Source organism: Albidovulum sediminicola (assembly GCF_025751575.1).
Taxonomy (GTDB): domain Bacteria; phylum Pseudomonadota; class Alphaproteobacteria; order Rhodobacterales; family Rhodobacteraceae; genus Albidovulum; species Albidovulum sediminicola.
This window is the reverse complement of record NZ_JAOWLA010000018.1, coordinates 1-55,871: the sequence shown is the minus strand read 5'-3', so window position 1 is coordinate 55,871 and position 55,871 is coordinate 1. Positions and strand designations below refer to the sequence as shown.

Genomic DNA, 55,871 nt, shown 5'->3' with positions numbered 1-55,871 from the left:
CTTTTTGCGCCGGGCAGAGATCGATGGCCATGGCGCCCAGGCCGAAAGCTTCGACCACGGCGCTGTCGCCGATCGCACCAAGTGCGCGGGTCGGCGGCAGATCGACATCGAAGTTGCCCTTCGGCGGTTTGGCAGGAACGGTGAACCAGCGCCCCGGCAGGCCCGATATCTGAATCCCCATCTCGTGGCCGTTACCACCGGCGGCGGTGACAAAACTCGACCCGTCTATGCCTTCGGCCAGCTTCATCATGCACTTCGTGGCGGCCATCCACAGGTTCAGGAACAAGGAAGGAGAGCTCGCCATGAAATCGAGCGCATCTTCATCGGTGATGCCGCCCCTTGTGCGATCCTTCAGTTCCCCAATCAGTGCCTTGGTCGCGACCGAAGTGCGCCCATGACAGTCGTCGCCGCCAACAAGACCAATCACCGCAAGCGGTACCAACGCTAACCCTTCGGCAACGCCATTTTGCAGGACCTCCAGAAAGCGCGTGTTGAGCCAGCGGATATGGGTGAGTACCGCCTCGGAGCGCAATCCCAGCCGAATGGCAGGTCGCGAACCGGCATTGATCGGCGCATATACACGCTGCTGGCCACGCCACGCATCATAGATCGTGTGGAGCGGCATTGAAGCACTTACCACGGCTGCCAGCGGCGTTACGACATCGTGATCTTGAGCGGGACGGAGCTCGATTTCCCCGGCCATGATCATTGCCTCGGCTTGATCAAAATTCCTTGCCAAACCCTCATAGACAGCGGCCACGCAGGCGGAATTGAGGATCGGTGCCGTAATCAGATCCGGCGCGGCAAAGGCCGGTCCGGCGTGAAGCAGCACATTTTCGGGCAAGGACAGGGCCTCGGCGGCCGTGTTGAACCGGTTCCAGACAGGCTGGGTCACCATGGCGCGGTCAAAAGCCAGGCGGTCGGCGGGATGAAGTGTCATGCGACCTCCGGCGGAAGGACCCATGTTTCCGAGAAGTAAAGAAACGCCGTTGTGGTCTTGAACCCAGCCTGGATCCTTTCGCCCACCGCCCCTGGCAAGAGATGCCCGTTAACGATGATCTTTGCATCGTTGGCGGGGACCAAAAGCGTGAACATGGTATGTTGCCCCGTTCCAACTTGGTTTGGCATCAGCTCTAGCGCTCTCGGCGGCCCCAGATCTTCCCAGACCAGTTCGACCGTCAATCCCTCGCCCGAGACGGTTTCAGTGTAGCGATGCCCCATCGGGTCGCCGGTACTGCGTACCGTCTGCGCCAACTTCACCGGGAGCGCGTCAAAAGCGGGTACTGAGCGAAAGGCGGGCAGTTTGCCGATGAAGTTTTCCTTCAGGAATGCAGCTAGCGGCATGTTGTCGGCCAACATTACATTCGGCGCCCCCACCGTGCCTTCGGCCGCGCCCGGCGTGCCGTAGAGCAACAGCACCTGGCCTTGGCCGACGGGTGACCAGGCAACGCGGAAAAAGAGCGCCATCGCGGAAAAATTGCCGTCCGTGTCTTTCAACAGGATGCCGGGGTTTTCGCCGGTCCAGTCAACGACACCCGGGGTGATGGGGTCCGTAAGTGGCATCATGCGTCTCCTGGCCGCGTCGCCGGCATGGGCGTGACCCAGGTTTCGGAAAAGGCCAGAAACGCTGTCGACATGGTGCGGCCAAAGAACTGCCGTTCCGCGACCGCGCCCGCAAGTGCTGTCCCGTTCACAATGACCTGCGCTTCTCGTGCTTCTAGAAACACCGAGTACATCTCGTGCTCCTTGGTGGCCGAATTTTCTTTTGTCACCTCCACCGGCAATGGTGGCCCCATGTCGCGCCAGATCATCTGCACCGTCACGCCCGAACCGCGCAGGGTTTCGCTGTAGCGAGATCTCAGGTCACCCGGGCGCTTCTCGACAGAGTCGCAATCAAGCCAGGTCATCGCCCCGAGCCCAGCCTTGCCGAGGAAGGTCGGCATCTTCCTCACCCAGCCGTCGACGATCCAGCGCATCATCAGCTGGTTGTCGGTCAGGATCAGGTTCGGCACGTCAGGCCAGCCCTTCGCCACGTCGGGCGCACCGATGACCAGCGCGGCATGTCCGCGTCCATGAGGCGAGAGAACCACCCGGAAGAAGAGTGCGAGCGTCGTGTAGGTGCCACGCGGATCGGTCTTGAGATAGATGCCCGGATTTTCGCCGGACCAGGCGACCTTGCCCGGGTTGATCGAAACTCGCCTCATGCCCAGCCCGCCTCGTAGTCCTGAAGCGCCTTGACGATGAAGGCCCGGCGCTCAGCCCCTGCCAAGTGGTCGCCGCTGCGGTAGATTCGTGCCACATCGTGCGAGATTTCCTTTAGAAGTGCGCCGTCGTCGCGGCCCTCTTGCGGTCCGATCCGCAGCACCGTGTCGCCGGCATAGGTGGGGATTACGCCCGTGTAGTGGTCACTGGGCTGAGCCGGAGCTACGCCGTTCTGGAGTGCGCGGATGGCGTTCCTGAGCATGCGCCGCACCTTGGCCACGCCACGGTCGGTGAACGAGAGATTCTCGCGTGCGTGGACGTTGATGGGACCCTGGCTGACCCAGGCGTCGTAGTCTCCCGGATCACGTTGTCGCTGCTCGTATGTCCGATCCGGGCCCTGCCCGTAAAAATCGGTCTTGCCGAAACCCACCTGACTTTTGTCGGTCAGCCCGCGCGGGTCGTCGTTGAATTCGGGATCGCGGAAATGTCGCCACGCGATGACCATCGTGTGTGTGTCGTCGACGGGCGTGATCCAACGCGTCAACCCACCGCGGCCAAAGTAGCGCGATCGGTCCGGAACCGGGAAGTGCCCGCCGTTCTGAGTGAAGGAAGGCAGCATGTGATCATGCACCCGGATCCAGACGAAGTCGCCGACGCGCCGCACGTTGGTATAGAAGTCCCCCGCCGCGCTTTCGTGGAACTCGATCATCGGCATCTCGGCGAAAGCGTCGATAAACTGCGAGCGCACCGCGAGTGTGTGCAGATAGACGACGTGAAACGGGTCCCAGGCATTCTCCATGACCTGAAGCCAATTGCAGGGCGAGGTGATGAGATAGGGCACCAGTTCGTCGCCCTCTTCATCGAAAGTATCCATCACCGGAAAGGGCGGTCTCTGCGCAGCCGGACCCATATAGGTGAAGGCGAGCCCTTTGTATTCGATCACTGGATAGGCCCCGAGGCAGGCCTTCTTCTTCACCTGGCTCGCCGGCGGTTCGCAGGGCGTTTCCAAAATCGTCCCGTCAAGACCATACTTCCAGCCATGATAGGAGCAGCGGATGCCGCCGTCCTCGACGATGCCAAACTCCAGGCTCATGTTGCGATGGCAGCAGTGCAGATGCGTCAGCCCCAACTTGCCCTCCTTTTTCTCGCGGAACAGCACCAGGTCCTCGCCGAGGATGCGAATTCGGTAGGGCAGGTCGCCCACCTGGTCTGTCATCGCGACCGGCATCCAGAAGCGGCGAAGATATTCGCCGCAGGGAGTGCCGGGACCAACCTCGGTCAGTTCCGGGTCGTGCTTCAGCTTCCAGACTTCCTGCCTCTCATGGCCGGAGAAATTGCCGACAGGGATATCGAAAGGGCTGGTCATACTTCCTCCTCAGGGCGACGGGAACGGGTCCGGCATCGGCTGATGACCGGTCCAAACCGACTTGACTTGCAGGTAGTCCTTCACCGCGTCGGGCCCGAGTTCGCGGCCATAGCCCGAAAGTTTGACCCCGCCGATGGGGCTGCCCGGATCGGTACTGCGGTAATGATTGATGTAAACGGTGCCAGCGTTGATTGCACTTGCAACGCGCTTGCCTTTGCCCGGATCTGCTGTCCAGACGCCGCCAGCCAGCCCGTAGTCGCTGTCATTGGCCAGCGCGACCGCCTGACACTCTTCGGTGAAGCTTGTTACGGCAAGTACCGGGCCAAAAACTTCCTCTTGCCACAGCCGGGTCTTCGGGGCGACATCGGTGAAGATCGTGGGCCCTACATAAAAGCCACTATGACCGGCCGCCGCTTTGGTCCCATCCAGCAGACAAGTGGCGCCATCTGCCTTCGCCTGTTCGATCATGTCCGTCACCTTTCGCCAATGCGGCTCGTTGGCCAGCGGACCCACCTGGGTGGTTGGATCCATCGGGTCACCGAGCCGCAGGATCCGGGCTCTCTCGAGCAGACGCTCCACGAAAATTTCGGCAATCGAAGCCTCGACAATAAGTCGCGAACCGGCAACGCAGCTCTGCCCATTGGACAAGAAGATGCCGGATAGGATCCCGTTCATCGCGTTGCTGAGATCGGCATCGGCAAATACGATCTGCGGCGACTTCCCGCCCAGTTCGAGAGTGGTTGGCACGACGCCTTCCGCCGCTGCGGCGGCCACCTTGCGGCCACCAGTATCCGAGCCAGTAAAGGTCACCTTGCGGGTCAGTGGATGACGCACCAGCGCTTCGCCGGCTTCATGGCCATATCCGGTGACCACGTTCAATACGCCTGCCGGCAGACCCGCTTCATGTGCCAAGCGGGCAAATTCGAGGGTCGAAGCCGAGGCCAACTCCGACGGCTTCACCACCACCGTGTTGCCGGCTGCCAAGGCCGGGCCCAACTTCCACGCCAGGATCATCAGCGGGGAGTTCCACGGCGTGATCGCCACGACCACGCCATAAGGCAGGAACTGCGTCTCGCTTTCCACGCCTAGGACGCGATTTGCTTGTGGCTCAGGCCCGATCTTGCGCGCCTGGGCCGCAAAATGCCTGTACCACATGTGGAGGTTGGAAAACTGTCCGCGCACCTCGCTGATGCGCTTGCCGTTGTCGCGCACTTCGGCTTCAACAAGCTCTTGCCAATGGAGTTCCAGGTGGTCAGCAAGCCGCTCCAGAAAATCTGCCCTTGCGATGCCGTCGGCCTCCGCCCAGGGCCCTTCGCGGAAGGCATGGTCGGCGGCGCGCATCGCCCGATCTGCATCTGCGACGCTCCCGCGTGAGATCCGTGACCACGCGCGACCGGTGGCAGGATCCACGCTGTGGATCTTCTCGCCGGTTTCGCCCGTGAAGGCGCCGCGGATAAAATGCGTGTATTCCTTCATTCAATGACCTTCGGGGACATCGCGGGCAACCAGGGCCAGCAACTCGCCGCGGCGCACCATGCCACGGCAGATGTGAGCAAGCACAAGCCCGTCGGTGGGAAAGGACAGCAATCGCGACGCTCGCTCGGGCTCGGCCGGATGATGGACCCAACCGACGGTCTGGCCGGCGCTGACGTCCTGTCCGGCGCTAACGGCGCGATCAAACAGGCAGTCGGCCGGCGCATAGACCGAATCCAGTGGCGAAGCGATCTGCACGCGTCGGGGCGGTGTGTTTGAAACAGGCGGGCTGTCAACCAGGCCAAGGTATCCCAGACATTGCAACAGCCCGAATTCCGCCAGCCCGGTGATGGCGGGGTCCGACCCGCCTCCGCCTCCCAGTTCGGCCGCGATCATCGGCACGCCTGCACGTTCGGCGGCGGCATTGACTGACCTGTTGTCATTGTTTTCGCCCAGAACCCAGATCAACGGCAGGCCAAAAGCCTTTGCAAGAGCCAGGTTGCGCGCATAGAGGCCAGAGTCTGCAGTGCGGGTCGCCAGAGCGCAGGGCTGGAAGAACGCGGCCTTGCCACCGGAGTGCAGATCGATAACTGCGTCAACGCGCGGCATCAGCACCGTTTCGACGAAATGTGCCAGCATCGCGCTGGGACCGCCGTCGGCATCGCCAGGAAAGGCGCGGTTCAGGTTGGCCCCGTCCAGAGGGTTCACTCGGGAAGAGGCCGCGAGCGCTGGGGCATTCAATGCCGGTATTAGGATAACCTGGCCCGCGAGCGTATCGGGCGAAAGGCGGCGAGCCAGCCGCATGATCGCGGCAGGGCCCTCGAACTCGTCACCGTGAGTGCCGCCGAGAATCAACACAACCGGCCCGTCACGGCCTTTGATGCTAATCACCGGGATCGGGTGATAGCCCAATGGATTGGTGTTGTCTGACCAGCGCAGCATCAGATCGCCGACGCTGCGGCCGGGCCTGTCGAGGTCGATGGTTAGCCGAAGGCGGCTATCGGAAGCATGGTTAGGCATCTGCAGTCCTTCGGTGTGAGGAATTTCGCGCCTGCCGACCAGTTTTCTAACATAATAAAATAGAAAGTGAATTGAAAAAATAAGTGCTATGTGTGATACGATAATTTTTGTGTACTCGGAGGTAGAGATGGCCGTCCCGCGCGCGAAATCGGCAATTGACAAGATTCGGCCTCACATGATCGGCGCGGCTGACACGACGATCTCGCCTGCTGCGATCCATCTGAATTCAAACGAAAGCGTTTATGGGCCGAGCCCCCATGCGGCCGCTGCGGCGCGCGCAGCGGTTGCCGGGATCGAGCGCTACCTTGAAGATCCAGATGCGGCCCTTGCGCCCGCGATAGCTCGCCGTTTTGGCCTGCAGGCCGACCTAATCACCATCGGTCAGGGATCAGATGACCTGCTTGCGCGTCTGGCGCGCGCCTATCTCGGACCCGGCACCGAACTGATGCGCAGCGTCAACGGCTATCTCAAGGTGCCGAACTATGCCTACGCCAATGATGCTGCATTGATCTCGGTGCCTGATGACAATTTCAAACCGTCAGTCGACCGAATGATTGCCGCCATCAGCGAGCGAACGCGCATCATCTATATTGCCAGTCCTGAAAACCCCGCCGGCACCTACCTGTCTGGGGTTGAGCTGCGTCGATTGCATGCCGCCATGCCCAATGACGCACTGCTGGTCATTGACAGCGCTTACGAGGAATATGTGGACGCCCCCGACTATGAGCCTGCACACAAGTTGGTAGAAGAGTCCGGCAACGTCGTGATGTGTCGCACCTTCTCCAAGATATTTGGACTGGCAGGTGCGCGAGTGGGCTGGGCCTATGGCCCCGACGATGTGATTGACACGCTGCGCCGCATCGCGCTGACCTTCCCGGTTGCTTCGCCGTCGGCTGCGGCGGCGATCGCCGCGCTGGAAGATCATGCCCATACCTCATTCGTCCGAAGCGCCAATCTTGGCAGTCGCACCTGGCTGACTTCTGAACTTGAGGGTTTGGGGCTTCAGGTGGTCCCAAGCCAAGCGAACTTCGTTCTGGTGAAATTTCCTAATCCTGAAAAGACGGCAGAGGCTGCCGACGCCGCGTTGCGGGCGCGTGGTATTTCGGTGCGCAGGTTCGCTTCGCCCGCATTCCACGACTTTATCCGGATCACGATCGGCCGGCCGGAGGAACTGCGCGCCTGCGTTGCCGTGATTTCATCCTTTCTGATCGGAGATGGATAATGGTTGCCTCTCCATCCATCGCCCCTCTGGCGTCGACCGTCGCCCATCCTGCCGGTGCCAAGATTATCGCTGGTATCAAATCCGCTGGTGTGCGCGAAATCATTGCCCTGCCCGATATCGTGACCAGTGACGGGCTGCTCTGGCCCATCTCGCGTGACCCTGACTTCCGCCTGACCCGGATCTGTAAGGAGGATGAAGGCGTGTCGATCTGTGCGGCGATGTCTTATAATGGCACCCGTGCGGTTTTGATCATGCAGCAGACCGGGTTGATGGACTCCCTGAACGCAATCCGCGCGATCGGCATGGATTACAAGCTGCCCGTGGTGATGATGGTGGGGCTCCAGGGCAAAGAACCTCATCTCGGACCGGAACAATCGGCTGTTTATGGCGTGCGTATCATCCGCCCCGTACTCGATGCGATGCAGTTATCGCATTCGCTGATCGAAGATCCCGAAGATGTCGACCACATTCAGGAGGCAATCGTCGCAGCATATGCCACGTCTCGCCCCCATGTATTCCTGATTGGCCGTGCGCCGGAGGCACCATGACATTGCGACGTGACGATGCATTGAAAGCCGCGATCCCGCATGTGGCCGACGAAGATATTGTCGTCGCAGTCTACCAGAGTTGCTTTGACTGGCTGGTCCTGAATCCCCGAGATCTTAACTATGTCGGGGTCGGCGCGATGGGCCAAGCGTCGTCCCACGCGCTCGGACTAGCGCTGGCAAATCCTGAACGAAGAGTATTCGTCTTCGATGGCGATGGCAGTCTGCTGATGAACCTCGGCTCACTTGTGACCATTGCCAATGCAGGCGTCACCAATCTTTACCACTTCCTGTTCGCGAACCGGGTTTACGAGGTCAATGGCGCGCATCCAATCCCGGGAGCCGATAGGGTCGATTTCGCGGCTATGGCCCGCGCCGCGGGATATGTCGGTGCCCGCAGCTTTGACGATCCCGATGCGCTTCGCGAGGGGCTACCCGAGCTGCTCAAGGCGCCGGGACCGCAGATGGCGGTCCTGGAGATAGTTCCGGGCGAAGCCTATCCGCGCGACTATGCCCATGTCCACAGTGCCGCCGCGCGACAACGCTTCCGCGCGGCGCTCAACCGGCGCTGACGGATCTTTGCGCGATCTCTAGGAACGTGTTTGCAACCGCAGAGAGCGGCCGGTTCTTCGACCAGAACAGTACCGCGCGAAAGCTCAGAGGTGCCGCGAAGGGCAGCGCGACGCAATCGGGCATTGTGCTGAGATAGCTCTCGCTGGAGCCGACCACCGCGACCCCGAGGCCGCGCGCAACCAGACGGCAAATCGCATCGGTGGTGCGTGTCTCATACAGCATCCGGCGTTCGATCTTCTTCGCCTCGAAGAAGCGGTCGATTTCAAACCTGAATCGGGATGTGGCAATGTATGAGATGAAGACCTCGCCGGAAAGGTCATGGGCGTGTATCAGGTTTTTTCCCGCCAGTTCGTGATGGCTCGGAAGGACGCAATAGACATCGTCGTTCTTGATCATCAGGCTTTCGAACGAGGGATTCACAGGTTCGTTGGCAGTGATCCCGAAATCGTGGTTCTGCGACACCATCCATTCGACCGTGTCGTCGTTGGCCTCGATCTCCATGCGCGCCATAGCCTCGGGGCGCACCTTGGCAAAGCTGCTGATCAGGTCGGGGGCGAGTTGCGTAGAAAATGTCGGTGTGGTGACAAGCGTGAGCCGGGCGTGGCCGAACTTGCCTATCGCGATGGCCGCCTGCTTGATATGCTCCATCCCGCTGATCGCCTGCCGGACTTCACAGACCAGCAGCCTCGCTTCCTCGGTAGGGACCAGAACCCGGCCCGATCGCTGGAAGAGCTGAAACCCGACTTCGGATTCCAGATCCGAAATTAGCCGGCTGACAGCGGGTTGCGAGACGCCCAGCATCGCCGCCGCCTCCGTCACGGTGCCGGTTGAAACGACGGTGCGGAACGCGTCGACCTGCCGAAACGTAATCTTCATGGCGCTTTATCCCCTTGGTGCCGCGACGACGCATAGTGATTAGTCAAACTTACGCCAGCGAGTAGTCATCATTATAATCTTATTTGATATGAGCATACAAAAAAAGTTGACTAGGCTATATGTGGCACCGATACTTGTTCAAAGGTGTCGGCCGTGAGTCTTGGGAGCGTTCATGCAAAGCAGGACCGCAGCGTCAACCCCTCGCGAACTGCGTGTGCGAGAGGAGGTCGGGCTGGACGTCCGCGCCCTCACACGGACGATCTGGCAGGTTGCGCAGGCGGTGCTGATTTTTCTTGTGCTCGGCGTTCTGATCTGGCGCGGCGCGCAAGCGATGGAGTACAGGTGGCAATGGTACCGGGTCGAACCATTCTTCTATCGCGTCATTGACGGAGAGATCATCTGGGGTCCGCTGGTCAAGGGGCTGATCCAGACTTTGAAACTGGCTGCGGTGAGCGGTTTCATCGCCGTTTCGATTGGGTTCTTGACCGCCTTCGCGCGTCTTTCGAATTCGATTGCGGGGCGGATCATCGCCAAGTGGTATCTGGAAGCGATCCGCAACACACCGCTGCTGGTGCAGCTCTTCCTGTTCTATTTTGTATTGGCCCCGATCTTCGGTATCGACCGTTTCTGGGCGGGCGTGTTGTGCCTGGCGTTCTTCGAGGGGTCATTTGCGGCCGAGATCATTCGTGGCGGGATCACTGGCGTCGATCACGGACAGTATGAAGGCGCCGACGCTATCGGCCTGAACGTCGTCGACAAGTACCGCTTTGTGGTCATTCCGCAGTCACTGCCGCTGATCCTGCCGCCACTCACCGGGCTGCTCATCTCGCTGATCAAGCATTCAGCGATCGTCAGCGTGATCGCTGTGTCCGAATTGACCACTGCTGGACTGAATCTGATCTCCGACACGTTTATGGCCTTCGAGGTCTGGTTCCTGGTGGCAGGAATTTACCTGGCCGTGACGGTCACCTTGTCGATCAGCGTGAGCCTGTTCGAACGTTCGTTGAACAAGACCAAGCGCTGAGACCAATAACCAGAACACGTTCAAAACACTGGAGGAGAACCGATGAAATTTCTGCAATTCATGAAAGTGTTAGTTTCTGCCGCGAGTTTTGCGGTCGCTGCGGTTGCCACTTCGGCGACACCTGTCGCCGGACAGAGCGCTTTGGAAGAGGTCCTGCAGCGCGGCAAACTACGCGTCGGCATGTCCACCTTCGTGCCCTGGGCAATGCGGGATAAGGAAGGAAATCTGATCGGCTTTGAAATCGATGTCGCCAAAAAGGTGGCAGCGGACATGGGAGTCGAAGTGGAATTCGTTCCTACCGCCTGGAGCGGGATCATTCCGGCACTGCTCGCGAAAAAGTTCGATGTCATCATCGGTGGCATGTCGATCACGCCGGAGCGGAACCTGACGGTGAACTTCACGATCCCCTATGCGCATTCCGGCCAGCAGATGGCCAGCAACAAGGAGCTTGCCGGAGGCTTCACGTCGCTCGACGACTATAACGATGCCAGTGTGACGATTGCGTGCCGTCGCGGCGCCACACCCTGCAACTATGCACAGAAGCGTTTCCCCAAAGCGACGCTGCGACAATTTGATGATGACGCGCAGGCCTTTCAGGAGGTGGTCAACGGCAATGCCCATGCGATGATTTCATCGGCACCCAAGCCGCGTTTCTGGGCGGATGCAAACCCGGACAAGGTGTTTGTTGCCAACGACGGCGAGTACTTGACCCGCGGCGACGAAGCCTTCGGAATTCGCAAGGGCGACGTTGATACGCTGAACTTCTTCTCCAACTGGATTCTGGTCAACACCTCGAATGGCTGGCTCCAGGAAACGAACGACTACTGGTTCAAGGACCAGTCGGCCTGGAAGGACATGGTGGCCGCGGAATAGGAAGCACAGCCACGACAACGAGAGGCGCGGGGATCGGCCAGCGCCTCTTTTTTGCCCCAAGGAATAAACTGAATGGATCGCACCTCTTCGCCTCCGGCGCCGCCGAAAAAGCGATTGAGCCTGGTCGATTTCGCTCTTTTTGCAGGCGTAGCAGCGTTGCTTCTTTACGCCGGCTATCGTGTAAACGACGTTCTGGTCTATAATTGGAGTTGGTCGCGAGTTATCAATTTCATCATTCGCTATGATGAGACATCCGGCGCATATGTCGCTAACCTGCTGCTTTTCGGGCTGGCCACGACATTGCGTCTGGCGGTCTGGGCCACCATCCTTGCAAGCATCATTGGCGTCGTCATGGGATACTGGCGCACAAGCGAGAATCTGACCCTGCGCATTCTCAGCCGCGGTTATGTCGAGTTGATCCGGAACCTCCCGCCACTGGTCTTCATCTTCATCTTCTACTTCTTTATCTCAAGCCAGATTTTTCCCCTACTTGGCATTGAGGATATCGATAGAAGCGCAGTGCTCGTCGACAATCCCATGTTTCGCGTCCTGTTCGGAGACCCTCAGCTTTTCCCGAACTTTCTGGCCGGGGTCCTGTGCCTGGCGATGTTCGAAGGCGCTTATATCACTGAAATCGTTCGCGCGGGAATACAGTCGGTCCCACATGGCCAGTGGGAGGCCGCGCGTGCAATCGGACTGTCGCGCACGAATGTACTGCGCGATGTAGTCCTGCCCCAAGCGTTGCGGAAGATCCTTCCGCCGTTGGCGGGACAGTTCATCACGCTAATCAAGGATTCGGCGATCGTCTCGCTGATTTCGATCCAGGAACTGACCTATCTGGCGACCGAGGTTGCGTCGACGACCACAAAGGTCTTCGAGACATGGATTCTGGTCGGCGCTATGTACTTCATCCTGTGCTACAGCTTTGCGCTGCTGTTCGGCTGGCTGGAACGCCGCGCCTCCCGAAATCGCCGATAGGAGATCGTAACCATGCTCGATGCGACTGCAAAACCGCTGGTCGAAATCAAACACATGTGCAAGTGGTACGGCGAATTCAGTGCGCTGCATGACATAAACCTGACGGTCGCCGAGGGAGAGAGAGTGGTGGTCTGCGGCCCCTCCGGGTCAGGAAAATCCACGATGATCCGCTGCATCAACCAGCTTGAGGCCCATCAGAAGGGCACGATCCTGGTTGACGGGGTGGAGGTGAAGCCCGGAATGAAGAACATCGAGCTGATCCGGCGCGAAGTCGGCATGGTATTCCAAAGCTTCAATCTCTTTCCGCACATGACCATTCTTGACAATCTCATCTTGGGCCCGATGCGCAATCGTGGCGCATCGAAGGCCGAGGCTACCGAACTCGCCATGGGCTACCTGGAGCGAGTTCATATTGCCGGGCAGGCGGGCAAATACCCGCCGCAACTGTCTGGTGGCCAACAGCAACGTGTGGCGATCGCGCGGGCGCTCTGCATGAAGCCCAAGATCATGCTGTTTGACGAGCCTACTTCGGCGCTGGACCCGGAGATGATCGCGGGCGTGCTCGATGTGATGATCGAGTTGGCTGAGGAAGGAATGACGATGATCTGCGTGACACACGAGATGGGATTTGCCCGAAAGGTCGCCGATCGCGTCGTGTTCATGGATGAGGGCGAGATCATCGAGATCGCCGAACCGCAGGAGTTCTTCAGCAATCCGCAGAGCGATAGGGCGCAACTGTTCTTGAGCCAACTGCTCGGGCACTGACACGATCGGCCCAGATCACGGAAAACGGTTTTAGCGCGCTGCAGCCGGGACCGCCCGGCAACCCGGATTGAGGCTCAAGAGGGCAGGGGTGGCCCGCGGCGCGTGAGTTCAATCGTCTTTCGAATAGTAGCCAATGACATCGCCGTCGGTTGTCACGCCGAGTCCGTTCAGCAGCCGGTTCACATAGTTGAAGTATCCGATGATCTGGTTGGCCTCCAGGATCTGCCCGTCGTCCAGCCCTTCGCGCCGGAGATCCTCGACATCGGTTTTTGCCATCTTGCCTGGCGTCAGGGTCAGTTTTTCGGCATAGCGCATCAAGGCCAGCTCTCGCCCAGCAAGGGCCGTATCCGGCTTGCGTGCATGCAGCGCCTTTTCGATCTGGTGCGCCCGTACATCATCACCGATCAGATGGCGTGCATTGGCCCAATGGTTGGCGAGAGAGTAAGGACAATCGTTCAGTATCGATACATAGGAGCTGAGGGTTTCCTGAAGCCAAGTCGGCAAGCTGTTGGCCTCGTCATGCAGGGCGGCGCGGTAAAGGAAGACATGGCCTTTCATCGTGTTGGGGCGTAGTGAATGCACACGCATGACGTTATCCACCGTACCGTGCGGCGTCCGGGCGAGGTCGAGAACGTCGCGCAGCGCCGGATCCGCATCTTCGTCCGAGATCATTCTTATCCAGGCGGACATAGTCTTCCCTTCTTTGTTGTCGATGCCGAACGGAGCACCAATCGGCTGTTGTCCTTCGAAGCGTCGGCCGTCTATCCGCGTCGGCAGGCCCTGCGATGCGAGAGCCACAGGCTCAGGTCCGTCGTTTGCCAGACTATCGCGCTGCCGTAACGGCGGAGGCGTCCTCATCAATCAGTCGCTGCAGTTGCAATCGAAACAGCTTTGCGCCGGAGTCGAGCCCGAGATCGATATTGGGGGTCTTCTTGTGCTTCATGCCCTTGTGAACCGCGACCAGAACCGCCCGGTCCTCTTCGAAAGCCATGCGGGCGCCAGCATTCATCTTTTCGGAAATCGCTTGGTCTTGTGGGTCGGAATTGCGGTGCTGGAACCAGAAATAGCGGCTGCGATCCTCGTCGATCGGGGTCATGAAATTGTAGGAGATATTGATGAAGGTTTTTTCGACGGGCGCCATGTCCGGCCCGCCGGTGCCCACCGGCGTGTAGACCGACTTGTTCAGTCCTATGGCGGGATAACACATTTCGTAGTGTTGGAGCCGGTCGCAGTTTCCCTCGAACCGGACCAGACCGGCGTAATAGGGCGACGGCGGCCGGTCGTAGATCCAGCGCGACACGATCACCCCGCGTTCGGTCCGCGCAACATGGAGCGGCTGGTCCTCTGTGCCGGCACCGGCGAAGGAGGTAAGATGGACCCATGCCACATGGCTTGGATCAAGCAGGTTGTCGACGATCCACAGGTAATTGCACTCTATGTCAATAACCCCGCCGTCGGTATATCCCCATTCCGGACTGTCGAAATTCTCGATCGGGAAAATCTTGTCCGGGTCGGCTAGCGAAGGATCGCCCATCCAGATCCACAGGAATCGGTACCGGTCAACGACCGGATAGGACCTAACCACCGCCCGGCTCGGGATCCTGTCGGGCTGCGTCGGTGCCGCAACGCAGGCGCCGCTGCAATCGAAGGTCAGACCGTGATAGCCACATACCACGGTATCATCCTTCAGACTGCCCTTTGACAGCGGCAGCTTGCGGTGCGGGCAGGCATCTTCCAGCGCCACCGGTGAGCCGTCCCTCTTGCGGTAGATGACGATCTCTTCGCCAAGAAAAGTTTCGGCTTTCAGATCATGGTCGAAGTCCTTGCTCCAACCTGCGACGTACCAAGCGTTCTTTAGATACATGCCTTTGTTGCCTTGTTCTGGAGCCATATTCGGCCAGTCTAGGGCAGGGCGAGCCGCTCCCCCAATAGCTCTGTCATAATGTATGGCATTAGGTTTTCTTAAGGTGCCGCTCCTGACTATTGCCGGCCTCATGAAACAGCCATTCGTGGAACCGCAGGATACGATCGGATTTCATCGCCGCCTTGGGGCAAACGAACCAATAGGCGAACTGGGACACGGCAATGCCTTCGAGTGGACGTATGAGTTGGCCAGTCGCCAGCGCATCCGTTACGAGCGGTTCCCGGCCGAGCGCAACTCCCAGACCCTGAATCGCGGCCTGTACGACCATGTTGGCTTGTCCGAACCTTCGGGTGCGCGCGGGTTGTGGCAAAATCTGCCGTGTCTGCTCCGCCCAGAACGCCCAGGTCGGTGGGTTGCCGCCAATATCGGCCAGCTCGTCCAGCAGGAAAGTATGGTGGGCAAGGTCAGCGACCTTATTCAGCGCGGGCCCCCCGCTTAGCAGCGCCGGTGAGCAGACCGGGAAAACCCGCTCATTCAGAAGCCGTTCCGTGTGCAATCCGGGATGGTCGCCCATGCCGTAGAGGATTGCCACATCGACCTGTCCTGCGGCAAATCCGACCGGTGAGGGATCGGTTAATATTGACACTGGCGTGTCGGGGTGAAGCTGATCGAATTTGATCAGGCGCGGAAACAGCCAGTTAACAGCAAAGCCCGGCGCACAGGATACGGTGATCGTGGGGTCCGCGCGCCCGCTGTGGCGCAGCTTATCGCACAGCTCTCCTATTTGCCCGATACCGGCGTCGATCGCATTTGCCAGCATCTGGCCTTCCTTTGTCGCGACCGTTGTTCTCGGTCCACGAACCAGCAGGCGGCACCCAATCCAATCCTCAACCATTTTAACATGTTGGCTGACCGAACTTTGTGTCACGCCCAGTTCTTCGGCAGCGCGGCCGAAGCCGCGCAGGCGTACGACCGCTTCAAAAGCGCGCAGAGCGACGAAGGGAAGGTTCGGCAACATATTAGATATGTTAATGTATCGGATAATGAGACTCAAATTGAAATCTCTCGGCGGCTGCCGCTATTGAGGCGCATCAGTCAGATCTCAGGTATGCTATGCCAGCTCAGGAGCTTTCCGTTGAAAGAGGTGCGGCGAACCTTTTGGTCAACTGCGCTGGCACAAGGCGAAACGACCGGCTGCTCATAATTTGTGAGGAACCCGGACTGGGATATTATGATGAAGATATCGCAAGAGTGATCGCCGAGGCCGGGCGCCGGATCGGAGCGAGCGTGACCCTCAAGGAAGTGGCATTCGAACCGCAAGCCACGGAGGTTCCCGCCGAAGTTCGAACAGCGATGGCTCTAGCTGATCGAACTGTCTTTCTTGCCCGCATCGGTGACCAGCTTCGCTTCTCTGATATGAAGTCGAACGGTCAGGCGGTCGTATCCTATGCGCTCGATGTCGGCATGCTCGGATCGGCCTATGGCACGGCTGATTTTCGCGCATTCGATCTGCTAAAATCTGCCCTCAACCGGATGCTCGGCGGGGCCAGGGCCATCCATGTAACCTGCCCCGCCGGAACGGATTTTCGAGGCGGTGGGCCGCGTTCGGTCGCGCCGTTGCAGGATGTCAGCATCTACCGATTTCCGATGCCGGTCTTTACACCGATCCCCGCAGCGGGTTTTACCGGTACCGTCGCGCTGCCCGGCTTCCTCGTCGGAACCGGATCGATGTATTATGATCCTTATGCGCGCGAATACGACGGCGCGCTTTTCGCGACGTTCACGGAAGGCCGTATCGTCGGATTTTCTGGCGACAAAGCGGCCGTCGATGCAGCCGAAGCGCACTACCGGTTCGTGGCGGACAAGTTTGGTGTCGACAGGGATTTCGTTCATTCATGGCATGCCGGGATCCATCCGGGATGTGAGTTCTCCGGCAAGGCGTCGGACAATTATGAGCGTTGGAGCGGCGCGGCTTTCGGCAATCCGAGGCTCTTGCATTTCCACACCTGCGGCGCTTACGCGCCCGGAGAGATTTCCTGGAATATCGTTGACCCGACGATCATCGTCGACGGCATCGAAGTCTGGAAGGACGGTGTTCTGCACCCCGAATTGGTGCCCGGCGGGCCGGAAATTCTGGATCGCTATCCATGCGCCAAGGCGATATTCGCCGCTCCGAAGCGTAACATCGGATTCTAGGGGGCCAGTTGTGCAGTCCCGGCATCTGGCGGGTGGGATCCACGATGAAACGATCGGGCTCTGAAGTCCAGGCTTCGCGGTTGTATTGGAAAGGCGTGAGCCCGCTCAGGGTCTTGAGGCTGCGAGCGAAGTTCCAGGCGGCCATGAGACCGGCGAGATGGGTGGGGAACGGCCTTGAGCAGACGCTCCAGGACTTCCCGTGCCGTCCGTCTCTCAGACTATTCGACAAGCCGGGTCACAGCGAACTTGCTGGTGCGGTTGAAGATTGTGATCGCTGTATCGTTGCTCTGAAGGTGTAGGTAGCCGTGGCGCCGCCGTGACGTATCTCTCCCATAGAGTTTCGTTGCCCACGGTGGTTCACAGGCCGGGACCTGAACCGTCAAAAGCCTGCGCATCGGTGCGATTTTTCCTTAGAGGCTTTGGAGCTTGATCAGTCCGGTCTTGCCGACACGGTGATGAACTCGATCGCATCGCTGGCAATCTCGCCGAACCCGTGCGGCAGTTTGGCATCAAAGCTGAGCGTGTCGCCCGACTGCATCGTGAAGCTTTCTGTGCCGCAAGTATAGGTGGCCTCGCCGGAGATCATGTAGATGAAGACGTGTCCCTCATGTTGATAACGGGGCAGCGTACCAGCGCCAGCGCGGCGGATGCGGATACGGGCAGATTGAAATCTGCCGCCGGGGCCGAAGTGCTTGCCAAGCAGTAGATAGTCATGCGCGTGCCCCGGTGTGACCCGCCGGGCCGGCAGGCCGCCGCCGGAACGCACATGATGGATATCGGCCGAATTCTCGCTGTTCGAGAACAGGGCCATGATGGAGACAGACAAGGCTTCCGACAGGGAGTGAAGCGTGGAGAGCGATGGCGAGACATTCCCGTTCTCGATCCGGGAAATCATCGCCGTCGAAAGGTTTGCCCGCGCCGCCAGATCGCTCACGGTCATGCCGCGTTCCTGGCGGAGCCGATGTAGCGCGCGCCCGACCTCTGCCTCGACCTCCGAACTTCCGGCCATTCGCTCCTCTCTATTCTCCCATGAGCTTCGGTTTCTCAATGTGTCCCGTCTAATAACGGCCTGGGCGACTTACCATAGGTCGGACAGATTCCAGCGGGATTCAAGTTACGCTCATTTCCTGCCGACCGGTTCTGATGCGGTGCCAAATGGCCACGGAGGAGGGCGTTTGCCATCTGCAGCGCGAGTTTTGCGTTGCTGGCAAGAACCGATCCGTCGGCCAACATTTCCCTTGACCGATTATAACTGATGATGAGAAATGTTACTATCATGCAGAATTACTCAATCCTCTCCCTCGCCCGGAACGCAGTCTGCAGCCATAGAAACTGGCGACAGGCTTGGCGCAGCCCGCCGTTGAAGGATCGCTACGATGTCATCGTGATCGGGGCAGGGGGGCATGGATTGGCCACGGCCTATTATCTGGCCAAGGAGTTTGGCATCACCGGCGTCGCGGTGGTCGAGCGCGGCTGGCTGGGTGGCGGCAACATCGCCCGCAACACCGTCACCATAAGATCAAACTATATGCGCGACGAATCGATCCCATTCTATGTGAAGTCGGTCGCCATGTTCGAAGGTCTGACCCGCGAACTCAATTTCAACATGATGCACTCCAAGCGCACGATGGTTGACGTGGTCCAGACCTATCCAAAGATGCGCGAGCTGCGCCGCCGCCAGCTGACGATGGACATCTATGGCGCAACATACGAGCAAATCTCGACGGCAGAACTGCGCCGCCGCATTCCCGCGCTGACGGGTGGCGGGGCGGATGCGCGTTTGCCGATTATCGGCGGTATGGTTCACACAGACGCGGCCGTGAACCGCCACGATGCGGTGGCATGGGGCTATGCGCGTGCCGCGGATGCGCGGGGCGTGGAAATACATCAGCAGACTGCCGTTAAAGCCCTGATCCGAGACGGGCAGGGCGCCATCGAAGGTGTAGAGACCAACCGAGGGACGATCCGAGCGCGAAAGGTGGTGGTGGCTGTATCCGGTCACACCACCTCAGTGACCGAGACCGCCGGACTACGCCTGCCGCTCCGAACGATGAACCTGACCGCTTTCGTGTCGGAGCCGGTGAAGCCGCTCGTCGATGTGATCGTGAACTGCCCGGACAGCGGGTTCTATTTCAGCCAGTCGGACAAAGGCGAGATGGTTATCGGCGGCGCGCCCGACATGGGGCAGAGCTTTCGTCGGGACATCAAGCAACACGTCTTCGAAGATACCGTCTCGGCGATGCTGTCACTGTTTCCGGCGTTCAAGAAACTCAAGCTGATGCGGCAATGGGGCGGGCATCTCGATATCGCGCATGATGCATCCCCGATCATGTCGAAGACCGATGTCGAAGGGCTCTTCGTCACAGCGGGCTGGTGGGGGGGCTACAAGGCGATCCCTGCAGGCGGGCTGACGCTTGCGCATCTGGTGGCTAAGGGCGCGCCGCATCCACTAATGGCGCCCTTCACACTCGATCGTTTCCGGCATCTGGATTTCATCATGGAATCTGGCACTACAACGGCCCGTTAGAAAGAACAGGCGCATGCTTATCATCACCTGCCCCTTTTGCGGCGAACGCAATGAAAGCGAGTTTAGCTTTGGTGGCCCTGCCGGAGCCGACAGGCCTGACCCGACCAAGGTCAGCGATGCCGAATGGGTGGACTATCTGACCGTCGTGCCAAACCCTCTTGGCCCAGTCCAGGAGCGCTGGTGTCACACGCGTGGTTGCGGTGAATGGCTGACAATCTGGCGTGATACGCGCACGCATGACATCGTTGGAGGCCCCGATGGCGCATGACTACCGGCGGCCCACAGGTGGACGCATCGATCGTAATCGTAAGTTGCGTTTTCACTTCAACGGCAAGCCCTACGACGGCTTTGAAGGCGATACCCTTGCCTCGGCCCTGATCGCGAACGGCGTATCTGTGACCGCGCGCAGCTTCAAATACCACCGCCCGCGGGGGATCGTGGGAAGCGGGGTCGAGGAGCCGGCTTCTCTGGTTGAGCTGGAGGGCGCGGATGCTTCGGCCAACAATCAGATTACCACGGTCGCGATCAGAAGCGGCCTCCGGGCCAAGTCGGTCAATTGCTGGCCCTCAGCCGAGTTTGACCTTGGCGCGATCAACCAGTTGTTTGCGCGCCTGATCCCTGCGGGGTTCTATTACAAGACCTTCAAATGGCCGAGCTGGCATCTTTTCGAACCGATCATACGCCGCGCGGCGGGACTGGCCGCCGCTCCGTCGGATCCGCCTGCCCATGGGCATTTCGAAGCCCGCCATGCCCATGCGGATGTTCTAATCGCCGGGGCAGGACCTTCGGGTCTTATGGCTGCGCTGGTTGCTGGGCGCGCCGGCGCACGGGTGTTTTTGGCCGACGAAGCGACTGAAGCGGGCGGGAGCTTGCTGAGCCGTACGCTCCAGATCGATGGCCGACCGGCCATGGATTGGGTCGCGGATGCTGTGGCGGAATTGGCGATGATGGATAACGTCACCCATTTGCAGAATGCAACCGTCTGGGCCTATCGCGAGCACAATCTGGTGGTCGTGAATGAACGCAAACCAGATCATGGTGCGCTTCTAGAACGCAGTTGGCGTGTGCGCGCGCGGAAGGTAATCTGCGCGACTGGAGCCATCGAACGCGCAATGGTGTTCGCAAACAATGACCGACCGGGTGTGATGCTCGTCTCGGCCGTTCAGACGTATGTAAATCGCTATGCTGCGATTCCGGGCAATCGCGCGGTAGTATTCACCAACAACGACAGCGCTTATGCGGCGGCCGCGGACATGGCCGCAGCCGGGATTAGCATTGCTGCCATCGTCGACTGCCGCGATTCAGTGTCCGCTAGGAATTTGGAGCAGGTTGCTGGTATCGAGGTTCTGGCTGGCCATGTTGTAACTGCGGCCAAGGGACGCAAACGCATCCGCGCGGTCACTGTGTCGCGCCGGGATGGCGGGACCGCGCGGGAGATCCGCTGCGATCTTCTGGCGCATTCCGGCGGCTGGAACCCGGCGGTGCATCTGTTTTCGCAATCTCGGGGAACCCTGCGGTATGATCCGACGATTGCGTGTTTCGTCCCGGATGTCCCGGCGCAGCCAACCCTCAGCGTCGGTGCCGCGACCGGCCGAATGACGTTGGCTGACGCGCTCAGAACTGGGGCCGAGGCCGGATCAGAGGCGGCTTCGGCCTGCGGATTCGACTCCGGGCCGTGCGATGTCCCCGAATCCGACGATATAGCTTACACGATCGAGCCACTGTGGCGGGTGGACACGCCCGGTCCCAGCGGCAAGGCATTTCTGGACATCCAGAACGATGTTTCGGTCGATGATGTGCTTCTCGCGCTGCGCGAAGGCTACAGCAATGTCGAACATGTCAAGCGCTACACAACGGGCGGCATGGGTATCGACCAAGGCAAGACCGGCAACATCAACATAATCGGTACGATCGCCCAGCATCACGGTGTCAACTTGCGCGATGTCGGCACGACGACTTTCCGCTCGCCCTATACGCCAGTGTCGTTCGGCGCGATTGCCGGCCTGCGTGAGGAATCGGTCCTGTTCCCTTATCGCCACACGCCAATCACCGCCTGGAACCAAGCAAACGGTGCGGTCATGTACGAAGCCGGCGCGCGCTGGCGGCGCCCCGGTTACTTCCCACGCGAGGGCGAAAGCTTTCAGGACACGGTGAACCGGGAATGCCGGGCGGTGCGCGAACGGGTTGGTGTCTATGATGGCTCGCCGCTTGGTACGTTTGAGCTTAAGGGGCGCGATGTCGCCCGGTTTCTTGACTTCATCTACACCAACGTCATGTCCAACTTGAAACCTGGGAACGGTCGCTATGGTCTGATGCTGTCCGATGACGGGCTGATACTGGATGATGGGGTGGCCTTTCGCATCGATGAACACCGGTGGGTGGTGTCAACTTCGACGGGGCATGCCGATGCGATACACCAGCATATGGAGAAAATCCTCCAGACACTGCGACCCGACTGGCAGGTGTATGTCACTACGGTCACAAGCCAGTGGAACAATGCAACCGTCTGCGGTCCGAAGGCCCGAGAGGTCATGACGGCACTCGGTACCAGTATCGATCTGTCGCCGGAGTCGTTCCCATTTATGTCATTCCGCGACGGCACTGTCGCAGGGCTGCCCGCACGAGTGATGCGGGTCAGTTTTACCGGCGAACTGTCCTACGAGGTCAATGTCGCCCCACGCCACATGCGCATGCTGTGGGACAGGGTGATGAAGGCAGGCGCGTCTTTCGATATCGAACCGGTCGGTTCCGAGGCGAGCCATGTGCTGCGTGTAGAGAAAGGTTTTCTGTCGCTCGGGCATGAGGTGGATGGGACCGTTGACCCCTATGACCTCGGAATGAGTTGGGTCATGTCGAAGACGAAGGCGGATTTTCTTGGCAAGCGCTCGGTCGATCTTCGCCGCCAAGGGTCACGCAGACGGCGCGAACTGGTAGGGCTGCTACCGTTAGATCCCAACCGCGCGATCCCAGAGGGTGCGCCACTCACCCCCGGTGGGCGCAAGGAGGCAACCGAAGGTGTGACGACGGCCTGCGTCTGGAGTGTCGTGCAAAATCGGTGGGTGGGTCTGGGTCTGATCGAAAATGGCCGAACAAGACATGGGGAAACCGCGTATGCCCGGCTGAAGGACGGCGCAATCCCCGCGATAATCACGGCCCCGGTGTTTCATGACCTGGAAGGCGAGCGGCTGAGATCATGAGATGAGATATGATGTGAAAATACATCGCCAAGAAATCTCGGCGCTTTTCGATCTGAAGGGTGACCCCGACGCTCTCAGGCAATGGGCCGGCCGGATTCTGCCGGCCTTTCCAGATGCACCCAACCGGAAGTCGGTTTCAGACCGCGACAGCCTCTATCACATTGGCCGCAACCACTGGATCCTGCGGGCGGAGATCGAGCGTGAGGAACCGCTGTCGGCGGCGCTGAAACCGGACGCAGCACCGGCTGACATTAGTATCGTCCGGATATCGGATACGCTGACATTCTTTGACGTCACCGGTCCAGATGCGGCGCAGATCATGGCAATTGCCTGCCCGCTTGACCTGCATCCGGCGACCTTCGGCGATACGGCGGTGACGTTCACCGAGGTTTTCGGCCTCAAGGCGCTTCTATGTCGAGTGGCAGATGGGTTCGAATTCGCCGTCGAACAGAGTTTTGGCAACATGGTTTCCGACTACCTTGCGCGCGCCACGGCAGACTGAAAAGGAAGGAGACAGGCTCATGAGGCGTACACATATTTGGAGATATCCTGCCCGCTATCATGCGCCGCCGACTTATTCCAAGTGACGTCGCCCCCGGCTTTTATCCAGCGTGAGCGAGACTCCGGGTTTGAGTTTTGCCTGTTCGGGCGGGTTGTTCAACGGGGCTGGCGCGGCGCTTTACGGGTTGCGGAGCGTCAGCCCCCGTCGCGGTATGAAGGTCTGGGCGAAGGCGGCGGGGGTCTGCCAGCCGAGGCGGGAATGTGGGCGTTCGGTGTCGGCTCTGCGGGCGCGATGTGACCCGCGTCCCGGCTTCCCTCCAGCCTTTGGGAGAATCCGTCGGTTGGTTGAAGCGAGACCCATCCTTGGATCGCCCGGGGCTGGAGTTTCCCGGCTTCATCGGGGCAGCTGGCCGGATTCGCTGCCGGGATTTGCCAGCTCATGCGAATGCGCAGGTAATCGTGGTGCAAGGCAGGTCCCCCTCGACCTGACAGCTCCCCCTCAGCTCCAGATCACAGTGCCGCCGCGTTGCCGGATGGCGCTGGCAAGCCGAGGCGGCGGCGGCGCGTCGGTGATCAATGTGACGTTGCGGTTCCATTCGACGATCTGCTGAAGCGAGCGGTTCCCGAGCTTCGAGCTGTCGGCGACGATCAGTGTCTCATCAGCATGGTTGATCATCGCCGAGTAGACCTGCGCGGCGTGAAGCAGTGCCTCGCTCACGCCGTCTTCGTCGATCGCGGACGCGCCCACCACGGCGATCGGCGTGCGGAACTGTCCGATGCATTTCAGCGTTTCCGCACCGTGGACCAACCCCTCCTTCGGCTCGACGATGCCGGGCAGCGACATCACCTGGATCAAAGGGTTCATGGACAGTTCGGTTGCTATGCTGAAGGCGGCCGTCAGGACCGTCAGCGGACGGTCGATTGCGCGCAGGGCCCGCGCGAAATGCAGCGTGGTCGCCCCCCCCCCGATGAACAGGCTGTGGGTGTCCCCGATCCGCGACAGCGCCAGTTGCGCAATCTTTTCACGCGCCTCGATGTGCAGCTTCGAGCGTTCGGACAGCGCGGGCTCGAACGCCTTCGTGCGCACCGCCCCGCCATAGGTCCGCTTGATCCGCCCGGTCTCGTCAAGTTCCGCCAGATCGCGGCGGATCGTCTCCGCCGAGACGCCGAGCTGTTCGCAAAGCGCGCTGACACGGATCGAGGGGTCGATCTCGAGCGCGCTCAGGATGTGGTCGTGGCGGATCGACTTCTTCGACATGTCGGGTCCTGTGCCGGATTCTCTCTGACCCTACCTTATGAGGCTACGGGCAGAAATCCCACAAAAAAATGCCCGTAGTCAGTCAAAATATGTTGCGAGTCAAACGTTAGATGCTAGGATTTATGTGGAATGACGGGAGAATCAGGTGTTCAACTACGGATACTTCGCCTTTGACTCGAAGGAGGAACTTCTCGCCAAGGCGGCAGAGTACTGGAATCCCGGAAAGGTCAGCTTCTGGAGGGATGCCGGCACGCCGATGGTGATCGACCGTCGTGAGGGGTACTTCCTCTACGACATGTCGGGCAAACGGCTGATTGACCTGCACCTGAACGGCGGGACCTACAATTTTGGCCACAGGCATCCCGAACTGGTCGAGGTGCTGAAATCCGGCCTCGATTATTTCGACATGGGCAACCACTGGTTCCCGTCCGTCGCACGCGCCGCCTTTGCGGAGAAGCTGGTCAAGACCGCGCCGCACATGAAATACGCGATCTTCGGATCCGGCGGCGCGGAGGCGGTCGAAATAGCCCTGAAAACAGCGCGTTACGCCACCAAAAGGCGCAAGATCGTCTCTATCATAAAGGGCTATCACGGCCATTCCGGCCTTTCGGTCGCCACCGGGGATGAGCGGTTTTCGAAGATCTTTCTCGCCGACCGCCCCGATGAATTCATCCATGTCCCCTTCAACGATGAAGGCGCGCTGGAAGAGGTGCTGAGAAAGGGTGACGTCGCCGCCTTCATCGTCGAGACGATCCCCGCGACCTACGGTTTCCCGATGCCGCGCGACGGTTATTTGAAGGCCTGTCAGGACCTCTGCCGCAAATACGGCACCAAGTTCATCGCGGATGAGGTGCAGACCGGCCTGATGCGCACCGGCATCATGTGGGGCTGGCAGGGCTATGGCCTGCAGCCCGACATCTTCGTCTGCGGCAAGGGCCTGGGCGGCGGGATTTACCCGATCAGCGCCTGCATGGTGAACGAGGAATGTGGCGGCTGGCTGATCGAGGACGGCGCGGCCCATATCTCCACCTCCGGGGGCGCCGAGCTTGGCTGCGTCGTCGGCCACCATGTCATCGAGATGCTGCAACGGCCCGAAGTCATATCGAACGTGCATTTCGTGGCGGAATTCTTCGCGCGGGGCATGGCCGAGATGATGAAGCGCCACAGCGATATCTTCGTGGGCGTGCGGCAGCGGGGCGTGGTGCTGGGGCTCGAATTCGACCACCCCGAAGGCGCGGTTGCGGTGTCGCGGGCACTTTACGAAAACGGGGTCTGGGCGATCTTCTCCTCTCTCGACAAGCGCGTGTTGCAGTTCAAGCCGGGCGTGGTCCTTGACGTCGACCTCTGCCAGGAGATCCTCGACCGCTTCGACTCTGCAATGCCCCGCGCAAGGCAGCTTCTCAAATCCGGCAGGCGGGCAGCATGAGCGAACACACGACATTCGATGCGCCCCGTCTATCGGTCCCCGACCGCGCGCTGTCCAGCGCCCGGATGAAGGTCGGCCGCGCGGCCTGGGCGGCACGCTACTACCGCAGCTTCAGCCGCGATGCGGTGCTGGCGATTGCCGAGGCGGTCGCGCGCGCGGGCTATGAGAAGGCGGGCCATTTCGCCGACCTCGCCGTGACCGAGACCGGCTTTGGCGTCGTCGAGCACAAGAAGATCAAGAACGAGCTTTGCACCCACGCGCTTCTCGATCACTACCGCGACCTGGATCTGGTCACCCCGCGCATCGACGCGGCGCGCAAGATCGTCGAACTCCCAAAACCGGCGGGCGTGGTCTTTGCGCTGGCCCCCGCGACGAACCCGGTCGCGACCGTCTACTACAAGGCGATGCTGGCGATCCTGAGCCGCAATGCCATCGTCATCAGCCCGCACCCCGTCGCGAAGGCGGTATCGGTGGCCGCGGCGCACCACCTGGCCGAGGCGGCCGAGGCGGCGGGGGCGCCGTCGGGCCTGATCCAGTGCGTCGAGGAACCGTCGATCCCGCTGGTGCAGGACATCATGTCCTCCGACCGGATCAACGTCATCATCGCCACCGGCGGAACCGCAATGGTGCGCGCGGCCTATTCCTCGGGCAATCCGGCGCTTGGCGTCGGGCCGGGGAATGCGGTCGCATATGTCGATCCGACCGCCGGGGTCGATGCCGCCGCGCGCTGTCTGGTCGAGAGCAAGAGTTTCGACAATTCCATCCTTTGCACCAATGAAAGCGTCGTCCTGACGCTGGACAGCAATCGTGGCAACATGGAACGCGCGCTGCGCAGCGCAGGCGCGCATGTCTGCAATGAGGCGGACACGAACCGGCTGCGCGATTACCTGTTCGGCAAGGGCAGCCTGAACCTCGAGTCCATCGGCAAGAGTGCTGCCTGGATCGCCGAACGCGCGGGCATCCGCGTCAGCCCCTCGGCCCGGATCCTGGTGCCCGTGGTGGCAACGCCGGGGCAGGACGATCTTCTCTTCCGCGAAAAGCTTTGCCCGGTGCTGACGCTGACCTCGGCCGTGGATTTCCAGCAGGCGCTGACCTTCGCCAAGCACACGGCGCGGCGCGGCGCGGGGCATTCGGCGGCCTTCCACGGCGACGATACCGCAAGGCTGGTCCGCTTCTCACAGGAAATGCCGGTCTACCGCGTGGTGGTGAATGCGCCCTGCTCTCAGGGCGCGGCGGGTTTCGCGACCTATCTGCCGCCCTCTTTCACCATCGGTACCGGCTTTGCCGGGCGGTCCTCGGTGGGGGAGAATGTCGGCCCGCAGCATCTGGTGCAATGGACCCGGATCGCCTACGGCAAGGATGTGCCGGCGGACCTTTCCGGCATCGACCTTAGCGCGGTATCGACGGACCGGGCCGCCGCGCGTGCCCCTGCCGCCGCGCCGCCGCCCGCGCGTGAGAGTTTCGACCGTGATACGTTGCGGCAGCTGATCCTCGAAGAACTTCGCAGCCTTCAGGGGGCCGGGAAATGACCGACCTCAGGGCCTCCATCTTCATCGACCAGCTTCAGCCGCAGACGCTGGCCTATATCTCCACCTGGATGCGCGGCACACTGCCCCGGCTGCGCATGGCCGCACAGATCGTGGAAATCGCGCCTGGCCTTGATGTCGAGGCGCTGACCGACATCGTGCTGAAAAGCGCCGATGTGCGCGCCGGGCTTCTGGTCGTCGAACGTCAGTTCGGCACCTTGCAGTTCCACTCCCGCTCCACCGCCGAGGTGCAGGCGGGTGCGGCGGCGATCCTTTCGGCGCTGGACAAGACGGCCGATGACGTGGCGCCGCCGAAGATCCTCGCCTCGAAGCTCGTGACCAATGTCAGCGACCAGCACGCCTTCCTGATGAACCGCAACAAGCTGGGGTCGATGGTGCTGGGTGGGGACAGCATCTACCTGCTGGAATGCCAGTCGGCTGCCTACGCCATCCTCGCCTGCAACGAGGCGGAGAAGGAAGCTGACGTGAAGCTGATCGACATGCGGATGATTGGCGCCAACGGGCGACTTTATCTTGCCGGGACGGAGGCCGATGTCCGCAATGCCAGAAACGCCGCCGAAGGCGCGTTGCGCGATGCAGGGGCGTTGTGATGTCAGCCCTTCGGGACGAGATTCGTGCCATCTTGCGCGAGGAAATTGCTGCGCTCCGCGCCGATGCGGCCCCCGCCGCGCCGCAGACGGAACGGATCCGCATCGGGTCGAGTGCCGAGCTGAACCGTTTCGCGCAGGATCTTCTGCGCCGCGCAGCCTCGCCCGAATTCGCGGCGCGGGTGATGGCGGGAGATCATCGCTTCGATCTGGAAGAGGGGGCGAGGGTCGGGGCCGCATACACTGCGCCGATCGTCACAGGCCCGGCCCGTACGCCACCGGGCACGATCGACAAGGCGCTTATCACGGAACGCGACATCGCGGCCCTGGGTAACGGGGTGCGCTCCTTGCGGCTTGGCCCGCAAAACCGGCTGACGCCGCTTGCCAGGGACGAGGCGCGGCGCAGGGGCATCAGGATCGAAAGGGCAGACAGATGATTCAAGGACGCGTCATAGGCAAGATATGGTCGTCGCGCCGCGTCTCCTCCCTGCCCGCAGGGGCGCTGCTGGAAGTTGAGACGGAAAGCGGCGCGAAGCTGATCGCCTTTGACCCGCTCGGCTGCAACACCGGCGAGCCGGTCCTGATCACGCAAGGATCGGTGGCGGCCGCCTTCTTCACGGGCAAGACCGCGCCGGTCGATGCCCTGATCATCGGCTCCATCGACGAAGACAACACCAGCAAAAGCAAAGCATGAAGGAACACATCATGGCGAATCTGGCTATCGGAATGATTGAAACAAAGGGCTATGTGCCCGCGCTGTCGGCCGCGGATGCGATGGTCAAGGCGGCAAATGTCGAGATCGTGGCCCGCAACGAGGTGGGCGGCGGGCTGGTCTCCGTCGTCGTGCGTGGCGACGTGGGTGCGGTCAAGGCCGCGACCGAGGCTGGCGCAGAAGCCGCCAGTCAGGTCGGCGAGGTGACGGCGGTGCATGTCATTCCGCGCCCCCATGCCGATCTTGGCAAGCATTTCTCGGCCGCTGCCGCGAAGTGATGACCGTCCGCGCGCAGGAAAGGGTGACGAGGGTATGACCGAGCTTCGCGTCTATTTGCCGATCGAGGATCTGCAACCGCAGTTCGCGGCCTACCTGTCGTCGCCGTCGCGCGCGCGGGCCTATCCTCCGTTTCGCGGGCAGAACTCGCTGATCATCGAAGTCGCGCCCGCGCTGAGCATTCACCGGATCACCGATCTGGCGCTGAAGGCGGCGCCAGACATGGAGCCGGGCATCCTCTTCACCGAACGCCAGTTCGGCCTCTTGGAGCTTCATGCCGACGACATGGCCGACCTGACGGCGGCGGGAAATGCGATCCTGAAGGGGATCGGCGCCAAGCCCGAGGATCAGCTCGCCCCCAAGGTCCTCTATCACGACATCATCGAGGACCTGTCGGACCAGCATGCCATCATCCTCAACCGCTCACGCGACGGATCGATCCTGGTGCCGGGCGTGGCGCTTCTGATCTATGAGATGACGCCTGCCCTCTTCGCCTGCGTCGCGGCGAATGAGGCGGAGAAGGCCGCGCCGAACTGCACGTTGAACGATGTGCAGATGATGGGCGCGACGGGCCGCATCTTTATGTCTGGCACGCTGGCCGACATGAAGCTGGCCCGCGACCGGATCACCGAAGTTCTCGAAAGTATCAAAGGCCGCCGCGCCTGAACGGGGCGCAAAAGAAGGGGGGAACCCCAAACCAACCAACAGGAGGCAAACAAATGAGAAAAGGACTATCCAGACGGCAATTCATTGGGCGGACCGCCGCGCTTGCAGGGCTTGCCGGGGCCGGACCGCTTGGCCCCGCCTTCGCGGGCCGCACCGACGGGATGAATATCCTTTGCTGGGAAGGCTACAATTCCGACCAGGTGCTTGGCCCCTTCCGGTCGGCACATCCCGATGCGACGGTGCGCGCCGAAAGCGGCACCTCCGACCCGGACATGATCAACAAGCTGCGGGCGGGCGAAACCTCGGTCTGGGACCTGATCAACGTCAACCAGCCCTGGGCGCGCGACCAGCTCTATCCCGAGGGCCTGATCAAGCCGCTGAACAAAGAGCGGTTCCTGCCCTATTTCGATAAGATGCTGCCGGAATTCGCGAGCCCGGCCTATCCGCTGGCCTTCGCCGATGACGGTAACCTGATCGGTATGCCGCAGCGCTATGGCCCCTTCAGCTTCGTTGTGAACACCGATGTGATCAGCCGCGAGACGGCAGAGGAGCAGGGCTGGAACCTCTTCCTCGACCCGGCGATGAAGGGCCGTTTCGGCGTTCTGACCTATGACAACTGGAACGTCATCCACATGTGCCTGACCGCCGGCCTCAATCCCTTCGCGCCGATCGAGGGGGGCGATGTCGACAAGTTCCGCGAGACGGCCAAGACTATCTTCGGCGGCGCGAAGCTTTTGACCGACGATCTGGTGGCCATGAACACCGCGCTGATCAACGGCGAGATTGACGCCTATTTCACCGGCGGCACCTACACCGCCTCTCCGGCGCGCTACGACGGCGCGACGAACGTGCGCGCGATCACGCCGAGAAGCGGGCCGGTCGATGGCAAGGGCGGTTGCGTCTGGATCGAGCTGACCTCGGCTGTCAACAACCCGAACCCGAGCGATCTGGCCGAGGACTTCCTCGAATTCGTTCAGGCGCCCGAGGTTGCCAAGGCGGTGGCCTTCACCGAGGGCACCTACAACCCGGTCGCCCAGATGGGCAATCCCGAGGTCATGGCCCAGTTCGACGAGGAAGAACTGGACGCGATCCAGATTGACAGCCTGGAAGAAGAGATGGCGCGGTCGCTCGATTACGATGTCGTCGCCTCTTATGACGCGCTGATCGAGATCTACACGCAAGAACGCCGGTCGTGACACTGCCGGCTCCGGGGCGGCGAAACCTGCCCCGGAGGTGCCTGAAATTGAATGAATGCAGCAAGGTTGGGGCATGGACTCTCCGGGACTTCTGCGCCTTCGCGGCGTCGTCAAGCGGTTTGGTAACTTCACGGCGCTGAAGGGCATCGACCTCGACATCGCCGAGGGCGAGTTCTTCACGATCGTGGGGCCGTCCGGCAGCGGCAAGTCGACGATGATCCGCCTGCTCGTCGGCATGGACGAGGTGACAGAGGGCGAGATCTGGCTGCGCGACAAGCGAATTGACCAGACGCCCGCGAACCTGCGCCCGACGTGCATGGTGTTTCAGTCGCTGGCGCTTTTTCCGCATATGACGGTCGGGCAGAACATCGAGTTCCCGATGAAGATCCGCAAGGAGGCGCCGGCCAAGCGGCGCGCGAGGGCGGAAGAGTTGCTCGACCTTCTGCGGCTGCCGCGCAGATACTATGACAAGCGCATCTCCCAGTGTTCGGGCGGCGAACGGCAGCGCGTGGCGCTGGCGCGCGCGCTTGCCTTCGATCCGGAGATCCTGTTCTTCGACGAACCGCTCTCGGCGCTCGACTACCGGCTGCGCAAGACGCTTGAGAAAGAGCTGAAGGACCTGCACACCCGCACCGGCAAGACCTTCGTCTACATCACCCATTCGCTGGAAGAGGCGATGGTGATGTCCGACCGGATCGCCATCATGAAAGACGGTCAGTTCGAACAGATCGCCGTCGCCGACCAGATCTATAGCGCCCCGGTCAGCCGCTTCGTCGCCGAGTTCATGGGCGAGGTGAACCTGTTCCCGCTGCGTGCCGGCGCGGATGGCCGGATCGAAAGCCCGACGCTGTCGGTCCGGCCGGGGGTCGCGCTGTCGGACCTGGCGCCGGGGCATGACGGCCTGTTGATGGTGCGTCCCGAATATCTGCGCCTCGCGGACAGCGGGGGCAGCTTCGACTTCACGCTGAGCGGCGTGGTCCACGGCGAATACGCGCTCGGCTCCCGCATCCAGTATGAGATCAAGACCGAAAACGGCATGGTGACGGTCGAGAAGCTGCGCGAGGAACGTCTGAGCGCAGCCGAGGGACAGAAGGTCACGCTGGGTTTCAACGCCGCGAACACCCATTTCATCGGCGAGGCGGCATGAACAGACTCGACGGGAAACTGGGGTTTCTTTCCGCGCTGCCGCTGGCGCTGGTCCTGCTGTTGTCGTTCCTGGCGCCGCTCGTCGTGGTGGCGCTGTTCTCGATCATGCCGCCCAAGGTCTTCTCGCTGGCGAACATGCCGGATTTCTCGGCCTATTCGCTGTTCTTCTCGCAAGGTTACTACAAGTCGCTCCTCTGGTCGCTGGGCATGGCGCTTTGCGCGACCGTGATCCTTGTCGTGCTCTGCTGGCCGCTCGCCTATGCGATGGCGAAGGTCTTTGGCCGCTTCAGCCTGATCCTGACCGTCGCGGTGGTGATGAGCCTTTTCGTCTCGGAAAACATCCGACTCTTCGGCTGGGTGCTGACGCTGATGAAGGGTGGGCTGATCGAGGGGCATCTGCGCTCATGGACCGGGGTCGGCTTCGAAGGCCCGCTCTACTCCGTTCCGATCATCATCTTCGGCCTGGTCTACGTCTACCTGCCCTTCATGCTCTTTCCGCTGGCACAGGGCATTTCCATGGTGCCCGACGACACGCGGCAGGCGGCCTACGATCTTGGCGCCTCGCGCTGGCAGGTGCTTTGGCAGATCGAGGTGCCGCTGGCGGCGCCGGGCATCGTGGTCGGATCGCTCCTGAGCTTCGTTCTGGCGGCGGGGGCACTGGCGGAATCCAAGATCCTTGGCGGTCAGGCGGTCATCGCGATTGCCGACGATGTCGAGACGGCCTTCACCTTCGGGCAGAACTGGCCGCTTGGCTCCGCCCTTTCTATGATCCTGATCGTCATCATCGGGGGGCTTGCGCTTTTTGGCGTGTCCAAGGTCGATCTGGATGCGATCATGGGGAGGAAACGCTGATGTCCACCAGCCGCTCGACCCGGATCGTGCTGTACGTCTACGGCGTCATCGTCATCGCGTTCCTTTACCTGCCGCTGGTCTCGGTCGGCTTTGCCTCGGTCTCGCAGGCGCGATACCTTAGCTTTCCGATCAAGCGTTATTCGACAAAGTGGTATGGCGAGGCGATGGCCAGCAGCACGGTCAGCGAGCTTCTGACGACGTCGCTTTCGGTCGCGGTGCTGGTGACCGTGATCTCGGTGGTGGTGGCCTTCTTCGGCGCGCTGGCCTTCGCGCGTTATCACTGGCGGTTCCGCACCACGTTCCAGAAGCTGATCCTGCTGCCGATCTTCTTCCCGCAGACGGTTTTGGGCCTTGCCCTTCTGATGTGGTTCAACTCTCTCGGCATTATCCCGACCTGGAAGACGGCCGTCGTCGCCCACCTTGTCTGGATTGCCCCAATTGCCACGCTGATCGTCGCCATCCGCGCCTACAGTTTCGACCCTGCGCTGGAAGAGGCCGCGCGTGACATGGGCGCCAACACCGTCACAATCCTGCGTGAGATCACGCTGCCCCTGCTGATGCCGGGGCTGGTTTCCGCCGGACTTTTCGCCTTCCTTCTCAGCTGGGGGAACTTCCCGCTGTCACTTTTCACCACGGGCGCGGATTCCACCCTGCCCGAATGGCTCTATGCCAAGATGGTGTCGGGCTATTCACCGTTGGTGCCGACGCTGGGCGTCATGTCGGTGGTCGGGTCCTTCGTCCTGATCCTTGCCGCCTTCGCGGTGGCCTGGCTGGTGCGGGTCAACAGGGACGCACGGGTCGCGCAGGACTGAAAAACAAGAAACTCGCAGGGAGATCGCATCATGCTTACGTCACTGAAAGGCAAAAGTGTCATCGTCACAGGTGGGTCCAAGGGGATCGGCCGCGGCATTGCCACCGTCTTCGCCCGCCAAGGGGCCAAGGTCACGATCGCCGCGCGGAACGAGGATGATCTGAAGAAGGCGGCAGCAGAGATCGAGGGCGACGTGCGCTATGAGGTCTGCGACGTGTCCGACTGGTCATCGGTCAAGGGCATGGTCGATAGTACGGCGGCGGCGCAGGGCGGGCTGCATGTCATGTGCGCCAACGCGGGCGCCTTTCCACAGACAAAGATCGTCGACATGGACCCCGGCGAATGGGACCAGGTGATGGCCACCAACCTGCGGTCGGCCTTCCTGTCGGTCAAGGCGGCGATCCCGCATTTCGAAAAGGCTGGCAAGGGCCGTGTGGTGCTGACTTCTTCGATCACCGGGCCGATCACGGGCTTTCCGGGCTGGTCGCATTACGGCGCGTCGAAGGCGGGGCAGCTTGGCTTCCTCAAGACCGCCGCGATGGAACTGGCGCGCTACAACACCACCATCAATGCCGTCATGCCGGGGAACATCTACACGGAGGGGCTTCAGGATCTGGGGGAGGACTACCTGGCCACGATGGCCGCCTCGATCCCGCTGAAGCGGCTTGGCGCGGTCGAGGATATCGGCAACGCCGCCCTTTTCTTCGCCTCGGATGAGGCGGGCTATATCACCGGCCAGCAGATCGTTGTCGATGGCGGCCAGATCATCCCGGAATCGCTGGAAGCTATCGCCGAAATCTGACTGTCGAAGGAGGACGCGATGTCCGGTTCCGATATGCCTCTGGAAGAAATGCTGGGCCATCTGAACGATCTGGCCCAATCCTCCCTGCCGCTTTGGGACGTGCCGGATGGCGCGACGGCGCGGCTCATCAACGTGTCCGAGAACGCGACCTATCTGGTCGAGGCGCCGGGCGGGTATCGCGCGGTCCTGCGCATCCACCGAGAAAATTACCACACCCACCGGGCAATCGAGTGCGAGCTGGGATGGTTGGAGGCGCTGGACGGCGCGGGCGTGGTGATCACCCCCGGTGTCTATGTCGGCCGCAACGGCGACCCGATCCAGCAGGCGCATGGGAAAGGGCTTGCGGCCCCGCGCTACATGGTGCTGTTCCATTTCGTCGAAGGGTCCGCCCCCGACGAAAGCGCCGACATGAGCGCCGGGTATGAGGAGCTTGGGGCGATCGCCGCGCGCTGCCATGACCATGTTCTTGGCTGGGAAAAACCCGATGATTTTCAGCGCCTGACCTGGGATGAGAAAACGGTCTTTGGCCCGAACCCGACCTGGGGCAACTGGCGCGACGCGCCCGAAGTGACGCCCGAGGTCGCCGGTGTCCTGGAAGAGGTGGAGCGGACGGTGCGCGCGCGCCTTGCCGCCTTCGGCAAGGCCCCGGACCGTTTCAACTTGATCCATGCCGACATGCGGCTGGCCAACCTCCTGATCGACGCCAAGGGCACGCGGCTCATCGACTTCGACGACTGCGGCTGGGGTTGGTTCCTTTACGATTTCGCCGCGGCGATCAGCTTTATCGAGGATGACCCCCGCATTCCGGGCCTGAAGGCGGCCTGGGTCAGGGGATACCGCTCCGTCCGCCCGCTGAGCGCGGCCGAAGAGGTCGAGATCGACACCTTCGTCATGCTGCGGCGCATGGCGCTTCTGGCCTGGATCGGCAGCCATATCGAGGCGCCGGAACCGCAGGCGCTGGCCTCCGGCTTCGCCGCCACAACGGCGCGGTTGGGACAGGCCTATTTGGAGCGTATGCGCGCCCTGGCATGAGGAGCAGGGGATGAGTGACTGGAAGAAAGCCTTTCGCAGCTTCTATTACGAATTGGCGGAAGATCCCGAGGACATCGTCTTGAGCCGCCGCCACACAGCGGTGCTGGTGATCGACATCCAGAATACCTACCTTGAGCCCAAGGACGACCCCGCAGAGCAGCGCCGCTGGCAGCCATTCTTCGACCGCATGACCGGGACCGTGATCCCCAACTGCGCCCGGCTGATCGACTGGGCGCGCGCTGAAGGGATCGAGGTGATGTATGCACGCATCGCCTGCCAGACCGAGGACGGCCGCGACCGGTCCCTCAGCCAGAAGAGGCCGGGGTTCAACTACCTCCTGCTGCCGAAGGACAGGGTCGACAGCCAGATCGTCGACGCGCTTGCCCCGCGCGGGGACGAGATCGTGGTCACCAAGACGACAGACAGCGCCCTGACCGGCACCAACCTGCGGCTCATGCTGCGCAATATCGGCATCACACATGTGATCGTCGCAGGCATCTTCACCGATCAATGCGTCAGTTCCACGGTTCGTTCGCTCGCCGATGAAAGCTTCGACGTCCTCGTCGTCCACGATGCCTGCGCGGCGGCCACCGATGCGCTGCATGAGCGGGAGCTTGAGATCATCAACATGATTTATTGCCATGTCGTCGGCCTTGACGATCTGGCGGCGCTCCTGACCGGCCCGGACTGAAGGACTTCACCTCAGCCAGACAGCGGGATCGAAGGCTTCGCGCTGCCCGTCGCGGAGCCAAGTGCCGCCGAGGATCTTCGACACAAGCGGGCCGCCTGACCCTGGAGCGTTGAACAGTCCCACGGATGACGAACGCCTGCGAAATCTCAATCATCGTCTTGTTACCTTTGATCGCGGTAATCGCCGCTTTTGTCTCGAACGCCAGGCTGTGGTTCCGGCATGGTTGGTTTGTCAGGGCCATTCCACCGTCGGCAGCATCGCGCTGGGTGCGGTCATGTTTCCGGCCTTTGCGCGCGGTGCGACTGACCGCTGGCCCTGATCAAGTCCGCGAGCCGGTTCCCATTCAGATGATCGAGCTGCAACGCCCTGACAGCACCTCGGGGTGTTCCGGCAGCGGTCTCGCTTGATCATCACCACGCAACTCTGCCCTTGCATCTTGTAGCGGTGCCCTTCGGGCGCCGCTTGCCTCCGGTCAGATGGCCGCTGCGACCCTGTAGTTCTCGCCCCTCACGAGCCGCGTTGGTGTGCGCTCGAGCAGGGATCCGAGCCAAGCGCCGGTCCGCGTGTCGATCGTCTCCGCTCGCCGTGTCACAGAGGTGGCGCCGATACCGAGCAATCGGCACAAAACGCATGTTTGGTCGTGTCACGGCCTAGCAGATCGCCGCGGCGTCAGCCGCGTCATTCTTCTGCCGCTTCACATAGGGCTTTACAAAGGCGGGCGGGATCCGCCTGACCTCATGGCCAAGTGCCGCGATCTCACGCGCCCAATGGTGTGATGTGGCGCAGGCTTCCATCCCGATCAGGCAAGGGCTCAGCTTGCCGAGAACGTCGAGTACCGCGCTCCGGCGCAGCTTCTTCTGCAAGACGACGCCACCATCCGCGTCAACGCCGTGAAGCTGAAACACGGATTTGGCCAGGTCGATCCCGAGCGTTGTAATCTCCATGTGGGCGGCTCCCTCCCTCCGTTGGGTTACGACAGCACCAGCATGGCGCGTTGCGATGCCGTCGAGGTGGAGCCGTGCACACCATCAGGCGAATGCGAACCAGTCTCCACGAGGACAGCTGTCCCTTATGCCGCGTAGAGACCGCGCCACCCGTCGAGAGCGGCGGCGCGGTTCTGCTTGAAGAGGGGCCTGCTGGAGAGGCTGCATTCCTGATTGAAGTGGTTGCAGACGGAAGCGTGAACGGCGGCGAACTTCCGCAAACTTCGCATCCGCCGAAAGCGGAGCATGGCTCGTTCCCGACGTCGGAACGGAAGATGTGAACTCTCCACCCGGTTGTTCATCCAGCGTCCTGTTTCCTGCCGGTAGACCGCGTCGGGATGCCTCAAGGCAGCACCATATGACCGAAGCTTGTTGCTGTGCCCCCCGAGAATTCTTCCATCTGATGCTAGGGTCTGGCCCAACGAAGGGACGGACGATGAATCGCTCGAGATACACGGACGGGCAGATCATCGGCATATTGCGCGAGCATGAGGTCGGGGCGAAGCATCGATTGCGCCCCATGCGCGGGTTCCAGACGCTGGCCGGAGCCAAGGCTGCGCTCGCTGGTATGGTACCTTCTGCACCATTCGAGAAGACCTGTTCGAGAATTGTGAGACAGGGGTAATCAACGAGACTGTCTTTGTAGAAAGACTGTTCCGGGACGCTGCGTGAACGGCGAGCATCCCCGACGATAAACGCCGCTCTATTCCGTTAATGCAACGGACCCGAATTGAGGGCTGCGCGACAGAGGAACACGCCATGCTGGGCTGCTGACGCTCATCCAGGGTAATCACGCCGCTTAACACGAGGTCTGCCTACAGCCCAGCCGGCACCCGGAGTGCGATCGCTTCGAGTTCTTCAACAAAAAGCATAATCGATCTATCCGGGTTTTACGACGAATGGGCCATGCCGGCCGCCGTCCGCGCCGCCTCATGGCGCAGCGCCTTGATCAGGGTTTCTGCCGCCGGGGAAAGCCGGGCATCGCGGCGGGTTGAAATACCGATCGGGCGGCGGGTGGTGGGCAGGTCGATGTCAAGGATCTGCACAAGCCCCAGATCGCGCTCGGTCTGGGCCAGTTGCACCGGCCAGACCGCGAGGTAGTTGGCCCGCAGTACAAGCGCGCGGTTGGTCAGGAGCGAAACCGATTCAACGATATTGATCGGGGCGCGCAATCCGGCCTGCCGGAATGCCTCATCAATCTGGCGGCGCAGGCTGGTTTCGTGTCGAGGCAAGATCCACGGGTGGCCCATCAGATCCCCAAGGCCAAGCTGCTTGCGCTCAAGCAGCGGGTGGCCCCGGCGCAGGACGATGCTTGCGTAATCCTCGCACAGCGTTTCTTCGGCAATGCCGCTGCCGGAGGAAAAGACGGGCAGGCGACCAATCACCAGATCCAGCTCCCCCGTGCGCAACAGGGGCATCAGCACATCATTGGTGCCTTCGATCACCTTCACCGCAAGATTGGGGCGGTCCTTCATGACAGCGGCAATCGCCATCGGCAGGATCGACACCGCCGCCGAGACCAGAACCCCTACCGCAACCCGCCCGCCCGAGCCCGTGCGCATATCCTCGAGCTCCTGACCCGCATGGCGAAGCTGTGTCAGAACCAGCTTGGCATGGGCCAGCAGCACCTGCCCTTCCTGCGTCGCCAGCGCACCGCGATTGGTGCGCTCAAACAGGCGGGTTCCCACCACGGCCTCGGCCTCTTGCAGCGCCTTCGTCACGGCCGATTGCGTCAGCCCAACGCTTTGCGCCGCGCCCAGCAGACTGCCCTCCCGGTCGATGGCGGTCAGCAGGGTCAGGTGGCGAAGGGACAGACGGGTTTCAAGACGCGGGATGGGGGCCATGTCTGATATTCCAATTAAGAATATATAACTTCGATTACTTCATTTGCGTTCAATATGCCAGTGCGCCTTAATCGGGCCGGACATATCGAAGGCCACGCCATGACCCTTTACCCCGAGCCGAGACTTTTCATCGACAACCGCTGGCTTGCCACCAGCGAAACGCTGCCGGTCCTGAACCCGGCCACCGAGGACGAGATCGGCCGGCTCCCCGTTGCTGGGCAGGCGGAGCTGGATCTGGCGCTTGAGGCCGCGGAACGCGGGCACCGCATCTGGAGCCGCACCGCGCCACGGGTCCGGGCGCAGATCATCGTGAAGGCGGCGGCGCTGCTGCGCGAACGCATGAACGATATCGCCCCGTCGATCACCATGGAAAATGGCAAGCCGCTGATGCAGGCAAGGCTTGAGGTAATCCGTGGCGCCGAGTTCTTCGAATGGGACGCGGGCGAGGCCCAGCGGCTTTTCGGGCAGGTCGTGCCATCGGTGCCCGGCATCCGCTATACCGTGGTACGCGAGGCGGCGGGCATCGTTGCCGGTTTCTCGCCCTGGAACTTTCCGCTTAGCCAACCCGCACGCAAGATTGCGGGCGCGCTTGCCTCGGGCTGTTCGATCATCCTAAAGGCCGCCGAGGAAACCCCTGCGGGGGCAGTTCATATCGCCCGCGCCTTTCAGGATGCCGGCCTGCCCGCCGGGGTGCTGAACCTTGTGTTTGGCCACCCGTCCGAGATTTCCTCCTATCTGATACCACAAGACAAGGTGCGTGTGGTCGCCTTTACCGGCTCGACCTCGGTCGGGGTTCACTTGACCGAAATGGCCGCCAGGTCGATGACGCCGGTTCTGATGGAACTGGGTGGCCACGCCCCGGTCATCGTTTGCGATGATGTCGATGCCCAGGCGGCGGGGGTGATTTCGGCGGTGCGCAAGGCCCGCAACTCCGGGCAGGTCTGCACCTCGCCCACCCGGTTTTTCGTGGCGGAGAAGCGCTGCGAGACCTTTGCCCGCGCCTTTGCGGAACGGGCCGCACGGGTGCGCATGGGTAACGGGCTGGACCCGGCAACGGAGATGGGGCCGGTGGCCAATATCCGCCGCATCGCCGCGCTTGATGCGCTGGTGGAAGATGCCCGCGCCAAGGGGGCCAGGGTGCTTGCCGGCGGCACGCGCCCCAAAGGGCCGGGCTACTTTTTCCCTGTCACCGTGCTTGCGGATGTGCCGGACAATGCCCGCGTTATGACGGAAGAACCCTTTGGCCCGGTGGCCATTATCAACCCGGTGGCCAATCTGGGCGAGGCCATCACCCGCGCCAATGCCCTGCCCTATGGGCTGGCCTCGTATGCCTTTACCCATTCCGCCGCCAATGTCGAGCGGTTGACCAACGAGATCGAGGCCGGGACACTTTCGATCAATACGCTTGAGGCATCGGTGGCCGAAGTGCCGTTCGGCGGCGTGAAATATTCTGGCCATGGGCGCGAAGGCGGGTCGGAGGGGCTGCATCACTACACCGTCACCAAGACCATTTCGCATCGGATGGAGCTTGAAACCGAACCGACTGTCGCAGGAGCCAAAGCATGAAATACAGCCGCAAGGACGCCAAGGCCCACGCCTTTGCCCATACGAAGGGGATATGGGCGGCGGCGCTCATGCCGTTCCGCGCAGACCTCTCCATCGACGAGGAGGGCTTTGCCCGCAACATGAACCACTGGATCGAAGATCTGGGGATCGACGGGTTCTTCATCGCCGGCAAGCAGGGCGAGTTCTTTTCAATGTCGATCGACGAGCGCAAGCGCGCCTTCGATCTGGCGGTCAGGGCGGCGGACGGACGGGCACAGACGATCATGTCCTGTTCAGACCAGAACATGGATGTGGTGATTGATCTGGCCCGTCATGCCCAGAACTGCGGCGCCGATTACATTGTGGTTCACGCGCCGGTTCTGCACTTCTTCAGGCAGCAGGACGAAACCCTGGTCCGCTACTATGAGACCATCGCCAGCAAGGTCGATATTGGTATCGCGCTTTGGAGCCACCCGGATTCGGGCTATCTGATGAGCCCGCAGCTGTGCAACCGGCTGGCCGATATCGAGACGGTCGTGGCCATCAAGTATTCGGTTCCGCGGGACATGTATGCGGAACTGACGAGGCTTGCCGGTGACCGGATTCTGGTTTCCACTGCCTCCGAGGAAGAATGGCTGGACAACATCCTTGAACTTGGCTGGCGGCTTTATCTCTGTTCATCGCCGCCCTATCTGATCCAGACGGCCGCCGACCGGCGGATGCGCGACTACACCGATCTTGCCTTTGCCGGAAAGGCCGACGAAGCCCGCGTGCTGCGCGACAGTCTTGAGCCGGTTCGCCAGGCCCTGCGCGCCACCCGGCCGTCCGAGAAGCCCCACGCGCATCAGAAATACTGGCAGGAGCTTCTGGGCCAGACCGGCGGCCGGGTGCGCCCGCCGCTTCTGGAGCTGACGAGGGCTGAGATGGCCGCAACGAAACAAGCGTTTGAAAACTGCGGCCTGAAGCTGGCCTGATCTGCGGAGGACGGAATGACACGCCTTGCTGCCTTCAATTTCCAGAAATGGATCGACGAACACAAACATCTGCTGAAACCGCCGGTGGGCAACCAGCTTGTCTTCAAGGATGCCGAACTGATGGTGACAGTGGTGGGCGGTCCGAACGCACGCACCGACTATCACGACGATCCGGTGGAAGAGTTCTTCTACCAGTTGAAGGGCGACATGCTGCTGAAGCTGCACGACACCACGACCGGCGACTTTTATGATGTGCCGATCCGCGAGGGCGACATATTTCTTCTGCCCCCGCATATGCGCCATTCACCGCAGCGCCCGCAGGAAGGCTCGATCGGGCTGGTGATCGAACCGGCCCGTCCCGAAGGGGCGCTGGACGCGATTGAATGGTATTGCTTTGAATGTCAGGCCCGCGTTCACCGCGCCGAGGTGGATCTGGAGTCCATCGTTGACGATCTGCCGCCGATCTATGCCGCCTTCTATTCCGACGAAAAAGCCCGCACCTGCCCGAACTGCGCCACCGTGCATCCGGGCAAGCGGGCACCAGAGGGCTGGGTGAAGCTGTAGGTATATTGTGCTTGAAGCACAGCGAAAGCCTGCACCATCATGGGCCAAAGCCAAAGAACACGACCAATAACGACCAACAGGAGAGTGCGATGAAGAAACTGCTGCTGACTGCGAGCCTGGTTCTGGCCGCGGCAACGCCCTTGTGGGCCGAGGGAACCAAGATCGGTGTGATCACCACACTGTCCGGCCCCGCGGGCTATCTGGGCGAACAGATCCGCGACGGGATGAAATTGGGTCTTGAGGCCACCGGCGTGCCGTTTGAACTGGTCGTGGAAGACGACGGGCGCGACCCGAACACCGGCTTGCAGATTGCCGACCGGATGATGAACGAAGAAGGCATCAAGCTGTTGACCGGCATCGTCTTTTCCAACGTCGCCATGGCCGTGGTGCCCGAGGCGATGGATCTGGGCGCGCTCTATGTCAGCCCGAACGCCGGCCCTTCGCCTTTGGCTGGGGCCAAGTGCAACGCCAACTATTTTGTCGTAAGCTGGCAAAATGACAGCCTGCACGAGGCGGCTGGCGCCGCGGCCAAGGGCCGGGGCTACAAGACCGCCGTGGCGCTTGCCCCGAATTATCAGGCCGGCAAGGATGCCATCGCCGGATTCAGCCGCGAATTCGGCGGCGAGGTCAGCGAAATCTACACCGGTGTTGATCAGTCGGACTTTGCAAGCGAAATGGCGCAGATCCGCGACAGGGCGCCCGATGTGGTCTTCCAGTTCCATCCTGGCGGTCAGGGCATCGCCTTCCTGAAACAGTATCAGCAGTCTGGCCTTTTGGGCGCGGTGCCGATGGTGGTTGCGGAACCCTCGTTCGATGCTGTCATCCTCAAGGCGGTTGGGCCGGCGGCCCTGGGGGTCATCGGCACAACGCATTGGGGGGCCGATTTCGACAATGAGGCTTCCAGACAGATGCTGGCCGCATGGTCCGCAGCCTATCCCGACAAGCCGCTGACGAACTATGGCCAGCAGGGCTATGACACCGGCCTTCTGATCGGATCGGCGCTGCAACAGGTGGGTGGCGATGCCGATGTGGATGCCCTGCGCGCGGCGCTCAAAGAGGCCAATTTCATCTCGACCCGCGGCAATTTCGCCTTCGGACCGAACCAGCACCCGGTTCAGGACTGGTTTGTCACCGAAGTGGTGGCCGATGAAGCCGGCAACCCCAAGAGCGTGACCAAGGGCAAGATCCGCGAGCAGGTGGGCGACGTCTACGCAGCCGACTGCAAGATGTAACTGCGTCAAATCCCCCAGCGGGCCGGGAAACCCCTGTTTCCCGGCCCGCTATCGCAGGGCGAACCAGAAATCCTTTCCGGGGTTCCAGGCCGATGATCCTTCTGACAGAGCAGCTTTTGAACGGGCTGCAATATGGGGTTACGCTTTTCCTGCTCGCGGCGGGGCTGACCCTGATTTTCGGCATCATGGGGGTGATCAACCTTGCCCATGGCGCCTTCTATATGGCCGGGGCCTTTGCCGCGTCATGGGTGGCCATTCAGACCGGCAGTTTCTGGGGCGGTTTGCTTGCCGGGTTGCTGGTCTCGGGTCTGATCGGGGTACTTGTCGAGGTCGGGGTCATCCGCCGCCTCTATGCCCGTGACCATCTGGATCAGGTTCTGGCTACCTTTGCGCTGATCCTGATCTTGAATCAGGGAACGGTACTGATCTTCGGGCGCCAGCCACTGTTTTCCAGCATGCCAGAGATCTTTTCGGGATCGGTCGAGATCCTCCCGGGCCTGCCCTATCCGGTCTACCGCCTGTTTGTGATCGTGGTCGGGCTGACGGTGGCGGCCGGGCTTTACCTGCTGATCAACCGCACACGCATTGGAATGCTGGTGCGGGCCGGGGCCACCAACCGCGAAATGGTACGCGCGCTTGGCGTTGATATCCGGCGGCTTTACACCACGGTCTTCGGCCTTGGCGCGTTGCTGGCCGGGCTCGCCGGTGTCATGGCCTCGCCCATCGTGTCGGTTCAGGTCGGCATGGGAGACGAGATCATTCTGGCAACCTTTGTCGTGGTGGTGATCGGCGGTGTCGGATCGGTCAAGGGGGCCTTCGTCGCCGGGCTTTTGCTGGGTCTTGCCGATACCATGCTGCGCGCCTTCCTTCCTTCGCTGCTGGCCCAGGTGATGTCCGGACCCGAGGCACAGGCGCTGGGAACGGGGATTTCATCCATGGGCATCTATCTGATGATGGCGATCGTGCTTCTGCTTCGACCGCGCGGCCTGTTTGCGGCGCAGGGCTAGGAGAGGTCGGCGATGAGACGAGAAACCCTCGCCCTGCTGGCCGTTTTCGCGGTGTTGGCGCTAGTGCCGGTTCTGGCCGAGCTGACAGGCCAGACAAGCTGGACCCGGCTGGTCGGTCAGGCGCTGATCTATGGCATGGCTGCGGCGAGCCTGAATTTCATCCTTGGCTATGGCGGGATGATCAGCTTTGGCCATGCCACCTTTTTCGGCATCGGCGGTTATGTTGTCGGTATCCTGTATTTCCATTTCGATGAGGGCACGCGCTTTCTGGGCATCATTCCCGGCACCGGCCAGATGTTGCTGACCCTGCCCGCCGCCATTCTTGTCTCCGGTCTCGCAGCGGCTCTGGTCGGCGCGCTTTCGCTGCGAACAGGCGGGGTGCAGTTCATCATGATCACCCTGGCCTTCGCGCAGATGTTCTTCTTCCTGTTCATCTCGCTGAAAACCTATGGTGGCGAGGATGGGGTGATGGTGCGCCGAACCAACAGCCTGCCGGGGTTGAACATGCGCGACAAGGCCACGCTTTACTGGGTCATTCTGGTGGTGGCCGCGGGCTATTATTTGTTCCTGCGGCAACTGGTGCGGTCCTCGTTCGGACAGATCATCGCCGGCATCCGCCAGAACGAACGCCGGATGACGGCGATGGGCGTCGCAACCTATCGCTACAAGCTCGCCGCCTTCATCCTCTCGGGCATGGGCGCCGGGCTTGCGGGGGCCTTGATGGTGAACTTCCTGCGCTTTGCCTCGCCCGACATGCTGCACTGGACCCGTTCGGGCGAGTTGATGGTGATGGTGATCCTTGGCGGCGTCGGCACACTGGCGGGACCGTTTGTCGGAGCGGCGGCACTGACGATCATCGAGACCCTGCTATCGCGGCTGACCGAACACTGGATGCTGCCGGTGGGGGTGCTGCTTCTGGCGGTGGTCTTACTGTCCAGAGGCGGGCTGATGGCCCTGATCGCCCGCATGACCGGCGGGCGCGGAAAATGAGCCGCGTTCTCGAAATCGCGGGGCTTGTCAAAAGCTTCGGCGGGCTGACTGCCACCGACCATGTTTCGCTGACCGTGGAAAGCGGTGAGATCCACGCGCTGATCGGCCCGAACGGGGCGGGCAAGTCAACGCTGATCAACCAGATCTGCGGCGAACTGGCCCCCAGTGCCGGGCGCATCCATCTTGCCGGGCAAGACATCACCCGGTTGCGCGCTGATGAACGGGTGGCGCTTGGGCTGGGGCGCACCTTCCAGATCACCTCGCTTCTGGAAGACATGACGGTGCGGCAGAACCTGGGGCTTGCGGTCCAGGTCCGCGAAGGTCGGAATTTCGCCTTTTTCGACAATGTGGCCCGGCGCCGTGAGATCTGGGATGAAACCGACGCCGCTCTGGCAGAAACCGCATTGGGGCCACGGGCCGGCGTGCTTGTCGCCGATCTGTCGCACGGCGAGAAAAAGCAGCTTGAACTGCTGATGGCGCTTGCCCGCAGGCCCCGGCTTTTGTTGCTGGATGAACCGATGGCGGGGCTGGGCCATCTGGAAAGCCAGCAGATGATCGAAACGCTGGCCGCGGCGCGGACCGGCTGCGCGATGCTTCTTGTTGAACATGATATGGAGGCGGTCTTTGCCTTGGCCGACCGCATTTCGGTGCTGGTTTATGGCCGGATCATCGCGGTGGGAAAGGCGGATGAAATCCGCGCCAATCCCGAGGTGCGCGAAGCCTATCTTGGCGAGGAGGAGGCCTGAGATGCTGACAGTTCACGCGCTTGAGGCCGCCTATGGCGCCAGTCAGGCCTTGTTCGGGGTTTCCTTCGATATCCGTGACGGCGAAGTGGTCACGCTGATGGGGCGCAACGGCATGGGGAAAACCACAACTGTGCGCGCCATCATGGGACAGTTGCCGCTTCGGGGGGGGCGGGTCGAGTTCGATGGCCGCCCCATCTCGGGCTTGCCACCGGAAAAGGTGGCGCGGCTGGGGTTCGGTCTTGTGCCAGAGGGGCGGCAGATCTTCCCGACGCTAACGGTGCGCGAAAATCTTGTGGCCACGGCGGCACACCGGCTGAAGACCCCCAATCCCTGGACCCTGAACCGGATCTATGAGTTGTTCCCACGCTTGAACGAACGTGCCAGGCAGATGGCGGGGACACTCTCGGGCGGCGAACAGCAGATGCTTGCGGTTGGGCGTGCGCTGATGACCAACCCGCGCCTTCTGATCCTTGACGAGGCGACCGAGGGCCTTGCCCCGGTGATCCGCGCCGAGATCTGGCATGTGGTCGAGAGGCTGAAGGCCGAAGGCCAGTCGATCCTTCTGATCGACAAGACCTTCTCGGTTCTCAAGCGATTGGCCGACCGGCATTTCATCTTGGAGAAGGGGCGCACGGTCTGGTCGGGAAGCAGCGCCGATCTGGTCAACGACCATGACAGGGTGCAGGCATGGGTGGGGGTATGATGCGACTGGTGCTTGTGGGTTCAGGGGCCATCGGTACCGAGGTGGAGCGCCTTCTTGATGCGCGGCAGGCCCCGGTGTCGCTGATCGCCAAGGCAGTGCGTCATCCGGGACGAGATCGGGGGCGCACGGGTGACGCAAGGGCGGTGCCCTTGATCACCGACCCTGGCCAGCTCGCAGAACTGCGCCCCGATCTGGTGGTGGAAGCCGCCGGGCGCGCCGCTGTGCTGCCATGGGGTGAGGCGGCCCTTGCCGCTGGGGCCGATTTCGCGCCGGTTTCCACCTCGGCCTTTGCTGAAGACGGCGCGCTTGACCGGCTTTTGGCACATGCCCGCCAAGCCCGCCGCCAGGTGTTGATCACGCCGGGCGCTTTGGGGGGGATCGATGCGCTTGCTGCCGCCTCACGGCTTGCGCTGACAACGGTGATACATGAAGTGACCAAGCCCGCGACCGCATGGCGCGGGACCGGGGCCGAGGCGCTTTGCGACCTTGACCACCTGACCGCCCCGCATTGCTTTTTCGAAGGATCGGCGCGCCAGGCTGCGCAAGGCTTTCCGCAAAATGCCAATGTGGCGCTGATCACGGCCCTTGCGGGCCTTGGCCCCGACGCCACCACGCTGCGCCTGATCGCCGACCCGGCGGCCACGGCCAACCGCCACCGCCTGATCGCCACGGGCGCCTTCGGGAGGATGGAGATCGTGCTCGACAACCTGCCGCTGGCGCATAATCCCAAATCCTCGGCCCTGACGGCGCTGTCTTTGGTGCGCCTGATCGAAAACCGGGCCAACCCGTTGGTGATCTGATGCTGGAAGGCGAAAACCTGCTGCCTCTGGCGCAGCTTGATGCCGATTACACCGCGCGCGCGACTGTCAGCCCCGACCGTTTCGCCGCAATCATGGGCCTTTACCAAAGCCTGTCAGACCAGGCGCTGGAGCTGCCCCATGGCCGGACCGGAATAGAGTTTTGCCGCCAGACCGGGCTGAAGCTGGATCTGTTCGGAACCGTGCCGGGGCAGGCAAGGCCGCTGGTTCTGTTCCTGCATGGCGGCTATTGGCGGGCACTGTCGCGCGAACAGTCACGCTTTGCGGCGCCGATGCTGGCCGCTTGCGGGGTGGCCTGCGCAGTGCCCGACTACCGGCTTGCGCCGGGGGTCTCGATCACCGAAATCATTGACGATTGCCGCCGCGCCCTTGGCTGGTTGTGGCACAATGCCGAGGCGCTTGGCATTGACCGCGACCGCATTCTTGTCACCGGATCTTCCGCCGGGGGCCACCTTGCCGCTGCGGTGGCGCAACCGGGATGGCAAGCCGGCGCCGGACTGCCCGACCAGCCGCTTTGCGCCTGCCTGCCGGTTTCAGGTCTATTCGAACTGTCGCCGCTTGCAGCCTGCCATGTGCAGGAATGGATGCGCTTCACCCCTGCCGAACTGAGCCAGAGCCCGCTCCTCCATCCGCCGCAGGGTTTGCGCGGGGCCTTGGCCCTGGCGGCGGGCAAGGGCGAGGCCGCAGGCTTTCACCGGCAAACGGCCGCTTTTTCCGCAGCAACCGGCTGGCCGGTGCGAGAGGTTGATGGCCGCAACCATTTTGACGTGATCCTCGATCTGACAGACCGGGACAGCGCCCTGTCCCATTTGCTTTTGGGTCTTCTGTAAGCGGTGCGCCAATCACGCTGTGACGTCGCAGCGCCACGCAAGCTGGCCGTCGATCGGTCATCCTCCCCGTTTCAACTGGGCGCGACCCTGGGGCTCACGCGGCCATTTTCCACTTCGTGGCGGGGGTGATCCCGCCGATACCCATGTTGAGCGTAAGCTGTTGTGGAGCCATCGCCATTCTATGGCGATGTGCTGCACCTCCTGGCGGTCTGTCGCGAATTTCCTGGGTGGGTAGGGAAACATCCTTGACCTGGTCTGGTCAGGCAGCCGGGGCCACGAACGGCGGAGAGGGCATGTGCGGGCGAGGATCTGTTCCGCCAGAAAATCATGACGATGAACGCCATCAGGCCGGCTGTCTCGCATGTCGCGGTCCGGGACGGCCGGATCCTTGGGTCGGGCACCCTTGCGGCCCCCGGGGCCGGGCGGCCTTCGCCCTAGGCCATCACCTCGAACCGGTCGACATCGACCATTCCGTGGTCGGTTATCTTCAGATGCGGGATGACCGGAAGTGCGATGAACGCCATTTGCAGGAAGGGTTCTTCCAGCGCCACGCCCAGCATCCGCGCGGCTGCCCGCAGGGCTCTCAGCTTCTCTTCCACGATCTCGAACGGCTCAAGGCTCATCAATCCGGCGATCGGAAGCGCCAGTTCGGCAAGGATCCGGCCGTCGCGGACGACGGCAAATCCGCCCTCGATCTCCTTCAGGCGGTTCGCGGCCAGCGCCATGTCGGCATAGTCCACCCCCACGGCGACGATGTTGTGGTGGTCGTGGCAGACGGTGGCGGCTATCGCGCCGGACGCGATCTCGAAACCGCGCACGAAGCCGGTCGCGACATTGCCGTTCCTGCCGTGGCGTTCGATCACGGCAACCCTTGCCAGATCGCGGGCGGGATCGGGGCGCTTGTCGCCGGCGTCGGGAAGGATGTCCTCGGTCAGGTGTGCCGTGATGATCTTGCCCGGCAGAATGCCGATGACCGGGGTTTCGGCCCGGTTTCCCGCGCAGCGGAACGACGCGGCGGCAATGGCCGGGGGCTTGACCGAATGGCGCGCGACCGGCGCAATCGTCCGCCGCGCGGCGAAGGCCGCATCGTCCGCGACCTTGCCACCGCAGATGACAACCCTGGCGCGGCAGGTGGCGAGATCCTCCATCACCACGATATCGGCGCGCTTGCCGGGGGCAATCTGGCCGCGATCCTTCAGCCCGAAGGCCTCTGCCGCCGACAGGCTGGCCGCGCGGTAGACCGCGAAAGGATCGGCCCCCCGCGCGATCGCCGTCCGGATCATGTGGTCGAGATGGCCGTGCTCGGCGATGTCGAGCGGATTGCGGTCGTCGGTGCACAGGCAGATGTAGGGGGAGTTGCGTTCGGTGAGCAGCGGTGTCAGCGCCTCCAGATCCTTGGACACGGACCCTTCCCGGATCAGGATGCGCATGCCCTTGCGCAGCTTTTCCAGGGCCTCGGCGGCCGTGGTCGCCTCGTGCTCGGTCCGGATCCCGGTGCTGAGATAGGCGTTCAGATCCTTGCCCCGCAGAAGCGGCGCATGGCCGTCGATGTGCTGCCCGCGAAAGGCGTCAAGCTTGGCCAGGGCGCCCGGCGCCTTGTTGATGACGCCGGGGTAGTTCATGAACTCCGCCAGGCCGATCACGGCCGGATGATCCCGCAGCGCGATCAGATCCTCGGCCCCGATCCGGGCGCCTGCGGTCTCCATTTCGGTCGAGGGCACGCAGGACGACAGCTGCACCCGGATATCCATCAGCGTATGGGCGCTGGCATCGAGGAAATAGCGGATCCCCTCCACCCCGGCGACATTGGCGATCTCGTGCGGATCGCAGATCGCCGTCGTTATGCCCTTGGGGCAGACGCAGCGGTCGAACTCGAACGGCGTGACGCAGGAGCTTTCGATATGCAGATGCGTGTCGATGAAGCCGGGAACGAGGTATTTCCCCGAGACGTCGATGACCGCGCGCCCTTCGTAGCTGTCACAGATGCCGACGATGGTATCGCCGCAGATCGCGACATCGCCCGTCAGCAGGTCGCCGGTCACGGTATCAAGGACGGTGCCGCCCCGCAGGACCAGATCGGCCGGCACAAGGCCGCGCGCCTGGTCGATCAGGGCCTCCAGCGGTATCGCGCTTTTCATGGTCATTCCACCCACTGCATCCCCAGCCGGGTCAGTGTCCGCCGCTCGATCAACAGGATCGCGTAATAGAAGGCGACAGAGAGACAGACCGACACCGCGGCGACGGTCCAGATCATGCCGTAGTCCAGATACCCCCTGGACTGGTTCAGAAGATTGCCAAGCCCGGTGCCCGTCGCCAGCCACTCGGCGATCATGACGCCAAGCAGCGCCCGGGGCACCGTCAGCCGCGTCGCGGCGAAAAGGTACGGCAGCGCGGCCGGGATCGAGACCATGCGCAGTTCCGTCCAGGCTGACGCCCCGTAGGCGCGGGGCAGGTCGAGCACGGATTGCGGCACCCTCTGGATACCCTGCACAAGCAGCACGAAGGCCGGAAAGAACGTCACCGAAATCGTGATCCAGAGCGTGACCGAGGTGCCGCGCCCAAGGATCAGCACCAGCAGCGGCGTCAGCGCGACAAGGGGCATCGTCTGGGTGACCAGCGCGATGGGCATGAAGGTCTTGATGAAGCCGGGAAACATCCGGGCCGAGATCGCGAGGAGGAACGCGAAGCCAAGGCCGGCGAGCATGCCGATGGCGGTGATGGGCAGCGTCTCGGCCAGCGCCGCGAGCAACTTGGCCCTTGCGATATGTGACGTGTCGGACAGGAAAAGGTAGTCCAGAACGCCAAGCGGGGTCTTTGCGATCAGATCGGGGACGCCTGTCAGCTTGATGAACGCCCACCAGAGAAAGAAGGGCAGAAGTGCTGCACCGGCGATGACCGCCAGGCGCAGGGGCAGCGATCTTTCCGCCCCGTCGTCCGCATCGGGGATCGCGGTGTTGAGCGTGACCGACCGGCTGCTGCCCAGCGTTCTTGCCGAGATGACGGCGAAGACCAGATAGCTCAGCCCGGCGATCAGGGTCGCGACCAGCCCGATCCCCCAAAGCCGCGCCGGATCGCCACGGCCAAGCGAGCCGAGAAGGTAGGTGCCCAGGCCCCAGCGCCCGCCGCCGCCGAACTCGGCCAGGATCGCGCCCAGAACCGCGTTCGGCGCGGCGATGCGCAGGCCGCTCAGGATGTCGGGCACCGCACCGCGCAGGCGCACCAGCTTCATCACCATCCAGTCCTTGCCGCCATAGGCGCGCACGACATCCGCCGCGCGGGTGTCGAACTGCGACAGGCCGACGACGGTCGCGCTCATGGTCACGAAATAGACCCCGAGGGCCGCGAGCGTGATCCGCGGCGCCATGCCCGACAGGGTCAGGACCAGGATCGGCGCGATGGCGATCGGGGGCAGGGCGAAGACCGCGATATTGAAGCCGCGCGTCAGCCGCAGCAGTGTCGGGAACAGCACGAACAGGATGCCCGCACCAACCGCGACGAGGTTTCCGATCACGAAACCCAGGACCGAGGCCTGGACCGTGGCCCAGACGTGGCCGGGATAATCGCCGCGGTCCGCCCAGAGGCGGATCAGGATCTCGCTGAGCCCCGGCAGCGCCCCGCCGGCGATCCAGTCCACGCGTCCCACGACTTCCCAGACAAGGATCAGGATCGCGAGATTGCGGAAGGTGCCGCTGCGAAGGAAACCGGCCCTATTCGCCATGAAGCACCTTTGCGATCCTGTCACAAAGAGCATGGAACGCGGGCGCGGAATAAAGCTCGTTCCGGCGCGGCCGTTCGAAAGGAACTTCGATGATCTCGACCACGCGGCCGGGATTTGCATGCATCACCACGACATAGTCGGCAAGAAAGGCCGCCTCGTCGATGCCATGGGTGACCAGAAGCGCGGTGGACCCAGATTCCATCCAGATCCGCTGCAACTCCACATTCATCTGGCGCCGCCGGATCTGATCGAGCGCCCCGAAGGGTTCGTCCATGAACAGGACCTCGGGTTCGGTGATCAGCGAACGGGCAATGGAAACACGCTGGCGCATGCCGCCGGAAAGCTGGCCGGGAAGCGCGGTCTCGTAGCCCTTCAGACCGACCAGGTCGATCAGCTTCGCGATCTCGTGACCGTGCTTCGCCGGATCGCGCCCCAGGACCTCAAGCGGCAGGGCGATGTTGCGGGCGACGGTTCGCCAGGGCAGGAGGGCGGCGTCCTGAAACGCCACCCCCGTGACCCCGGACGCCGTCGCGGCTGCCGGCGGATGGCCCGCGATCCGGACCTCGCCGGTGTCGTAGTCCTCAAGCCCCAGGGCGATCCGCATCGCGGTCGACTTGCCGCAGCCCGAGGGCCCGATGAGCGCGGTGAACGATCCCGGCGCACAATCCAGGTTCATGTCCCTGAGCGCCTCGACATCCGCGCCCCGCCCGCGATAGGTCTTGCAGACGGAGCGCAGGTGGATGCCCTGATCGTGGTGCATCAGACCTCCTCAAGAAGCGTGGTGTCGAACATCTCGCGCGTGCCGTTGATGCCGACCGCCTGCAACGCCGCCAGGTTCTTCTCGATCGCTTCCTCGGACATGGAGAAGATGCCGCCGCCGGAGACGATCAGATCCTTCTGGGCGGTGTTGAAGAAGACCTCGTTGTCGATGCTGCGGCCGGTGCCCTTGAACCAGCTGTCTTCCCATTGCGGCGGATAGAGCGACGGGTCGGCCAGGTTTTCGTCCCACCCGCGGCGGCTGGCGCGCAGCCAGGCCACCAGGTCGGCCCGCCTGGAGGCAAGCGTTTCCTCGGTCACGACGACCGTGTCGTTGAAGAGCGTCACGCCATGATCGTAAAGCAGGAAGGATTGCGCTTCTTCGCCCAGCAGCCCGATCGTGTAGGGCACGTTGGTCGTGAAATCGAGCGAGGCGTCGATTTCGCCGCGTACCAGCGGGGTCGGATCATAGGCGTAGGGGACGATGTTGACCGCGTTCCGGTCGATGCCGTTCAGGCTCAGCAGCGCCTCGACGGTGACGGTGTTCACCGGCGGAACGGCGACGGTCTTGCCGACCAGGTCCGCGGGGGTGTTCACCGGGTTCTTCTTGAGCGAGACGATCCCGATGGGGTTCTTCTGGTACTGCGCGCCGATGATCTTGAACTTGGCGCCCTGCTCGGAAATCGCGCGGATCGTCGTGTCGGGCGTCGTCAGCGCAAGATCCGCGCGCCCTGCGATGATCGTGCTTTCGGGGATCACGTCGGGCCCGCCGGACAGATAGGTCAGCTCAAGCCCCTCGTCGGAATAATACCCCTTGTCCATCGCCAGGAAGTAGCCCGAAAACTCTGCATCGTTGATCCAGGCTGCCTGCATGGTCAGCGCCGAGGCCGCGCGCGCCCGCAGCGGCAGTCCTGCCGACGCACCGGCGATTGCCGCGCCCTGGATGAATGTCCGACGGTTGATCGTGAATGCCATTTTAACCTCCGTTGAGCCGCGACGCGCGGGTTGTTTTCGTTGTTCAGGCAGACGGTGCCAGGCCCTGCATCGCGCGCAGTTCCCGAAGTGGCGGTGTCTGGTCGATCTGCTTGGGATCGAGCAGATCCCAGATCACGCCGCGCGGGCGCTTCGCGCGGCGTTCGACCTTGTGCAGGCCGCCCGGCGTCGCGATGTAGTCGACCAGGATATCGGTCGGGCTCGGATGCAGCTTTTCCTGCACGACCTGGCAGTCGTGGACCGCCGCGACAACCGGCGTATCTTCGCCGACAAGCCCCAGGTCGGTGAACATCCCCCATTCCAGATCGAAGAAACCGTGCCCCTTTCCGAAGCGCACGCCATCGACGGACACCGCCGATGCGCCGGTGACGAGAAAGTCGATCTTCCCGCGCCGCGCGACATCCTCAAGCGAGATCGGCACGCCGAAATGCTCCATCCCGTCAAGCCAGGCGGCGTAAAGCTCATGCCCCTTCGGAACGGAGCCGGGTTCGATGTAGAGAAAGCCGCGATAGATCCCATAGGTGGACATGAAGAAGGGCTTGCCCATCTCGATCAGCTGCCGGCGCAGGTCCACCAGGCAGTTGTCCGGCGTGATGAACAGAAACTCCGCGTCCTTGCAGGCCTTCATCTCGAGAATGCGGTTCGTCGCGATCTCGGAGCCCTCAAAGTCCGGGATGACCTCCGCGAAATTCTTGTCGAACCTCGTATCGGGCTTGGCCACGTCCTTCAGCTTGCTCCAGATCTGCTGACGAATGATGTTTGATTTTGACACGTTGCGCCTCTACTGTTTCAGAGTGCTGTTTCACTGTTTCAGACATTGTTCCAGTGTTCCAGAATTGTGAAACACCCGTTTCACTCAGTCAAAGAAAAAATTAACGGTCTGAAAAGGCTGAAGATGTCGACGAGATTGTCCCTGAGAATCCAGGAACGGATCAACCGGCTGACGAAAAGCGAGCAAAAGCTTGCGCGGGTGATTCTCGAATCCCCGACGCTGATTGAAACGCATTCTGCAACAGAACTGGCGAACATCGCCGATGTGTCCAAGGCGACGGCCGCAAGGTTCTTCCGCGCGCTTGGTTACGCCGATTTCGAGGAGGTGAAGCTTCAGGCGCGCGAAGAGCGGAACCGGACGCAACCCTACAGCTATTCCGTTTCGCCTCAGGGCGGCACCGTCCTTGGGCGCAAGATCAGCGAACATCTTGAGCTTGAACTGACCAACCTGACCCGAACGTTCGAGGAAATGGACCCGGACGCGCTGCGCCAGGCGTCGCGCATGATCGCGGATGCGCCACGGGTCTGGTTCCTGGGCCTTGGCGCGGACGGGTGGTTCGCGCGCTACGCCCGGATAACATTCGCTCGCCTGCGCCATAACGTGAATGTTCTGGGCACCGGCGAGGGGGCGCTGGCCGAAGACCTGGCGATGATGGGGCCGCGCGATGTGCTGGTGGTCACTGTGCAGGGGCCGCAAACGAAAGAGCTGAAGGCGATCCTGTCCTTTGCCCGCACGACGCGCGTCAGCATCATCATGATCACCGACCACAGCAACCTTGCGCAGGCCAAGCGCTTTTCCGACCTTGTCCTGCGCTGCCATATCGCGAGCTACGGGCTGGTCGCGACCCATACCACGATGGTCAGCTTGCTGCGCCTTCTGGCGGTGTCCTATGCGGGTCATGTCGGCGAAACCGCGGTTCAGCGCGCCGGGCTGATCGACGACATCAATGAAGAGCTTGAGATCAACGGATAGCGGCGATCAAGCCCCGCTGCCCAGACGCGACAGCGCCCCTGCGCCGCGAGCGTCGCCTGGGTCGCGCCCAGGGTCCAGCGCGACAGCCGCTCCGTGACCTGCCACGGGATTTTTCCTCCACCTGCGATTAGAGTCCGACCCAACGAAGGGACGGACGATGAAGCGAACGAGATACAGCGACGAGCAGATCATCGGCATTCTGGCCGAGCATGAGGCAGGC

The 55,871-nt window shown here is 62.0% G+C and carries 55 protein-coding genes and 3 pseudogenes (1 of these 58 running past the window's edge); 37 read left to right on the top strand and 21 right to left on the bottom strand.

What is annotated here, in order from left to right:
• The 6 genes in view from OE647_RS16750 to OE647_RS16725 are tightly spaced (at most 9 nt apart) and all read right to left on the bottom strand, a layout consistent with a single transcriptional unit that may run on beyond the window.
• A protein-coding gene (locus OE647_RS16750) for a YlbE family protein (protein ID WP_263722909.1) crosses the window boundary here: on the bottom strand, nt 1-940 show its 5' portion. Its footprint begins 254 nt before the window's first position; the window shows 940 of its 1,194 coding nt (coding positions 1-940); it begins with the start codon at nt 938-940; its stop codon lies beyond the left edge, outside the window.
• The gene (locus tag OE647_RS16745) at nt 937-1,563 is read right to left on the bottom strand and encodes a hypothetical protein (RefSeq protein WP_263722908.1); all 627 of its coding nucleotides are present in this window, start codon (nt 1,561-1,563) and stop codon (nt 937-939) included. The genes OE647_RS16750 and OE647_RS16745 overlap by 4 nt, the downstream gene beginning before the upstream one ends.
• Nucleotides 1,563-2,204, bottom strand: a complete 642-nt coding sequence (locus tag OE647_RS16740) for a hypothetical protein (protein WP_263722907.1) — start codon at nt 2,202-2,204, stop codon at nt 1,563-1,565. Before OE647_RS16740 ends, OE647_RS16745 begins: the two co-directional genes overlap by 1 nt.
• Nucleotides 2,201-3,568 carry a Rieske 2Fe-2S domain-containing protein gene (locus OE647_RS16735; protein WP_263722906.1) on the bottom strand — a complete coding sequence of 456 codons (1,368 nt, stop codon included), beginning with the start codon at nt 3,566-3,568 and terminating at the stop codon, nt 2,201-2,203. The genes OE647_RS16740 and OE647_RS16735 overlap by 4 nt, the downstream gene beginning before the upstream one ends.
• 9 nt (nt 3,569-3,577) lie before the next feature.
• Nucleotides 3,578-5,044 (bottom strand): aldehyde dehydrogenase family protein, encoded by a 1,467-nt coding sequence (locus OE647_RS16730; RefSeq protein WP_263722905.1) that lies wholly within the window; start codon nt 5,042-5,044, stop codon nt 3,578-3,580.
• Nucleotides 5,045-6,223: a succinylglutamate desuccinylase/aspartoacylase family protein gene (locus OE647_RS16725; RefSeq protein WP_263722904.1), complete on the bottom strand. Its 1,179-nt coding sequence runs from the start codon at nt 6,221-6,223 to the stop codon at nt 5,045-5,047.
• On the opposite strand from OE647_RS16725, the gene OE647_RS16720 reads away from it, so the two are divergent.
• From OE647_RS16720 to OE647_RS16710, 3 genes are read left to right on the top strand one after another with little or no spacing between them, the layout of a single operon-like run.
• Nucleotides 6,189-7,283 (top strand): pyridoxal phosphate-dependent aminotransferase, encoded by a 1,095-nt coding sequence (locus OE647_RS16720; protein WP_263722903.1) that lies wholly within the window; start codon nt 6,189-6,191, stop codon nt 7,281-7,283. The two genes, OE647_RS16725 and OE647_RS16720, sit on opposite strands and share 35 nt — an antisense overlap.
• A complete protein-coding gene (locus OE647_RS16715) occupies nt 7,283-7,831 on the top strand; it encodes a decarboxylase (protein ID WP_263722902.1) in 549 nt (182 codons plus the stop codon). Before OE647_RS16720 ends, OE647_RS16715 begins: the two co-directional genes overlap by 1 nt.
• Nucleotides 7,828-8,400, top strand: coding sequence for a thiamine pyrophosphate-dependent enzyme (locus OE647_RS16710; RefSeq protein ID WP_263722901.1), 573 nt, complete (start codon nt 7,828-7,830; stop codon nt 8,398-8,400). Before OE647_RS16715 ends, OE647_RS16710 begins: the two co-directional genes overlap by 4 nt.
• Here the strand turns inward: OE647_RS16710 and OE647_RS16705 are convergent.
• Entirely contained in the window at nt 8,387-9,277 is an 891-nt protein-coding gene (locus tag OE647_RS16705; RefSeq protein ID WP_263722900.1) for a LysR substrate-binding domain-containing protein, read from the bottom strand. The two genes, OE647_RS16710 and OE647_RS16705, sit on opposite strands and share 14 nt — an antisense overlap.
• A 172-nt stretch (nt 9,278-9,449) precedes the next feature.
• On the opposite strand from OE647_RS16705, the gene OE647_RS16700 reads away from it, so the two are divergent.
• From OE647_RS16700 to OE647_RS16685, 4 genes are all read left to right on the top strand, one after another.
• Nucleotides 9,450-10,301 (top strand): amino acid ABC transporter permease, encoded by an 852-nt coding sequence (locus OE647_RS16700; protein ID WP_263722899.1) that lies wholly within the window; start codon nt 9,450-9,452, stop codon nt 10,299-10,301.
• A 42-nt stretch (nt 10,302-10,343) separates the two neighbouring features.
• On the top strand, nt 10,344-11,174 hold the full coding sequence (locus OE647_RS16695; protein ID WP_263722898.1) for a transporter substrate-binding domain-containing protein: 831 nt from the start codon (nt 10,344-10,346) through the stop codon (nt 11,172-11,174).
• Between the two features lie 72 nt (nt 11,175-11,246).
• Complete coding sequence (locus tag OE647_RS16690) at nt 11,247-12,152, top strand: amino acid ABC transporter permease (protein ID WP_263722897.1); 906 nt, start codon at nt 11,247-11,249, stop codon at nt 12,150-12,152.
• 12 nt (nt 12,153-12,164) lie between these two features.
• A complete protein-coding gene (locus OE647_RS16685; RefSeq protein ID WP_318527961.1) occupies nt 12,165-12,917 on the top strand; it encodes an amino acid ABC transporter ATP-binding protein in 753 nt (250 codons plus the stop codon).
• Between the two features lie 108 nt (nt 12,918-13,025).
• On the opposite strand, the gene OE647_RS16680 is transcribed toward OE647_RS16685, so the two are convergent.
• The 3 genes from OE647_RS16680 to OE647_RS16670 form a co-directional block, all read right to left on the bottom strand.
• Nucleotides 13,026-13,715: a carboxymuconolactone decarboxylase family protein gene (locus tag OE647_RS16680; RefSeq protein WP_263722895.1), complete on the bottom strand. Its 690-nt coding sequence runs from the start codon at nt 13,713-13,715 to the stop codon at nt 13,026-13,028.
• 25 nt (nt 13,716-13,740) lie between these two features.
• Nucleotides 13,741-14,781 (bottom strand): aromatic ring-hydroxylating dioxygenase subunit alpha, encoded by a 1,041-nt coding sequence (locus OE647_RS16675; RefSeq protein ID WP_263722894.1) that lies wholly within the window; start codon nt 14,779-14,781, stop codon nt 13,741-13,743.
• A gap of 88 nt (nt 14,782-14,869) precedes the next feature.
• Nucleotides 14,870-15,799, bottom strand: a complete 930-nt coding sequence (locus OE647_RS16670) for a LysR substrate-binding domain-containing protein (RefSeq protein ID WP_263722892.1) — start codon at nt 15,797-15,799, stop codon at nt 14,870-14,872.
• A 233-nt stretch (nt 15,800-16,032) separates the two neighbouring features.
• Between OE647_RS16670 and OE647_RS16665 the strand changes: the two genes are divergently transcribed.
• Nucleotides 16,033-16,977, top strand: coding sequence for a hypothetical protein (locus tag OE647_RS16665; protein WP_263722891.1), 945 nt, complete (start codon nt 16,033-16,035; stop codon nt 16,975-16,977).
• A 10-nt stretch (nt 16,978-16,987) separates the two neighbouring features.
• On the opposite strand, the pseudogene OE647_RS16660 reads toward OE647_RS16665, so the two are convergent.
• Together OE647_RS16660 and OE647_RS16655 are read right to left on the bottom strand one after the other, a co-directional pair.
• A pseudogene (locus OE647_RS16660) lies at nt 16,988-17,137 on the bottom strand (IS481 family transposase); the annotation flags it as partial.
• A 270-nt stretch (nt 17,138-17,407) separates the two neighbouring features.
• On the bottom strand, nt 17,408-17,986 hold the full coding sequence (locus OE647_RS16655) for a helix-turn-helix domain-containing protein (RefSeq protein WP_263722890.1): 579 nt from the start codon (nt 17,984-17,986) through the stop codon (nt 17,408-17,410).
• Nucleotides 17,987-18,337: 351 nt separating this feature from the next.
• On the opposite strand from OE647_RS16655, the gene OE647_RS16650 reads away from it, so the two are divergent.
• Genes OE647_RS16650 through OE647_RS16635 form a run of 4 tightly spaced genes read left to right on the top strand, consistent with a single transcriptional unit; the run spans nt 18,338 to nt 23,203 of the window.
• On the top strand, nt 18,338-19,504 hold the full coding sequence (locus OE647_RS16650; protein WP_263722888.1) for an FAD-dependent oxidoreductase: 1,167 nt from the start codon (nt 18,338-18,340) through the stop codon (nt 19,502-19,504).
• 13 nt (nt 19,505-19,517) lie between these two features.
• Nucleotides 19,518-19,772 (top strand): sarcosine oxidase subunit delta, encoded by a 255-nt coding sequence (locus OE647_RS16645; RefSeq protein ID WP_263722886.1) that lies wholly within the window; start codon nt 19,518-19,520, stop codon nt 19,770-19,772.
• Nucleotides 19,762-22,701 carry a sarcosine oxidase subunit alpha family protein gene (locus OE647_RS16640; protein ID WP_263722885.1) on the top strand — a complete coding sequence of 980 codons (2,940 nt, stop codon included), beginning with the start codon at nt 19,762-19,764 and terminating at the stop codon, nt 22,699-22,701. The genes OE647_RS16645 and OE647_RS16640 overlap by 11 nt, the downstream gene beginning before the upstream one ends.
• 13 nt (nt 22,702-22,714) lie before the next feature.
• Nucleotides 22,715-23,203, top strand: coding sequence for an aminomethyltransferase family protein (locus OE647_RS16635; RefSeq protein ID WP_263722883.1), 489 nt, complete (start codon nt 22,715-22,717; stop codon nt 23,201-23,203).
• Nucleotides 23,204-23,701: 498 nt separating this feature from the next.
• Here OE647_RS16635 and OE647_RS16630 read toward each other — a convergent pair whose 3' ends face one another.
• On the bottom strand, nt 23,702-24,460 hold the full coding sequence (locus tag OE647_RS16630; RefSeq protein ID WP_263722882.1) for a DeoR/GlpR family DNA-binding transcription regulator: 759 nt from the start codon (nt 24,458-24,460) through the stop codon (nt 23,702-23,704).
• A gap of 145 nt (nt 24,461-24,605) precedes the next feature.
• On the opposite strand from OE647_RS16630, the gene OE647_RS16625 reads away from it, so the two are divergent.
• From OE647_RS16625 to OE647_RS16560, 14 genes are all read left to right on the top strand, one after another.
• Nucleotides 24,606-25,886, top strand: a complete 1,281-nt coding sequence (locus OE647_RS16625) for a class-III pyridoxal-phosphate-dependent aminotransferase (protein ID WP_263722881.1) — start codon at nt 24,606-24,608, stop codon at nt 25,884-25,886.
• Nucleotides 25,883-27,415, top strand: a complete 1,533-nt coding sequence (locus OE647_RS16620; RefSeq protein WP_263722880.1) for an aldehyde dehydrogenase family protein — start codon at nt 25,883-25,885, stop codon at nt 27,413-27,415. The genes OE647_RS16625 and OE647_RS16620 overlap by 4 nt, the downstream gene beginning before the upstream one ends.
• A complete protein-coding gene (locus tag OE647_RS16615) occupies nt 27,412-28,023 on the top strand; it encodes a BMC domain-containing protein (protein WP_263722879.1) in 612 nt (203 codons plus the stop codon). Before OE647_RS16620 ends, OE647_RS16615 begins: the two co-directional genes overlap by 4 nt.
• Nucleotides 28,023-28,457 carry a hypothetical protein gene (locus OE647_RS16610; RefSeq protein WP_263722877.1) on the top strand — a complete coding sequence of 145 codons (435 nt, stop codon included), beginning with the start codon at nt 28,023-28,025 and terminating at the stop codon, nt 28,455-28,457. The genes OE647_RS16615 and OE647_RS16610 overlap by 1 nt, the downstream gene beginning before the upstream one ends.
• Nucleotides 28,454-28,714 (top strand): EutN/CcmL family microcompartment protein, encoded by a 261-nt coding sequence (locus OE647_RS16605; RefSeq protein ID WP_263722875.1) that lies wholly within the window; start codon nt 28,454-28,456, stop codon nt 28,712-28,714. Before OE647_RS16610 ends, OE647_RS16605 begins: the two co-directional genes overlap by 4 nt.
• 11 nt (nt 28,715-28,725) lie before the next feature.
• Complete coding sequence (locus OE647_RS16600; RefSeq protein ID WP_105515568.1) at nt 28,726-29,010, top strand: BMC domain-containing protein; 285 nt, start codon at nt 28,726-28,728, stop codon at nt 29,008-29,010.
• Between the two features lie 34 nt (nt 29,011-29,044).
• A complete protein-coding gene (locus OE647_RS16595; RefSeq protein ID WP_263722874.1) occupies nt 29,045-29,674 on the top strand; it encodes a hypothetical protein in 630 nt (209 codons plus the stop codon).
• Between the two features lie 53 nt (nt 29,675-29,727).
• A complete protein-coding gene (locus OE647_RS16590) occupies nt 29,728-30,870 on the top strand; it encodes an ABC transporter substrate-binding protein (RefSeq protein ID WP_263722873.1) in 1,143 nt (380 codons plus the stop codon).
• Between the two features lie 73 nt (nt 30,871-30,943).
• Complete coding sequence (locus tag OE647_RS16585) at nt 30,944-32,017, top strand: ABC transporter ATP-binding protein (protein WP_263722872.1); 1,074 nt, start codon at nt 30,944-30,946, stop codon at nt 32,015-32,017.
• Complete coding sequence (locus tag OE647_RS16580; RefSeq protein ID WP_263722871.1) at nt 32,014-32,868, top strand: ABC transporter permease; 855 nt, start codon at nt 32,014-32,016, stop codon at nt 32,866-32,868. Before OE647_RS16585 ends, OE647_RS16580 begins: the two co-directional genes overlap by 4 nt.
• Entirely contained in the window at nt 32,868-33,680 is an 813-nt protein-coding gene (locus tag OE647_RS16575; RefSeq protein ID WP_263722870.1) for an ABC transporter permease, read from the top strand. The genes OE647_RS16580 and OE647_RS16575 overlap by 1 nt, the downstream gene beginning before the upstream one ends.
• 30 nt (nt 33,681-33,710) lie before the next feature.
• The gene (gene fabG, locus OE647_RS16570; RefSeq protein WP_263722869.1) at nt 33,711-34,481 is read left to right on the top strand and encodes a 3-oxoacyl-ACP reductase FabG; all 771 of its coding nucleotides are present in this window, start codon (nt 33,711-33,713) and stop codon (nt 34,479-34,481) included.
• Nucleotides 34,482-34,499: 18 nt separating this feature from the next.
• Complete coding sequence (locus OE647_RS16565) at nt 34,500-35,513, top strand: phosphotransferase enzyme family protein (RefSeq protein ID WP_263722868.1); 1,014 nt, start codon at nt 34,500-34,502, stop codon at nt 35,511-35,513.
• Nucleotides 35,514-35,523: 10 nt separating this feature from the next.
• On the top strand, nt 35,524-36,204 hold the full coding sequence (locus OE647_RS16560; protein ID WP_263722867.1) for a cysteine hydrolase family protein: 681 nt from the start codon (nt 35,524-35,526) through the stop codon (nt 36,202-36,204).
• A 653-nt stretch (nt 36,205-36,857) separates the two neighbouring features.
• On the opposite strand, the pseudogene OE647_RS16555 reads toward OE647_RS16560, so the two are convergent.
• From OE647_RS16555 to OE647_RS16545, 3 genes and pseudogenes are all read right to left on the bottom strand, one after another.
• Nucleotides 36,858-37,148, bottom strand: a pseudogene (locus OE647_RS16555) (IS110 family transposase); the annotation flags it as partial.
• A gap of 125 nt (nt 37,149-37,273) precedes the next feature.
• Nucleotides 37,274-37,564: pseudogene (locus tag OE647_RS16550) on the bottom strand (DDE-type integrase/transposase/recombinase); the annotation flags it as partial.
• Nucleotides 37,565-38,077: 513 nt separating this feature from the next.
• The gene (locus OE647_RS16545; RefSeq protein WP_263722866.1) at nt 38,078-39,031 is read right to left on the bottom strand and encodes a LysR family transcriptional regulator; all 954 of its coding nucleotides are present in this window, start codon (nt 39,029-39,031) and stop codon (nt 38,078-38,080) included.
• A 99-nt stretch (nt 39,032-39,130) separates the two neighbouring features.
• Between OE647_RS16545 and OE647_RS16540 the strand changes: the two genes are divergently transcribed.
• From OE647_RS16540 to OE647_RS16495, 10 genes are all read left to right on the top strand, one after another.
• A complete protein-coding gene (locus OE647_RS16540) occupies nt 39,131-40,597 on the top strand; it encodes an NAD-dependent succinate-semialdehyde dehydrogenase (protein WP_263722865.1) in 1,467 nt (488 codons plus the stop codon).
• A complete protein-coding gene (locus OE647_RS16535) occupies nt 40,594-41,550 on the top strand; it encodes a dihydrodipicolinate synthase family protein (protein WP_263722864.1) in 957 nt (318 codons plus the stop codon). Before OE647_RS16540 ends, OE647_RS16535 begins: the two co-directional genes overlap by 4 nt.
• 15 nt (nt 41,551-41,565) lie before the next feature.
• Complete coding sequence (locus OE647_RS16530) at nt 41,566-42,114, top strand: 3-hydroxyanthranilate 3,4-dioxygenase (protein WP_263722863.1); 549 nt, start codon at nt 41,566-41,568, stop codon at nt 42,112-42,114.
• Between the two features lie 89 nt (nt 42,115-42,203).
• Nucleotides 42,204-43,346 (top strand): ABC transporter substrate-binding protein, encoded by a 1,143-nt coding sequence (locus OE647_RS16525; RefSeq protein ID WP_263722862.1) that lies wholly within the window; start codon nt 42,204-42,206, stop codon nt 43,344-43,346.
• 92 nt (nt 43,347-43,438) lie between these two features.
• Entirely contained in the window at nt 43,439-44,353 is a 915-nt protein-coding gene (locus OE647_RS16520; RefSeq protein ID WP_263722861.1) for a branched-chain amino acid ABC transporter permease, read from the top strand.
• A 12-nt stretch (nt 44,354-44,365) separates the two neighbouring features.
• The gene (locus OE647_RS16515; protein WP_263722860.1) at nt 44,366-45,343 is read left to right on the top strand and encodes a branched-chain amino acid ABC transporter permease; all 978 of its coding nucleotides are present in this window, start codon (nt 44,366-44,368) and stop codon (nt 45,341-45,343) included.
• Nucleotides 45,340-46,089 carry an ABC transporter ATP-binding protein gene (locus OE647_RS16510; RefSeq protein WP_263722859.1) on the top strand — a complete coding sequence of 250 codons (750 nt, stop codon included), beginning with the start codon at nt 45,340-45,342 and terminating at the stop codon, nt 46,087-46,089. The genes OE647_RS16515 and OE647_RS16510 overlap by 4 nt, the downstream gene beginning before the upstream one ends.
• A gap of 1 nt (nt 46,090) precedes the next feature.
• Complete coding sequence (locus tag OE647_RS16505) at nt 46,091-46,792, top strand: ABC transporter ATP-binding protein (protein WP_263722858.1); 702 nt, start codon at nt 46,091-46,093, stop codon at nt 46,790-46,792.
• Entirely contained in the window at nt 46,792-47,592 is an 801-nt protein-coding gene (locus OE647_RS16500; RefSeq protein WP_263722857.1) for an aspartate dehydrogenase, read from the top strand. Before OE647_RS16505 ends, OE647_RS16500 begins: the two co-directional genes overlap by 1 nt.
• Nucleotides 47,592-48,440, top strand: coding sequence for an alpha/beta hydrolase (locus OE647_RS16495; RefSeq protein ID WP_263722856.1), 849 nt, complete (start codon nt 47,592-47,594; stop codon nt 48,438-48,440). Before OE647_RS16500 ends, OE647_RS16495 begins: the two co-directional genes overlap by 1 nt.
• 434 nt (nt 48,441-48,874) lie before the next feature.
• Here the strand turns inward: OE647_RS16495 and ade are convergent, their stop codons facing one another.
• Genes ade through OE647_RS16470 form a run of 5 tightly spaced genes read right to left on the bottom strand, consistent with a single transcriptional unit; the run spans nt 48,875 to nt 54,679 of the window.
• On the bottom strand, nt 48,875-50,584 hold the full coding sequence (gene ade, locus OE647_RS16490) for an adenine deaminase (RefSeq protein WP_412174969.1): 1,710 nt from the start codon (nt 50,582-50,584) through the stop codon (nt 48,875-48,877).
• Nucleotides 50,581-52,158, bottom strand: coding sequence for an ABC transporter permease (locus tag OE647_RS16485; RefSeq protein ID WP_263722855.1), 1,578 nt, complete (start codon nt 52,156-52,158; stop codon nt 50,581-50,583). The genes ade and OE647_RS16485 overlap by 4 nt, the downstream gene beginning before the upstream one ends.
• On the bottom strand, nt 52,148-52,918 hold the full coding sequence (locus tag OE647_RS16480; protein WP_263722854.1) for an ABC transporter ATP-binding protein: 771 nt from the start codon (nt 52,916-52,918) through the stop codon (nt 52,148-52,150). Before OE647_RS16480 ends, OE647_RS16485 begins: the two co-directional genes overlap by 11 nt.
• A complete protein-coding gene (locus OE647_RS16475) occupies nt 52,918-53,889 on the bottom strand; it encodes an ABC transporter substrate-binding protein (RefSeq protein WP_263722853.1) in 972 nt (323 codons plus the stop codon). The genes OE647_RS16480 and OE647_RS16475 overlap by 1 nt, the downstream gene beginning before the upstream one ends.
• Before the next feature lie 43 nt (nt 53,890-53,932).
• A complete protein-coding gene (locus tag OE647_RS16470) occupies nt 53,933-54,679 on the bottom strand; it encodes a 5-formyltetrahydrofolate cyclo-ligase (protein ID WP_263722852.1) in 747 nt (248 codons plus the stop codon).
• Between the two features lie 123 nt (nt 54,680-54,802).
• On the opposite strand from OE647_RS16470, the gene OE647_RS16465 reads away from it, so the two are divergent.
• Nucleotides 54,803-55,651, top strand: a complete 849-nt coding sequence (locus OE647_RS16465) for a MurR/RpiR family transcriptional regulator (protein WP_263722851.1) — start codon at nt 54,803-54,805, stop codon at nt 55,649-55,651.
• Nucleotides 55,652-55,871 lie beyond the last annotated feature (220 nt).

Bases quoted from the DNA above. Each gene is read 5' to 3' on its own strand.
- OE647_RS16615 (WP_263722879.1), top strand. From the start codon at position 27,412: ATGACCGACCTCAGGGCCTCCATCTTCATCGACCAGCTTCAGCCGCAG.
- OE647_RS16465 (WP_263722851.1), top strand. From the start codon at position 54,803: ATGTCGACGAGATTGTCCCTGAGAATCCAGGAACGGATCAACCGGCTG.
- OE647_RS16515 (WP_263722860.1), top strand. From the start codon at position 44,366: ATGAGACGAGAAACCCTCGCCCTGCTGGCCGTTTTCGCGGTGTTGGCG.
- OE647_RS16530 (WP_263722863.1), top strand. From the start codon at position 41,566: ATGACACGCCTTGCTGCCTTCAATTTCCAGAAATGGATCGACGAACAC.
- OE647_RS16505 (WP_263722858.1), top strand. From the start codon at position 46,091: ATGCTGACAGTTCACGCGCTTGAGGCCGCCTATGGCGCCAGTCAGGCC.
- OE647_RS16595 (WP_263722874.1), top strand. From the start codon at position 29,045: ATGACCGAGCTTCGCGTCTATTTGCCGATCGAGGATCTGCAACCGCAG.
- OE647_RS16715 (WP_263722902.1), top strand. From the start codon at position 7,283: ATGGTTGCCTCTCCATCCATCGCCCCTCTGGCGTCGACCGTCGCCCAT.
- OE647_RS16620 (WP_263722880.1), top strand. From the start codon at position 25,883: ATGAGCGAACACACGACATTCGATGCGCCCCGTCTATCGGTCCCCGAC.
- OE647_RS16520 (WP_263722861.1), top strand. From the start codon at position 43,439: ATGATCCTTCTGACAGAGCAGCTTTTGAACGGGCTGCAATATGGGGTT.
- OE647_RS16655 (WP_263722890.1), bottom strand. From the start codon at position 17,986: ATGGCCGGAAGTTCGGAGGTCGAGGCAGAGGTCGGGCGCGCGCTACAT.
- OE647_RS16610 (WP_263722877.1), top strand. From the start codon at position 28,023: ATGTCAGCCCTTCGGGACGAGATTCGTGCCATCTTGCGCGAGGAAATT.
- OE647_RS16525 (WP_263722862.1), top strand. From the start codon at position 42,204: ATGAAGAAACTGCTGCTGACTGCGAGCCTGGTTCTGGCCGCGGCAACG.
- OE647_RS16560 (WP_263722867.1), top strand. From the start codon at position 35,524: ATGAGTGACTGGAAGAAAGCCTTTCGCAGCTTCTATTACGAATTGGCG.
- OE647_RS16730 (WP_263722905.1), bottom strand. From the start codon at position 5,044: ATGAAGGAATACACGCATTTTATCCGCGGCGCCTTCACGGGCGAAACC.
- OE647_RS16700 (WP_263722899.1), top strand. From the start codon at position 9,450: ATGCAAAGCAGGACCGCAGCGTCAACCCCTCGCGAACTGCGTGTGCGA.
- OE647_RS16605 (WP_263722875.1), top strand. From the start codon at position 28,454: ATGATTCAAGGACGCGTCATAGGCAAGATATGGTCGTCGCGCCGCGTC.
- OE647_RS16580 (WP_263722871.1), top strand. From the start codon at position 32,014: ATGAACAGACTCGACGGGAAACTGGGGTTTCTTTCCGCGCTGCCGCTG.
- OE647_RS16685 (WP_318527961.1), top strand. From the start codon at position 12,165: ATGCTCGATGCGACTGCAAAACCGCTGGTCGAAATCAAACACATGTGC.
- OE647_RS16480 (WP_263722854.1), bottom strand. From the start codon at position 52,918: ATGCACCACGATCAGGGCATCCACCTGCGCTCCGTCTGCAAGACCTAT.
- OE647_RS16485 (WP_263722855.1), bottom strand. From the start codon at position 52,158: ATGGCGAATAGGGCCGGTTTCCTTCGCAGCGGCACCTTCCGCAATCTC.
- OE647_RS16735 (WP_263722906.1), bottom strand. From the start codon at position 3,568: ATGACCAGCCCTTTCGATATCCCTGTCGGCAATTTCTCCGGCCATGAG.
- OE647_RS16745 (WP_263722908.1), bottom strand. From the start codon at position 1,563: ATGCCACTTACGGACCCCATCACCCCGGGTGTCGTTGACTGGACCGGC.
- OE647_RS16540 (WP_263722865.1), top strand. From the start codon at position 39,131: ATGACCCTTTACCCCGAGCCGAGACTTTTCATCGACAACCGCTGGCTT.
- OE647_RS16675 (WP_263722894.1), bottom strand. From the start codon at position 14,781: ATGTATCTAAAGAACGCTTGGTACGTCGCAGGTTGGAGCAAGGACTTC.
- OE647_RS16590 (WP_263722873.1), top strand. From the start codon at position 29,728: ATGAGAAAAGGACTATCCAGACGGCAATTCATTGGGCGGACCGCCGCG.
- OE647_RS16565 (WP_263722868.1), top strand. From the start codon at position 34,500: ATGTCCGGTTCCGATATGCCTCTGGAAGAAATGCTGGGCCATCTGAAC.
- OE647_RS16510 (WP_263722859.1), top strand. From the start codon at position 45,340: ATGAGCCGCGTTCTCGAAATCGCGGGGCTTGTCAAAAGCTTCGGCGGG.
- OE647_RS16695 (WP_263722898.1), top strand. From the start codon at position 10,344: ATGAAATTTCTGCAATTCATGAAAGTGTTAGTTTCTGCCGCGAGTTTT.
- OE647_RS16585 (WP_263722872.1), top strand. From the start codon at position 30,944: ATGGACTCTCCGGGACTTCTGCGCCTTCGCGGCGTCGTCAAGCGGTTT.
- OE647_RS16720 (WP_263722903.1), top strand. From the start codon at position 6,189: ATGGCCGTCCCGCGCGCGAAATCGGCAATTGACAAGATTCGGCCTCAC.
- fabG (WP_263722869.1), top strand. From the start codon at position 33,711: ATGCTTACGTCACTGAAAGGCAAAAGTGTCATCGTCACAGGTGGGTCC.
- OE647_RS16475 (WP_263722853.1), bottom strand. From the start codon at position 53,889: ATGGCATTCACGATCAACCGTCGGACATTCATCCAGGGCGCGGCAATC.
- OE647_RS16600 (WP_105515568.1), top strand. From the start codon at position 28,726: ATGGCGAATCTGGCTATCGGAATGATTGAAACAAAGGGCTATGTGCCC.
- OE647_RS16575 (WP_263722870.1), top strand. From the start codon at position 32,868: ATGTCCACCAGCCGCTCGACCCGGATCGTGCTGTACGTCTACGGCGTC.
- OE647_RS16535 (WP_263722864.1), top strand. From the start codon at position 40,594: ATGAAATACAGCCGCAAGGACGCCAAGGCCCACGCCTTTGCCCATACG.
- OE647_RS16705 (WP_263722900.1), bottom strand. From the start codon at position 9,277: ATGAAGATTACGTTTCGGCAGGTCGACGCGTTCCGCACCGTCGTTTCA.
- OE647_RS16690 (WP_263722897.1), top strand. From the start codon at position 11,247: ATGGATCGCACCTCTTCGCCTCCGGCGCCGCCGAAAAAGCGATTGAGC.
- OE647_RS16645 (WP_263722886.1), top strand. From the start codon at position 19,518: ATGCTTATCATCACCTGCCCCTTTTGCGGCGAACGCAATGAAAGCGAG.
- OE647_RS16630 (WP_263722882.1), bottom strand. From the start codon at position 24,460: ATGTCGAAGAAGTCGATCCGCCACGACCACATCCTGAGCGCGCTCGAG.
- OE647_RS16500 (WP_263722857.1), top strand. From the start codon at position 46,792: ATGCGACTGGTGCTTGTGGGTTCAGGGGCCATCGGTACCGAGGTGGAG.
- OE647_RS16710 (WP_263722901.1), top strand. From the start codon at position 7,828: ATGACATTGCGACGTGACGATGCATTGAAAGCCGCGATCCCGCATGTG.
- ade (WP_412174969.1), bottom strand. From the start codon at position 50,584: ATGACCATGAAAAGCGCGATACCGCTGGAGGCCCTGATCGACCAGGCG.
- OE647_RS16495 (WP_263722856.1), top strand. From the start codon at position 47,592: ATGCTGGAAGGCGAAAACCTGCTGCCTCTGGCGCAGCTTGATGCCGAT.
- OE647_RS16670 (WP_263722892.1), bottom strand. From the start codon at position 15,799: ATGTTGCCGAACCTTCCCTTCGTCGCTCTGCGCGCTTTTGAAGCGGTC.
- OE647_RS16545 (WP_263722866.1), bottom strand. From the start codon at position 39,031: ATGGCCCCCATCCCGCGTCTTGAAACCCGTCTGTCCCTTCGCCACCTG.
- OE647_RS16740 (WP_263722907.1), bottom strand. From the start codon at position 2,204: ATGAGGCGAGTTTCGATCAACCCGGGCAAGGTCGCCTGGTCCGGCGAA.
- OE647_RS16640 (WP_263722885.1), top strand. From the start codon at position 19,762: ATGGCGCATGACTACCGGCGGCCCACAGGTGGACGCATCGATCGTAAT.